Source organism: Rhodospirillales bacterium (assembly GCA_016872535.1).
In the GTDB taxonomy this organism is placed as follows: domain Bacteria; phylum Pseudomonadota; class Alphaproteobacteria; order Rhodospirillales; family 2-12-FULL-67-15; genus 2-12-FULL-67-15.
Window position 1 is genome coordinate 55,793 of record VGZQ01000002.1, and the last position, 56,376, is coordinate 112,168.

The 56,376-nt window shown below is 67.5% G+C and carries 49 protein-coding genes, 1 tRNA gene and 1 pseudogene (1 of these 51 running past the window's edge); 35 read left to right on the top strand and 16 right to left on the bottom strand.

What is annotated here, in order from left to right; all coding sequences use genetic code 11:
- Positions 1–580, top strand: partial view of a carbonic anhydrase gene (locus FJ311_00950; GenBank protein ID MBM3950004.1) — the 3' portion only. The gene continues 41 nt to the left of window position 1, outside the view; 580 of the gene's 621 nt are visible here — the last part of the coding sequence; its start codon lies off the left edge, out of view; it ends in the stop codon at positions 578–580.
- Positions 581–583: 3 nt separating this feature from the next.
- Here FJ311_00950 and FJ311_00955 read toward each other — a convergent pair whose 3' ends face one another.
- The 4 genes from FJ311_00955 to FJ311_00970 form a co-directional block, all read right to left on the bottom strand.
- The gene (locus FJ311_00955) at positions 584–1,219 is read right to left on the bottom strand and encodes a CarD family transcriptional regulator (GenBank protein ID MBM3950005.1); all 636 of its coding nucleotides are present in this window, start codon (positions 1,217–1,219) and stop codon (positions 584–586) included.
- Between the two features lie 166 nt (positions 1,220–1,385).
- Positions 1,386–1,721 carry a ferredoxin family protein gene (locus FJ311_00960; GenBank protein ID MBM3950006.1) on the bottom strand — a complete coding sequence of 112 codons (336 nt, stop codon included), beginning with the start codon at positions 1,719–1,721 and terminating at the stop codon, positions 1,386–1,388.
- A gap of 149 nt (positions 1,722–1,870) precedes the next feature.
- Entirely contained in the window at positions 1,871–2,182 is a 312-nt protein-coding gene (locus FJ311_00965; GenBank protein ID MBM3950007.1) for an RNA-binding S4 domain-containing protein, read from the bottom strand.
- 3 nt (positions 2,183–2,185) lie between these two features.
- Complete coding sequence (locus FJ311_00970; GenBank protein MBM3950008.1) at positions 2,186–4,765, bottom strand: disulfide oxidoreductase; 2,580 nt, start codon at positions 4,763–4,765, stop codon at positions 2,186–2,188.
- A gap of 129 nt (positions 4,766–4,894) precedes the next feature.
- Here FJ311_00970 and FJ311_00975 point away from each other — a divergent pair, with 129 nt between their 5' ends.
- Together FJ311_00975 and FJ311_00980 are read left to right on the top strand one after the other, a co-directional pair.
- Positions 4,895–5,383, top strand: a complete 489-nt coding sequence (locus tag FJ311_00975; protein MBM3950009.1) for a cytochrome C — start codon at positions 4,895–4,897, stop codon at positions 5,381–5,383.
- 163 nt (positions 5,384–5,546) lie between these two features.
- Entirely contained in the window at positions 5,547–6,065 is a 519-nt protein-coding gene (locus FJ311_00980) for a MarR family transcriptional regulator (GenBank protein MBM3950010.1), read from the top strand.
- A 5-nt stretch (positions 6,066–6,070) separates the two neighbouring features.
- On the opposite strand, the gene FJ311_00985 is transcribed toward FJ311_00980, so the two are convergent.
- The 3 genes from FJ311_00985 to acnA form a co-directional block, all read right to left on the bottom strand.
- On the bottom strand, positions 6,071–6,736 hold the full coding sequence (locus tag FJ311_00985; protein MBM3950011.1) for a protein-L-isoaspartate(D-aspartate) O-methyltransferase: 666 nt from the start codon (positions 6,734–6,736) through the stop codon (positions 6,071–6,073).
- Positions 6,737–6,932: 196 nt separating this feature from the next.
- Positions 6,933–7,679 (bottom strand): DUF1223 domain-containing protein, encoded by a 747-nt coding sequence (locus FJ311_00990; GenBank protein MBM3950012.1) that lies wholly within the window; start codon positions 7,677–7,679, stop codon positions 6,933–6,935.
- A gap of 59 nt (positions 7,680–7,738) precedes the next feature.
- A complete protein-coding gene (gene acnA / locus FJ311_00995) occupies positions 7,739–10,477 on the bottom strand; it encodes an aconitate hydratase AcnA (protein ID MBM3950013.1) in 2,739 nt (912 codons plus the stop codon).
- A gap of 155 nt (positions 10,478–10,632) precedes the next feature.
- Here acnA and FJ311_01000 point away from each other — a divergent pair, with 155 nt between their 5' ends.
- The 18 genes and pseudogenes from FJ311_01000 (at position 10,633) to FJ311_01085 (ending at position 28,108) form a co-directional block, all read left to right on the top strand.
- Complete coding sequence (locus FJ311_01000) at positions 10,633–12,597, top strand: long-chain fatty acid--CoA ligase (GenBank protein MBM3950014.1); 1,965 nt, start codon at positions 10,633–10,635, stop codon at positions 12,595–12,597.
- A gap of 5 nt (positions 12,598–12,602) precedes the next feature.
- Complete coding sequence (locus FJ311_01005) at positions 12,603–13,391, top strand: ABC transporter ATP-binding protein (protein ID MBM3950015.1); 789 nt, start codon at positions 12,603–12,605, stop codon at positions 13,389–13,391.
- Positions 13,392–13,412: 21 nt separating this feature from the next.
- Positions 13,413–14,300, top strand: a complete 888-nt coding sequence (locus FJ311_01010; GenBank protein MBM3950016.1) for a branched-chain amino acid ABC transporter permease — start codon at positions 13,413–13,415, stop codon at positions 14,298–14,300.
- A 3-nt stretch (positions 14,301–14,303) separates the two neighbouring features.
- The gene (locus FJ311_01015) at positions 14,304–15,371 is read left to right on the top strand and encodes a branched-chain amino acid ABC transporter permease (protein MBM3950017.1); all 1,068 of its coding nucleotides are present in this window, start codon (positions 14,304–14,306) and stop codon (positions 15,369–15,371) included.
- Between the two features lie 87 nt (positions 15,372–15,458).
- Positions 15,459–16,772, top strand: a pseudogene (locus FJ311_01020) (ABC transporter substrate-binding protein).
- Positions 16,661–17,632 carry an ABC transporter ATP-binding protein gene (locus FJ311_01025; protein ID MBM3950018.1) on the top strand — a complete coding sequence of 324 codons (972 nt, stop codon included), beginning with the start codon at positions 16,661–16,663 and terminating at the stop codon, positions 17,630–17,632. The pseudogene FJ311_01020 and the gene FJ311_01025 overlap by 112 nt, the downstream one beginning before the upstream one ends.
- Positions 17,633–17,642: 10 nt before the next feature.
- Positions 17,643–18,893, top strand: coding sequence for a phenylacetate--CoA ligase (locus FJ311_01030; GenBank protein MBM3950019.1), 1,251 nt, complete (start codon positions 17,643–17,645; stop codon positions 18,891–18,893).
- Positions 18,894–19,236: 343 nt separating this feature from the next.
- Positions 19,237–19,860 (top strand): cytochrome c biogenesis heme-transporting ATPase CcmA, encoded by a 624-nt coding sequence (ccmA, locus tag FJ311_01035; protein ID MBM3950020.1) that lies wholly within the window; start codon positions 19,237–19,239, stop codon positions 19,858–19,860.
- Entirely contained in the window at positions 19,857–20,522 is a 666-nt protein-coding gene (gene ccmB, locus FJ311_01040; GenBank protein ID MBM3950021.1) for a heme exporter protein CcmB, read from the top strand. Before ccmA ends, ccmB begins: the two co-directional genes overlap by 4 nt.
- A 61-nt stretch (positions 20,523–20,583) precedes the next feature.
- On the top strand, positions 20,584–21,321 hold the full coding sequence (locus tag FJ311_01045) for a heme ABC transporter permease (protein MBM3950022.1): 738 nt from the start codon (positions 20,584–20,586) through the stop codon (positions 21,319–21,321).
- Positions 21,318–21,491 (top strand): heme exporter protein CcmD, encoded by a 174-nt coding sequence (ccmD, locus tag FJ311_01050; protein ID MBM3950023.1) that lies wholly within the window; start codon positions 21,318–21,320, stop codon positions 21,489–21,491. The genes FJ311_01045 and ccmD overlap by 4 nt, the downstream gene beginning before the upstream one ends.
- A gap of 8 nt (positions 21,492–21,499) precedes the next feature.
- On the top strand, positions 21,500–21,961 hold the full coding sequence (ccmE, locus tag FJ311_01055; GenBank protein ID MBM3950024.1) for a cytochrome c maturation protein CcmE: 462 nt from the start codon (positions 21,500–21,502) through the stop codon (positions 21,959–21,961).
- Complete coding sequence (locus FJ311_01060; GenBank protein ID MBM3950025.1) at positions 21,958–23,937, top strand: heme lyase CcmF/NrfE family subunit; 1,980 nt, start codon at positions 21,958–21,960, stop codon at positions 23,935–23,937. The genes ccmE and FJ311_01060 overlap by 4 nt, the downstream gene beginning before the upstream one ends.
- A 10-nt stretch (positions 23,938–23,947) precedes the next feature.
- Positions 23,948–24,499, top strand: coding sequence for a DsbE family thiol:disulfide interchange protein (locus FJ311_01065; protein MBM3950026.1), 552 nt, complete (start codon positions 23,948–23,950; stop codon positions 24,497–24,499).
- Complete coding sequence (locus FJ311_01070; GenBank protein ID MBM3950027.1) at positions 24,496–24,990, top strand: cytochrome c-type biogenesis protein CcmH; 495 nt, start codon at positions 24,496–24,498, stop codon at positions 24,988–24,990. Before FJ311_01065 ends, FJ311_01070 begins: the two co-directional genes overlap by 4 nt.
- Positions 24,987–26,366: a c-type cytochrome biogenesis protein CcmI gene (gene ccmI / locus FJ311_01075; GenBank protein ID MBM3950028.1), complete on the top strand. Its 1,380-nt coding sequence runs from the start codon at positions 24,987–24,989 to the stop codon at positions 26,364–26,366. The genes FJ311_01070 and ccmI overlap by 4 nt, the downstream gene beginning before the upstream one ends.
- Before the next feature lie 8 nt (positions 26,367–26,374).
- Positions 26,375–26,815 carry a hypothetical protein gene (locus tag FJ311_01080; protein MBM3950029.1) on the top strand — a complete coding sequence of 147 codons (441 nt, stop codon included), beginning with the start codon at positions 26,375–26,377 and terminating at the stop codon, positions 26,813–26,815.
- Positions 26,816–26,902: 87 nt separating this feature from the next.
- Positions 26,903–28,108: a phosphoglycerate kinase gene (locus FJ311_01085; protein ID MBM3950030.1), complete on the top strand. Its 1,206-nt coding sequence runs from the start codon at positions 26,903–26,905 to the stop codon at positions 28,106–28,108.
- 7 nt (positions 28,109–28,115) lie between these two features.
- Here FJ311_01085 and FJ311_01090 read toward each other — a convergent pair whose 3' ends face one another.
- From FJ311_01090 to hflB, 6 genes are all read right to left on the bottom strand, one after another.
- Positions 28,116–30,023: a HAMP domain-containing protein gene (locus FJ311_01090; protein ID MBM3950031.1), complete on the bottom strand. Its 1,908-nt coding sequence runs from the start codon at positions 30,021–30,023 to the stop codon at positions 28,116–28,118.
- Between the two features lie 234 nt (positions 30,024–30,257).
- Entirely contained in the window at positions 30,258–32,912 is a 2,655-nt protein-coding gene (locus tag FJ311_01095; protein MBM3950032.1) for an AMP-binding protein, read from the bottom strand.
- A 220-nt stretch (positions 32,913–33,132) separates the two neighbouring features.
- Positions 33,133–35,871 carry a cation-transporting P-type ATPase gene (locus FJ311_01100; protein ID MBM3950033.1) on the bottom strand — a complete coding sequence of 913 codons (2,739 nt, stop codon included), beginning with the start codon at positions 35,869–35,871 and terminating at the stop codon, positions 33,133–33,135.
- Positions 35,872–35,945: 74 nt separating this feature from the next.
- Positions 35,946–36,773 (bottom strand): universal stress protein, encoded by an 828-nt coding sequence (locus FJ311_01105; protein MBM3950034.1) that lies wholly within the window; start codon positions 36,771–36,773, stop codon positions 35,946–35,948.
- Between the two features lie 353 nt (positions 36,774–37,126).
- On the bottom strand, positions 37,127–38,449 hold the full coding sequence (locus tag FJ311_01110) for a hypothetical protein (GenBank protein MBM3950035.1): 1,323 nt from the start codon (positions 38,447–38,449) through the stop codon (positions 37,127–37,129).
- 420 nt (positions 38,450–38,869) lie between these two features.
- Entirely contained in the window at positions 38,870–40,723 is a 1,854-nt protein-coding gene (hflB, locus tag FJ311_01115; protein ID MBM3950036.1) for an ATP-dependent zinc metalloprotease FtsH, read from the bottom strand.
- A 72-nt stretch (positions 40,724–40,795) separates the two neighbouring features.
- Between hflB and FJ311_01120 the strand changes: the two genes are divergently transcribed.
- From FJ311_01120 to FJ311_01140, 5 genes are all read left to right on the top strand, one after another.
- Positions 40,796–41,020 (top strand): hypothetical protein, encoded by a 225-nt coding sequence (locus FJ311_01120; protein MBM3950037.1) that lies wholly within the window; start codon positions 40,796–40,798, stop codon positions 41,018–41,020.
- A complete protein-coding gene (locus FJ311_01125) occupies positions 41,021–41,443 on the top strand; it encodes a DUF2141 domain-containing protein (protein ID MBM3950038.1) in 423 nt (140 codons plus the stop codon).
- A gap of 10 nt (positions 41,444–41,453) precedes the next feature.
- Complete coding sequence (locus FJ311_01130; protein ID MBM3950039.1) at positions 41,454–41,672, top strand: hypothetical protein; 219 nt, start codon at positions 41,454–41,456, stop codon at positions 41,670–41,672.
- A gap of 17 nt (positions 41,673–41,689) precedes the next feature.
- Positions 41,690–43,111, top strand: a complete 1,422-nt coding sequence (locus FJ311_01135; protein ID MBM3950040.1) for an amidase — start codon at positions 41,690–41,692, stop codon at positions 43,109–43,111.
- A gap of 273 nt (positions 43,112–43,384) precedes the next feature.
- On the top strand, positions 43,385–45,037 hold the full coding sequence (locus FJ311_01140) for an electron transfer flavoprotein-ubiquinone oxidoreductase (protein MBM3950041.1): 1,653 nt from the start codon (positions 43,385–43,387) through the stop codon (positions 45,035–45,037).
- A 93-nt stretch (positions 45,038–45,130) separates the two neighbouring features.
- On the opposite strand, the gene tusE is transcribed toward FJ311_01140, so the two are convergent.
- The gene (gene tusE, locus FJ311_01145; GenBank protein MBM3950042.1) at positions 45,131–45,454 is read right to left on the bottom strand and encodes a TusE/DsrC/DsvC family sulfur relay protein; all 324 of its coding nucleotides are present in this window, start codon (positions 45,452–45,454) and stop codon (positions 45,131–45,133) included.
- Positions 45,455–45,574: 120 nt separating this feature from the next.
- Between tusE and FJ311_01150 the strand changes: the two genes are divergently transcribed.
- Entirely contained in the window at positions 45,575–47,320 is a 1,746-nt protein-coding gene (locus FJ311_01150; GenBank protein MBM3950043.1) for a tetratricopeptide repeat protein, read from the top strand.
- Positions 47,321–47,327: 7 nt separating this feature from the next.
- Positions 47,328–48,191, top strand: coding sequence for a 4-(cytidine 5'-diphospho)-2-C-methyl-D-erythritol kinase (locus FJ311_01155; protein ID MBM3950044.1), 864 nt, complete (start codon positions 47,328–47,330; stop codon positions 48,189–48,191).
- Between the two features lie 40 nt (positions 48,192–48,231).
- Here FJ311_01155 and FJ311_01160 read toward each other — a convergent pair whose 3' ends face one another.
- Positions 48,232–48,765 (bottom strand): superoxide dismutase family protein, encoded by a 534-nt coding sequence (locus FJ311_01160; GenBank protein MBM3950045.1) that lies wholly within the window; start codon positions 48,763–48,765, stop codon positions 48,232–48,234.
- 155 nt (positions 48,766–48,920) lie between these two features.
- On the opposite strand from FJ311_01160, the gene FJ311_01165 reads away from it, so the two are divergent.
- The 7 genes from FJ311_01165 to FJ311_01195 all read left to right on the top strand — a co-directional run bounded on the left by FJ311_01165 (position 48,921) and on the right by FJ311_01195 (position 55,925).
- Positions 48,921–48,994, top strand: a tRNA-Gln gene (locus tag FJ311_01165).
- A 157-nt stretch (positions 48,995–49,151) separates the two neighbouring features.
- Positions 49,152–50,168, top strand: a complete 1,017-nt coding sequence (locus FJ311_01170; GenBank protein MBM3950046.1) for a putative 2-aminoethylphosphonate ABC transporter substrate-binding protein — start codon at positions 49,152–49,154, stop codon at positions 50,166–50,168.
- Positions 50,169–50,213: 45 nt separating this feature from the next.
- Positions 50,214–51,938, top strand: coding sequence for a putative 2-aminoethylphosphonate ABC transporter permease subunit (locus FJ311_01175; GenBank protein MBM3950047.1), 1,725 nt, complete (start codon positions 50,214–50,216; stop codon positions 51,936–51,938).
- Positions 51,935–53,206: an FAD-dependent oxidoreductase gene (locus FJ311_01180; protein MBM3950048.1), complete on the top strand. Its 1,272-nt coding sequence runs from the start codon at positions 51,935–51,937 to the stop codon at positions 53,204–53,206. Before FJ311_01175 ends, FJ311_01180 begins: the two co-directional genes overlap by 4 nt.
- An 8-nt stretch (positions 53,207–53,214) precedes the next feature.
- A complete protein-coding gene (locus FJ311_01185) occupies positions 53,215–54,063 on the top strand; it encodes an EamA family transporter (GenBank protein ID MBM3950049.1) in 849 nt (282 codons plus the stop codon).
- 38 nt (positions 54,064–54,101) lie between these two features.
- Positions 54,102–54,830, top strand: coding sequence for an HAD-IA family hydrolase (locus tag FJ311_01190; GenBank protein MBM3950050.1), 729 nt, complete (start codon positions 54,102–54,104; stop codon positions 54,828–54,830).
- Between the two features lie 51 nt (positions 54,831–54,881).
- Positions 54,882–55,925: a taurine ABC transporter substrate-binding protein gene (locus FJ311_01195; GenBank protein ID MBM3950051.1), complete on the top strand. Its 1,044-nt coding sequence runs from the start codon at positions 54,882–54,884 to the stop codon at positions 55,923–55,925.
- On the opposite strand, the gene FJ311_01200 is transcribed toward FJ311_01195, so the two are convergent.
- Positions 55,922–56,376, bottom strand: a 455-nt coding sequence (locus FJ311_01200) for a hypothetical protein (protein MBM3950052.1), incomplete at its 5' end; no start/stop codon positions are given. The genes FJ311_01195 and FJ311_01200 overlap by 4 nt on opposite strands.

The window sequence follows — 56,376 nt, forward strand, 5'->3', positions numbered from 1 at the left end:
CACCTGGGACCGCCAGCGAACCCGCTTCCGGGCGCTCGCCGACAGCGGCCAACGGCCGCAAGCCCTCGTCGTCGCCTGCGCCGATTCGCGGGTCGATCCGCAAATGATCTTCGATGCCGCGCCGGGAGAGCTGTTCGTCGTCCGCAACGTCGCCAACCTCGTGCCCCCCTATATGCCGGACAAGAAGCTGCACGGCACCAGCGCCGCGCTCGAATTCGGCGTTCGTGCCCTCGCCGTTCCGAATTTGATCGTGATCGGCCACGCCATGTGCGGGGGCATCCAGGCGCTGCTTCAGGGGGCGCCGAAGGAAACGCCCGATTTCGTCGAATCCTGGGTGGCGATCGCCGATCCGGCGCGCCAAGCGGTCAGCCAAACGCCGGCGGCCGACCGCCAACAGGCCTGCGAACACGAAGCCATCCGGTTGTCGCTCAGAAATCTCGACACGTTCCCGTGGATTCGGGACAGGGTCGCCGCCGGCCGGCTGCGACTCGACGGTTATTACTTCGATATCCGTTCGGGGATTCTGATGCGCCTCGGCGCCGACGGCGTTTTCGCGCCCGTCCCCATAGACGCCGAATAACGCTTACGTTCCGGCGAGCAGGTTTTCCAGCTTCTGGGTCGCCTGGGCGACGTCGACGCGCTCGACCGCCGCCAATTCGGCGGCGAGGCGGTCGCGCGCGGCCTCGTAGATCTGCCGCTCGCTGAACGACTGGTCGGGCTGGCCGACGTTGCGGTGCAAATCGCGCACCACCTCGGCGATGGCGATGGGATCGCCGGAATTGATCTTGGCCTCGTACTCCTGGGCGCGGCGGCTCCACATGGTGCGCTTGACGCGGGCGCGACCCTTGAGGGTGGCCAGCGCGGCTTCCATGTGCTTGCGCGAGCTCAATTTGCGCAGCCCCGAGGTCGCGACCTTGACGATCGGAACCTTGAGCGTCATGCGGTCGCGTTCGAAGGAAATCACGAACAGTTCCAGCTTGTGGCCGGCGATTTCCTGCGCCTGGATTTCCTGGATCAAGCCGACGCCATGGGTCGGATAGACCACGTGATCGCCGACCTTGAACAGGATGTCGGCCTTTTTGACCGGCGTCTTGCTCGCGGCCTTGGCCGCGGGAGCGGCCGGTTTTGCCGGCGCGGCCTTCGTCCGGGCCGGGGCGGGCTTGGCTTTGGTTTTCGCTGCCGGCTTGGATGCCTTCGCGGGTTTTTTCTTGGTCGTCATGGATCGGAACGGTGGGTGGAGGGGGCGCTCAGGCTGCTCGTAAAAACAACGCCTTCCGGCGAGAAACCGGTCGGCGTCCAAAGCGGACGCTATCACATTTTCAAGCCGAAATACAGGGCGAGCGGGGAAAAACGCGCCGCGACGCAACGCGCAAGCGATGGATGCGTCAGGCCTTCTTGCCCGGATTGGGGCTGAAGTATTGCGCCTTGTCTTTCTTGTCTTTCCACTCGTCCGCGTCGGCCGGTGGCGTTCCCTTGCGGGTGATGTTGGGCCACTTGGTCGAGTATTCGCGGTTGATCTCCAGCCACTTGTCGATTCCCTTTTCGGTGTCGGGAACGATGGCCTCGACCGGGCATTCGGGCTCGCATACCCCGCAGTCGATGCATTCGTCGGGATGGATGACCAGGAAGTTCTCGCCCTCGTAGAAGCAGTCGACGGGGCAAACCTCGACGCAATCCTGCAATTTGCACCTGATGCAGCTTTCGGTGACGACGTAAGTCATGCGCTAGTTGTCCTTCACAAGGCCCCTCCCGCGGGCGCGCAGCGCCCGGACGGCGCGCCTTGCTATCACATCCGCCCGGACCGGGACAACCCCGATGGCCCGCGGAATGCGCGCCGCGCATGGGAGCACTGCCGAAGGGCGGGGCCCGCTTATTCCTTATTCCTGGCCGGGGCATCCGGCGCGGCCGGCGCGATCTCCTGGTACATGGCGGCGGCCTCGGCCGCCGGGCCCCGGCGGGTACCCAGTCCCCGAATGCGGACGACGCGCAGTCGTCCGCCGACGACGAACGTGAGCACATCGCCTTCCTTGATCGCATGGCTGGCCTTGGCGATGGACGCCGCGTTGACCCGCATGCGGCCGGCCGAGCAATAATGGGCGGCGGCCGTACGGCTTTTGAACAAGCGCGCGAACCACAGCCACTGATCGATCCGGCGCGTCGAAGCGGACTTGGTCTCGACCACGTTTCAACGCCGCCGGGGGCGCGCTTTGTCGCGGGCGCTTTTGTCGAGGAACGCCTCGAGCACCGCGAAGGGAGAATCCCGGTCCCGAGTCCGATGCCGTCCGCGCGACGGCGGAAGGGTTTCCCGCGCCCGGCGCCGGCGGCGGGGTTGCCACAACGTCTTCTCGCCCTGCCCGACCGGCTCGAAGCCGAGCGCGCCGAGTACGGCGGCGATCTCGCGCGGGCCGCAACCGGGAAGCTCGGGCCAATCGGACGGCGGCGCGAACGGACCCTGTTTCGCCAGCGACCACGCGCGCGCCGCCGCCCGTTCGAGCGCGTCCGCGCGGACGGCGATCGGTCCCAAGACGCGGAACCCGACCGCTTCGAGGAAATCGGGCGGCGCGGAGGATGCGTCTTCGCGCCGCAGCCACGTCCGGCCGGGCAACGGCGCGGATGGCGGCATGGGCGACGAAACGGCCTGGCCCTTCGCGGCGGCCCACAGGCGGGCGCGCAGGTCGATGGCCGCCGGCTTGAGCAGCGCCGGCATGAAAACGCTTTCGCGTCCGATGACGATTCCGCGCCGCGCCAGCCAGCGGCGCTCGTCGCGGGTCAACACCGCGATCTGCGCCTCGGCGAGCCCGCGCGGCATCGTGCCGAACCCTTCGGCGAGCCGAAACACGAGGCCGCGCAACGCGCCGCCCGACGCCGCCTCGTGCGCGGCGAACAACGGCGCGAAAACCCGTTGCGCCGCGCCCTTGGCCCAGTCGACCAGGCGGCGCCGGATGCGCTCGCGCTCGCCGCCTTCGAGCAGCTCGCTCGCGATCACCGCGATCTGCGGCGCGTAGGGGCCGGCGCCGGGCGCGAGGCGGGCGACGTCGGCGCCGCGCCAGAGGACGCCGCCGCCCGCGCCGAAGGCGAAGGCGTCGTCGTCGGACTGCTCGAGCGCGCGCACGCGCGCGGCCGCCTCGCCGCGCAACGCCCGCGTCACCGCGGACGCGATCGCCCGTTCCGCGCCGCCCGGCCGCGAATCCGCCGCCGCGCCGGATTCGGCGACGAACCGGAAACCTTCGAGCCGTCCGACCGCTTCGCCTTCGACCGTCACGCGGCCGTCGCGCGCGACCGCCGCGATGAAGGCGCGGCTGTCCCGGAGCCGGCTCACCAGCAACGCGGCGCGCCGATCCACGAACCGTTGGGTCAGCCGCTCGTGCAGCGCGTCGGAAAGCCGGTCCTCGACCAGGCGCGCGCGGTCCCGCCAATGGACCGGATCGGCGAGCCAGCCGGCCTGGTAGGCGACATAGGTCCACGTCCGGATGTTGGCGATGCGCTGGATCAGCGTTTCCATGTCGCCGTCGGTGCGGTCGATGCGGGCGATCTGGTCGGCGACCCAGTCGGCGGGCAACCGTTCTTCCGGTCCAACCAGATGGAGGAACAAGCGTTTCAAAAAACGCGCGTGCGCCTCGCTCATCACCTTGCGGAAATCCGGCACCTGGCAGACCGCCCACAGCAGCCGCACGCGATCCTCGGCATCGGCGGCGCGCACGATGTCGGGGTCCTTGCCGAGGACGGCGAAGGCGAGCTCGTCCTGCGCTTCGCGCGCGCGGCGCAGGCCGGACAACGGGGGCGGCAAGGTCAATCCGCGTTGCAATCCGGCGAGCGAGCCGAAATCGAGGTCCGGATTGCGCCAATAGAGGAACTCCAGGGGATCGAAGCGGTGATTTTCGATCCGCTCGACCATTTCCCCGTCGAGCGGGCCGACGTCGGCGGTCGTGCCGAACGTGCCGTCGTTCATGTGGCGGCCGGCCCGCCCGGCGGTTTGGGCCAACTCGGCGGCGCCGAGGGTGCGCCAACCGCGGCCGTCGAACTTGCGCAACCCCGCGAACGCGACATGGTCGATATCCATGTTGAGGCCCATGCCGATCGCGTCGGTCGCGACCAGGTAGTCGACGTCGCCGGCCTGATACATGGCGACCTGCGCGTTGCGGGTTCGCGGGCTGAGCGCCCCGAGCACGACCGCCGCCCCGCCCCGGGTGCGCCGCACCAGTTCGGCGATGGCGTAGACCTCGGCGGCGGAGAACGCCACCACCGCGCTGCGCGGGGCCAAGCGCGCGATCTTGCGGCTGCCGGTGTAGGCGAGCGTCGAAAAACGCCGGCGCGGCGCCACCTCGGCCCGCGGCGCCAGCCGGCGCAGCAACGGGCGGATCGTTTCCGCGCCCATGACCATGGTTTCCGAGATCCCGCGCGCGTGCAGCAGGCGATCGGTGAAGACATGGCCGCGGTCGGGATCGGCGCACATCTGGATTTCGTCGACGGCAAGAAAATCGAACGGCCGGTCGAGCGGCATCGATTCGACGGTGCAGACGAAATAGCGCGCCCCCGGCGGCACGATCTTTTCCTCGCCGGTGACCAGGGCGACTTGCGCCTTGCCCTTGAGCGCCACCGCGCGGTCGTAGTTCTCGCGCGCGAGCAGGCGGAGCGGAAAACCGATGACCCCGGTCGGATGGGCGAGCATCCGCTCGAGCGCAAGGTGGGTCTTGCCGGTGTTGGTCGGCCCCAACACCGCGGTGATCCGGCCCGCCTCGGGCCGCGCGCCGTCCGCGAACGCCATGGGCGAACCATCCGGTTTCGGGCGTACGATGACAAGGGGACAAGAGACCTCGGCCGGAACGGTATTGACGACGGGAATGGGGCCGGTTAAATAATATCGACTCGATATTATTTAACCGGAGGCTCCCTCATGACCATCACCACCCGATTCGCCAGCCGTTTGGCGGTTGTCGCCGCTCTTGCCGTCGCCGGCGCGGCCGCCGCCGAATCCCCCGTTCCCTATCCCGACGGCTACCGCGCTTGGCGCCATATCAAGTCCATGGTCATCCTGCCCGGCCATCCGCTCGCCGACCCGTTCGCCGGCGTCCATCACGTCTATGGCAACGACAAGGCGCTCCAGGGCCTTGCCGGCGGCGCATACGCCGACGGTGCCGTGTTCGTGTTCGATCTGCTCGAAGGCGGGGTCAAGGACAACGCCGTGGTCGAAGGCCCGCGCAAGCTGATCGGCGTCATGCATCGCAACGCCAAGGCCTATGCCGCGACCGGCGGCTGGGGCTTCGAGGGATTCGCCGGGGACGCGCGCGACAAGCGCTTGGCATCGGACGGCGGCAAGTCGTGCTTCGCCTGCCACGAACAGCAGAAGGCGAAGGCGTTCGTGTTTACCGAAAACCGGAAATAAGTTGCGATTGATTTCCGCTTTTCTCCTCCATGAGGTAACGTTAATGTAAACGGAGACGACGCCAATATAAGTTCCCAGGAAACCGACGGTGTCCCAGCAAGCCGCATCACCGGCCGCGCATCGAATCGCCGCGTTGATCGAACGCCTGTCCCGGCTCGGGCGCATGGAGCGGTTTCGCCGCGGCCTTAACCCCGCGCAATGTGACGCGCTCAATTACATTGCCGTCGCCAACCGCTATTCGCGCAACCCGAGCGCGTTGGCCGATTTTCTCGGCTCGACGCGGGGTACCGTGTCGCAAACCCTGATTGCCCTCGAGCGCAAGGGGCTGATCGCGCGGCGTTCGGATGCCCGCGATGGGCGCGGCGTGACCCTCGAACTGACCCGCGCCGGACGGGCTCGACTCGAGAACGGGGATCAGTGTCCGGTCGACCGGGCCGCGCGCGCGCTCGCCGGCGCCGATCAGGCCGAACTCGCGGACCTGCTGGCCGCGATGCTGGGCCAGGCGCAACGGCAAAACAACTTCCGCACGTTCGGCATGTGCCGAACCTGCGTTCACTTCCGGCGCAACGGCGCGGACGGCGCCGAAGGCGGTCCGCATTTGTGCGGCTTGACCCGCGAACCCTTGAGCGATTCCGACTCGTTGCTGATCTGCCGCGAACACATTCCGCCGCAAGCGGCATAGGTTTCTTACCGCCCGAGGTGGCGGCGTTCGTCCTCGCTCTTGTCCCGGATCATCGGCACGAAGGCGACCGGCAGCTTGTTTTCGCACGCGAGCTTGCCGTTATCGCCCTTGACGCATCGCTGCAACGATTGCGGCTCCCATTGCCGGCCGAGCGGAATCACCAACCGGCCGCCCGGCTTGAGTTGTTCGACCAGGGTTTCGGGGATCCGCTCCGGCGCGGCGGTGACGATGATGGCGTCGAACGGCGCCGCCTCGGGCCAGCCCTTGAAGCCGTCCCCGATCCGCACCTGGACGTTGCCGTATCCCAGGTCCTCCAGCCGCCGCTCGGCGGCGCGGCCCAACGCCTCCACGATTTCGACGGTGTAGACCTCGCGCGCCAGTTCCGCCAACACCGCCGCCTGATAACCGGAGCCGGCGCCGATTTCCAGCACCCGGTCGGCCGGATCGAGATCGAGCAGCTCGGTCATCAGCGCGACGATGAACGGCTGCGAGATGGTCTGCCCGTGCCCGATCGGACGCGGCCGGTTGAGGTAGGCGTAAGGCGCTTCCGCCTCCGGCACGAAGCGGTGCCGCTCGACCTTGGCCATCGCCGCCCACACGCGCGGCGACAGATCGCGTCGGCCGGTCCAGGACGCGGTCTCGGCGGTATCCGCCCGGATCGCCTCCAGCATCGCCTGATGTTGCTTGGTCATCGGATGGGCCCCGGGGGCGCCGGCCGGGTCGTTTTGTCCGCGCGCCGGCATAACGGCCGATGCCGCCAGCGCCACGCCGACGAGTGTCGCACGGATCGTATTCATCGGAAACGGGATAGCCCGGAAAGCGCCGCAGGGCCCGGGCCCCGATTATCCCCGGAAATGCGGCCGGCCGCTAGCGGTTCGACGCCAGACGCGCCGCGCCGAGGATGCGTCCCGTCGCCTGCGACTGGACGAGGACGGCGATCCCGCGACCGCCGGCCGCGTCGGCCACCGCGTCCGGCACGCGCTGGGCGACCGCGTCGCCGTTCCAGTTGCCGATCAGATCGAACCGGCGCACGACGTTGCGGTTGACGATCGTCCGGCCCTTGTTTTCGCCGCGCGCGACCGCCGTCTGGTGGCGTTCGTCGAACGCGACGAGCCAGATGGACGCGTCCTCGGCCGCGACGCCCGATGCGCCCGCCGCCCCGACCCGAACGGCGAGTCCGCCGGCCTCCCGCGCCAGCGCGATGTCGAGACTCGGCAACGCCCGGGCGCTTTTGATCCGCTCCGCCACTTCGCCCCGCTTCGATCCCACCGTCTGATAGGCGCCGTGGATGACCATCTGCGGCGTGTACACGTAGCGGATGTTGAAATGTTTCTGATACTGGCGCTGCCGCTCCGTATAGGCCGGGTCGGCGAACGGGTCCTTCCAGCCGATGTAATCCCAATAATCGACGTGCAACGACAGCGCCAGCAGATCGCTCCGTTCGGCGAGCTGGCCGAGGTATTCGTCGGCGGGCGGGCAGGAGGAGCACCCTTGCGACGTGAACAACTCGACGACCGTCAGCCGCTCGCCGCCGCGCGCATCGGCGGAAACGAACGCGGCGATCAGCGCCAACGTCGCCATCCAAGCCGCGCGAAAGGACTGTCCGTGAACCACGCCGAAATCCTAGTTGGCCGCCGGTCGCCGGGCGAATCACGACGCGGTGAGAACGGCCCTCACGCCGCCGCGAGGCGGTCGAGCACGAAATGGAGGATTCCGCCCGCCTTGAAGTATTCCACCTCGTCCACGGTGTCGATCCGGCAACGCACCGGCACGGACTCGACGCGCCCGTCGGCGCGGCGCACGACCAGCGTGAGATCCATGCGCGGCGCGAGCCCCTTGGCCAAGCCGGTGATATCGAACGTTTCGCTGCCGTCGAGCTTCAGGGTTTTCCGGTCGGTGCCGGGGGCGAATTGCAGCGGCAACACCCCCATGCCGATCAGGTTGGAGCGGTGGATGCGCTCGAAGCTTTCCGCCACCACCGCCCTGACCCCGAGCAGCCGCGTGCCCTTGGCCGCCCAGTCGCGCGAAGAGCCGGTGCCGTATTCCTTGCCCGCGATCACCACCAGCGGCACGTTTTCCGCCTGATACTTCATCGCCGCGTCGTAAATCGGCATGACCGCGCCGTCGGGCATGTGGCGCGTGACGCCGCCCTCGGTGCCCGGCGCCACCTCGTTGCGGATGCGGATGTTGGCGAAGGTGCCGCGCATCATCACCTCGTGGTTGCCGCGCCGGGCGCCGTACGAGTTGAAATCCTCGGGCGCGACGCCGCGCTCGATCAGATACTGACCGGCCGGACTTTTCGCGCGGATCGAGCCCGCGGGCGAAATGTGGTCGGTGGTGACCGAATCGCCGAGCATCGCGAGCGGCCGGGCGCCCTTGATGTCGGTCACCGCCCGCGCGCCCGAGCCCGCCGCGAAGTAGGGCGGGTTGCGGACATAGGTCGACGACTTGTCCCAACCGTAGGCCATGCTCTTGGCGGTCTTGACCGCGCGCCATTCCTTCGGGCCCTTGAAGACGTCGGCGTAGCGCTTCTTGAACAGCGCGGGCTTCACCGCCTTGGCGATCGCCGCGCGGATTTCCTTGCCGCTCGGCCAGATATCCTTGAGGTAGACGGGCTTGCCGTTCCGGCCCTTGCCGAGAGGCTCCTTGGTCAAATCCCGGCGCACCGATCCGGCGAGCGCGTAGGCCACCACCAGCGGCGGCGACGCCAGGTAGTTGGCCTTGACGTGCGGGCTGATGCGGCCCTCGAAGTTGCGGTTGCCCGACAGCACCGCCGCGACCACCAGGTCGTTGTCGTCGACCGCCTTGGCGATCGGCGCGGGCAGCGGCCCGGCGTTGCCGATGCAGGTGGTGCAGCCGAACCCGGCGATGTTGAAGCCGAGGGTGTCGAGGTCCTTCTGCAACCCCGACGCCTTGAGATAATCCGCCACCACCTGCGAGCCGGGGGCGAGCGAGGTCTTGACCCAGGGTTTGCGCCGAAGACCGGCCTTGACCGCGTTGCGCGCGAGCAGCCCGGCGGCGATCAGCACCGAGGGATTGGACGTGTTGGTGCAGCTGGTGATCGCGGCGATGGTCACGTCGCCGTCGCGCAACGGGTAATCGGCGCCGCCGACCTTGACCGACCGGTCCGGGCTCGCGCCCTTGGCCATGTCGGGAAGCGCGCGGACGAAGGCCCCGGCCACGTCGCCGAGCGCGACGCGATCCTGCGGCCGTTTCGGTCCGGCGAGGCTCGGCTCGATCGTGCCGATGTCGAGTTCCATGACGTCGGTGAACACCGGATCGGGCGTCGCCTTGGTCCGCCACATGCCTTGCGCCTTGGCGTAGGCCTCGACCAGCTTGAGCTGCGCCGCGGGACGGCCGGTGAGCTTGAGATAACGGATCGTTTCGGCGTCGACCGGGAAGATCCCGCAGGTGGCGCCGTATTCCGGCGCCATGTTGGCGATGGTCGCGCGATCGGGCAGCGTGAGCGCGTCGAGCCCAGGCCCGAAGAATTCGACGAACTTGCCGACCACGCCCTTCTTGCGCAGCATCTGGGTGACGGCGAGCACCAGATCGGTCGCCGTGATCCCTTCCTTGAGTTCGCCCTTGAGGCGGAATCCGATCACCTCGGGGATCAGCATGGTGACAGGCTGGCCGAGCATGGCGGCTTCGGCCTCGATCCCGCCCACGCCCCAGCCGAGCACGCCGAGACCGTTGACCATGGTGGTGTGGCTGTCGGTGCCGACCACCGTGTCCGGGTACGCCACCGGCCGCCAGTTCGGCCCCGAGGACCACACCACCCGCGCCAGATGTTCGATGTTGACCTGATGGCAGATGCCGGTGCCCGGCGGCACCACGCGGAAGTTGTCGAACGCCGCCTGCCCCCAGCGCAGGAAGCTGTAGCGTTCGCCGTTGCGCTTGAATTCGAGCGCCGTATTCTTGGCCAGCGCGTCCTTGGTGCCGAAATGGTCGATCATCACCGAATGGTCGATGACCAGATCGACCGGCGACAGCGGATTGATCTTGCGCGCGTCGCCCCCGCGCGCGACCACCGCGTCGCGCATGGCGGCGAGATCGACCACGGCCGGAACGCCGGTGAAATCCTGCATCAGCACGCGCGCCGGGCGAAACGCGATTTCGTGATCGGACGCGCGCCGGTCGAGCCATCCGACCACCGCCTTGACGTCCTCGACCGTCACCGTGCGCCCGTCTTCCCAACGGAGCAGATTTTCGAGCAGCACCTTGAGCGAATAGGGCAGGCGCTCGATCCCGCGCAGCCCGGCGCGGCCCGCGGCCTTGAAGCTGAAATAATCGTAAGTCCGCCCGGCCACCTTCAGCGATTTCCGGGTCTGCAACGTATCCTGGCCGAATTCGTTCACGGATGTCTCCTTGGCGTCGGGTCGGGCGCGCGGCAGGGCGCCCGCGGTTCCCATCGGATCGGGGCTCTTTATATCATACGGTCCCGGGAATGCGCGCCCCCCGCCCGCGATCCGGGGGACTTGAGTGCCCCAATCTTCTGGGTTTTACTAGGCGAACGAATACGAGGCGCCGTCTATAAAATAATGCGCCCCTGGGAGAGCCGAGCGTCATGACCGTGCCCGCCGACGTGCCCGCGGCCGATCTCGACACCTTGCCCAAATGGCTGCTGGAAAACGCCCGGCGCCGCGGCGACCGCCCGGCCTTTCGCGAGAAGGACTATGGCATCTGGCAGCAGCGGACCTGGGCCGAGGCGGCGGACGAAGTCCGCGATTTCGCCTGCGGCTTGGCCGCGCTCGGCCTCAAGCCGGGCGACAAGATCACCACCGTCGGCGACAACCGCCCGAGACTCTACTGGGCGGTGGTCGCCGCGCAGGCGGTCGGCGGCATTCCGGTGCCGGTCTATCAGGATTCGGTCGCGGCCGAGATGGGCAAGGTGCTCATCCACGCCGGGGTCCGTTTCGCCGTCGCCGAAAACCAGGAGCAGGTGGACAAGCTGATCGACATCAAGGCCACCTGCCCGAGCCTCGAATTGATCGTCTACAGCGACCCGCGCGGCCTCAAGCATTACCCGCAGGCCTACCTCAAGTCCTACGACGAGGTGCAGGAAATGGGGCGCGCCTTCGCCAAGGCCAACCCGACTTTCTTCGCCGACGGCGTCGCCAAGGGCCGCGGCGGCGACATCGCATTGATCGCCTACACCTCGGGCACCACCGGCCAGTCGAAGGGCGTGGTGCTGACGTTCGCCAACCTGATCGAAACCGCGCTCAGCGCCGCGCGCATGGACAAGCTCGGCGACGACGAGGAGATGCTCTCCTACCTGCCGATGGCCTGGATCGGCGACATCATCTTCTCGCTCGGGCAAAGCTACGTCTGCGGCTTCTGCATCAGTTGCCCGGAAAGCGCCGCGACCGTGCTTACCGACATGCGCGAAATCGGGCCGACCTACTTTTTCGCGCCGCCCCGCATCTTCGAGAGCATCCTGACCACGGTGATGATCCGCATCGAGGACGCGAGCGCGATCAAGCGCGCGATTTTCCATTATTTCATGGACGTCGCCCGCCGCGTCGGCGCCGACGTTCTCGACCGCAAGCCGGTGCCGTTGTGGGACCGGTTGAACTACGCGCTCGGCGAAATCCTGGTCTACGGTCCGCTGCGCAACGTGCTCGGCTTTTCCCGCATCCGGCTCGCCTACACGGCGGGCGAGGCGATCGGGCCGGACATCTTCCGCTTCTACCGTTCGCTCGGCGTCAACATCAAACAGCTTTACGGCTCGACCGAGGCCTCGGTGTTCGTCACCGTCCAGCCCGACGGCCGCATCAAGCCCGAATCGGTCGGCGTGCCGGTGCCGGGCGTCGAACTGCGCATCGCCGAGTCGGGCGAGGTGCTGTTCCGCAGCCCGGGCGTGTTCCATTCGTATTACAAGAACGAGGACGCGACCCGCGCGACCAAGACGCCCGACGGCTGGGTGCTGACGGGCGACGCCGGCTTTCTCGACGACGACGGGCAGTTGCACATCATCGACCGGGCCAAGGACGTGGGCCGGATGAAGGCGGGCGGCCTGTTCGCGCCCAAGTACATCGAGAACAAGCTCAAGTTCTTCCCCTACATCAAGGAAGCGGTCACGTTCGGCGACGGCCGCGATTACGTCGCCGCGTTCATCAACATCGACCTGGCGGCGGTCGGCAACTGGGCGGAACGGCGCGGCCTCGCCTATTCCGGCTACGCCGACCTCGCCCAGCAGCCGGCGGTGCTCGAACTGCTCGACGACTGCGTGCGCAAGGTGAACGCCGACCTCGCGGCCGAAACCCGCCTCGCCGGGTCGCAGATCCGGCGCTATCTGGTGCTGCACAAGGAGCTCGACGCCGACGACGGCGAATTGACCCGCACGCGCAAGGTGCGCCGCGGCTTCATCGCCGAAAAGTACGCGCCGCTGGTGGACGCCCTCTATTCGAACCGCGACCGCTGTTCGGTCGAGGCCGAAGTCACCTTCGAGGACGGCCGCAAGGGCAAGATCAGCGCCGAGCTGACGATCCGCGACGTGCCGACGGTCGAACCGTTGCGCAAGGCCGGGTGAGCGCGATGGAACGCCTGAGCAGGATCGGCGACGCGGTTCTGACGCTGGACAACATCAGCCTCGCGTTCGGCGGCGTCAAGGCGCTGACCGACGTGAGCTTCGCGGTGCGCGCGCACGAGATTCTCGCCATCATCGGGCCCAACGGCGCGGGCAAAAGCTCGATGCTCAACGTCATCAACGGCTTTTATCATCCGCAGCAGGGCACCATCACCTTCGAGGGCAGGCCCCGCAAGCGGATGGAGCCGCACGAGGCCGCCACCCACGGCATCGCCCGCACCTTCCAGAACATCGCGCTGTTCAAGGGCATGAGCACGCTCGACAACATCATGACCGGGCGCAACACCAAGATGAAACGGAACCTGCTCTGGCAGGCGCTCTACTACGGGCCCGCCCTCCAGGAGGAGGTCGAGCACCGCGCCGTGTGCGAGAAGATCATCGACTTCCTCGAAATCGAATCGATCCGCAAGACGCCCGTGGGCAAGCTCCCCTACGGCTTGCAGAAGCGGGTCGAATTGGGCCGCGCGCTCGCCGCCGAGCCGACCCTTCTCCTGCTCGACGAGCCGATGGCCGGCATGAACCTCGAGGAAAAGCAGGACATGTGCCGCTTCATCCTCGACGTCAACGACGAATTCGGCACCACCATCGTCCTGATCGAGCACGACATGGGCGTGGTGATGGACATTTCCGACCGGGTGGTGGTGCTCGACTACGGCCGCAAGATCGCCGAAGGCACCCCCGACCAGGTGCGCGCCAACCAGGACGTGATCGACGCCTACCTCGGCGTTTCCCACTGAGGACCGCAACGGACATCGGCCATGGACATCCTGTTTTTCTTCGAGGTTCTGATCGGCGGCCTTCTCTCCGGCACCATGTATTCGCTGGTGGCGCTCGGGTTCGTCCTGATCTTCAAGGCCTCCGGCGTGTTCAACTTCGCGCAAGGCACCATGGTCCTGTTCGCGGCGTTGACCTTCGTGCGCCTGGTCGAAATGGGCTGGAACTTCTGGCTCGCCATCGCCGCCACTTTCGCCGCCATGGTCGCGCTGGCGTTCGCGGTCGAGCGGTTCGTGCTCCGCCCGATGATCAATCAGCCGCTCATCATCCTGTTCATGGCGACCATCGGCATCACCTTCTTCCTCGAGGGCTTCACCCAGACGGTCTGGGACAGCGACGTGCACCGGCTCGACCTCGGCATCAAGGACACGCCGTGGGAAATCAAGGGCATGCTGATCAGCCAGTTCGACGTGTTCGCCGCCGTCGCCGCCGGTTCCATGGTCGCGGCGCTGGCCGTTTTCTTCAACAAGACCCGGATCGGGCGCGCGCTGCGCGCGGTCGCCGACGACCACCAGGCGGCGATGTCGGTCGGCATTCCGCTGCAGCACATTTGGGTGGTGGTGTGGACCGCCGCCGGGGTGGTCGCCCTGGTCGCCGGGCTGTTGTGGGGCGCGCGGCTCGGCGTGCAGTTCTCGATCACCATCGTCGCCCTGAAGGCGCTGCCGGTGCTGATCCTCGGCGGCTTCACCTCGGTGCCGGGCGCGATCATCGGCGGCCTGATCATCGGCGCCGGCGAAAAGCTGGCCGAAGTCTACATCGGCCCGTTGGTCGGCGGCGCGATCGAGAACTGGTTCCCCTACATGCTCGCCATGGTCTTCCTGCTGTTCCGGCCGCAGGGATTGTTCGGCGAGAAGATCATCGAACGGGTGTGAACGATGTTTTACCGCGAAGCGGGGCTGTTCAAGACCACCTACCCGGCGGACCAGGCGATCTTTCCCCTGCCGCTCGACCGCTGGGGCATGGCGGGCGTGCTGGTCGTCGCCTACGCCGTCATCCCGGTCGTCGCCGACGATTACTGGCTGCGCTCGATTTTGATCCCGTTCCTGATCTACTCGCTCGGCGCCATCGGCCTCAATATTCTCACCGGCTACGCCGGGCAGTTGAGTCTCGGCACCGCCGGGTTCATGGCGGTCGGCGCGTTCGCCGCCTATAACTTTTCGATCCGCCTGCCGGAAGTCCCCTTGCTCGTCAACTTTGCCCTGTCCGGCCTCATCACCGCCGGCGTCGGCGTGCTGTTCGGCATTCCGTCGCTCCGCATCAAGGGGTTTTATCTCGCGGTCGCGACCCTGGCGGCGCAGTTCTTCCTGGTCTGGCTGTTCACCCGGGTCGGCTGGTTCACCAACTACTCGCCCTCCGGCGTCATCACCGCGCCGCCGATGCAGGTGTTCGGCATTCCGATCGACAGTTCGGTCAGCCGCTATCTCTTCACCCTGTCGGTGGTCGCGGTGCTCGCGCTCGCCGCCAAGAACATGGTGCGCGGCAACATCGGGCGCAAATGGATGGCGATCCGCGACATGGACATCGCCGCCGAGATCATCGGCATTTCCCCGCTCGGCGCCAAGCTCTCGGCCTTCGCGGTCAGTTCGTTCTACTGCGGCGTCGCCGGCGCCCTGTGGGCCTACCTGTACCTCGGCACGGTCGAGCCCGACGCGTTCGGAATCGACCGCTCGTTCCAGTTCCTGTTCATGATCATCATCGGCGGGCTGGGATCGATCCTGGGATCGTTCCTCGGCGCCGGTTTCATCGTCCTGCTGCCGATCCTGATCACCAACGTCGGCTACCTGGCGACCGGCGGGTCGCTGCCGGCGCACGTGGTCACCCACACCCAGTACATGATCTTCGGCGCGCTGATCGTGTTCTTCCTGATCGTCGAGCCGCACGGCCTCGCGCGGCTGTGGCAGATCGCCAAGGAGAAACTGCGGCTTTGGCCCTTCCCGTACTGATTGCGGGGAGATCGGCCCGCATGTTAGATTTGAGTCAACACCAAAAAACGAAACACGCGTCCGTGTTCACACCCTAGGGAGGATCCCATGAACCTGAAGAAGCTTGCCTTGAATCTCGCCGGCGCCGCCGCGGTGGCGGCGTTCGCCGCGACGCCGGCTCTGGCGCAAAACGAGCAATTCATTCCGGTGACCACCTACGACACCGGACCGTTCGCGGTGAACGGCCAGCCGTTCATGGACGGCTTCGTCGACTACTTCAAGATGATCAACGCCCGCGACGGCGGCGTCGGCGGCGTCAAGCTGGTTTGGGAGGAATGCGAAACCGAATACAAGCCCGACCGCTTCGTCGAATGCTACGAGAAGCTGAAGAAGAAGGGCCCGACCGGCGCGGCGGTGTTCAATCCGCTCGGCACCGGCCTGACCTACGCGGTGATCGACCGCGCCGCGGTCGACAAGGTTCCGGTCATCTCCATGGGCTACGGCCGCACCGACGCGACCGACGGCCGCGTGTTCCCCTACATCTTCCCGCTGATCACCAACTACTGGTCGCAGAGCACCACCAAGATCAAGTTCATCGGCCAACAATTGGGCGGCATGGACAAGCTCAAGGGCAAGAAGATCGCCAACCTCTACCACGACTCGGCCTACGGCAAGGAAACGCTGCCGATCCTCGAGGAGCAGGCGAAGAAATACGGCTTCGAGCTCAAGTCCTATGCCGTCGGCGGCGCGGCCATGACCGACCAGACTGCGATCTGGCAGCAGATCCGCCAATACCGGCCCGACTTCGTGATCGTGCGCGGCTGGGGCGTGATGAACAAGGTGGCGATCGAAACCGCCGCCCGCATGGCGATCCCGCGCGAGAAGCTGATCGGCGTGTGGTGGAGCTGCGCCGAGCAGGACACCGTGCCCGCCGGCGACGCCGCCGCCAACTACATCTGCGCCAGCTTCCACGGCGCGGGCAAGGATTACCCGGTGGTGCAAGATGTTCTCAAACACGTCTACGCCAAGAAGGAAGGCGCCGGACCCGAAGCCGCCGTCGGCACCATCATGTGGAATCGCGGCCTGGTGAACGCCATCCTGGTGGTGGAAGCCATCAAGAAGGCGCAGGGCAAGTTCGGCAAGAAGCCGCTCACCGGCGAGCAGGTCCGTTGGGGCATCGAAAACCTCGACCTCACCAACGACTACATCAAGTCGATCGGCGCGACCGGCTTGGTGCCGCCGATGAAGGTCACCTGCAACGACCACGAGGGCTCGGGCCGCGCCCGCTTCGTGCAGTGGACCGGCAAGGAATGGAAGAACGTTTCCGATTGGATCGATTCCGACCAGTCCCTGGTGCGGCCGATGATCGAGGCGTCATCGATGCAGTACGCCAAGGAGAAGAACATCACGCCGCGCGACTGCTCGAAGGAGATGTAAGCGCGCGCGATACGCATCGAACGCGCGGGGACGCCGTGACCACCGGGGCCTTGCTCGACGTCAACAACGTCGAGGTCATCTACGATCACGTGATCCTGGTGCTGAAAGGCGTTTCGCTCCGGGTTCCCGAGGGGGGCATCGTCGCCCTCCTCGGGGCCAACGGCGCGGGCAAGACCACCACCCTCAAGGCCGTCTCCAACCTGCTCAAGGCCGAGCGCGGCGAGGTGACCAAGGGCGGCATCTCGTTTCGCGGCGAGCGCATCGACCGCCTGACACCGACCGATCTCGTCAAGCGCGGCGTCATCCAGGTGATGGAAGGACGCCACTGCTTCGAACACCTGACGGTCGAGGAAAACCTCCTCACCGGCGCCTACACCCGCCGCGACGGCGGCGCCGCGATAAGGGACAGCCTCGAAAAGGTCTATCACTATTTTCCCCGCCTGAAGGAGCGGCGCGACGCCCAGGCCGGCTACACCTCGGGCGGCGAACAGCAGATGACCGCCATCGGACGCGCGCTGATGGCGAACCCGAAAATGATCCTGCTCGACGAGCCTTCCATGGGCCTCGCGCCGCAGTTGGTCGGGGAAATCTTCGAAATCGTCGAGCGCCTCAACCGCGACGAAAAGGTGAGCATCCTGCTCGCCGAGCAGAACACCCGCATCGCGCTCAAGTACGCGACCTACGGCTACATCCTGGAAAACGGCCGCGTGGTGATGGACGGCGACGCGGCGCAATTGCGCGAGAACGAGGACGTCAAGGAATTCTACCTCGGCTTCGGCGGCGGCGAGCGCAAAAGCTTCCGCGACGTCAAGCACTACCGCCGTCGCAAGCGCTGGCTGTCGTAAGGCGCGCGCCATGTCCGCCGCGCCCGCCGGCCGTTACTACGATTCCCTCGAAACCCGCGACCCCGAGCGGCGCGAGCGCGACCAGTTCGCCCGCCTCGCCGACCACATCCGCCACGCCAAGACCAACGCGCCCTATTTCGCCCGCATCCTCGCCGACGTCGACCCGGCCGAGGTGCGCGACCGCACCCACTTGGCGAAACTGCCGATCACCCGTAAATCGGATTTGGTGAACCTGCAAAAAGCGGACTTGCCGCTGGGCGGCCTGGCCGCGGTCGAAACCGGCAAGCTCGCCCGCGTCTACCAATCGCCCGGCCCGACCTACGATCCGGAAGGCTTCGGCGCCGACTGGTGGCGCACCGCGCGCGGGCTTTACGCCGCCGGCTTCCGCGCCGGCGACATCCTCCACAACGCCTTCGCCTACCACTTCACGCCGGCGGGCGCGATGATGGAGGCGGGCGCGCACGCCATCGGCTGCGCGGTCTTTCCCGCCGGCGGCGGCCAGACCGAGCTGCAGGTCCGCGCCATCGCCGATGTGCGCCCGACCGGCTACACCGGAACGCCGTCGTTTCTGAAGATCATCCTGGAGAAGGGCCGCGAGACGGGCGCCGACCTCGGGAGCCTCAAGCGCGCCCTGGTCGCGGGCGAAGCGCTGCCGCCGGCGCTGCGCGCCGAGTTGTCGCTCGCCGGCATCGACGTCTATCAATGCTACGCCAGCGCCGATCTCGGCCTGATCGGCTACGAATCGGAAGCCAAGGAAGGTTTCATCGTCGAGGAAGGCCTGATCGTCGAAATCGTCCGCCCCGGCACCGGCGATCCGGTCCTCGCGGGCGAAGTGGGCGAGGTGGTGGCGACGCTGTTCAATCGCGAATACCCGCTGATCCGGTTCGCGACCGGCGATTTGTCGGCCACGCTGCCGGGCGTTAGCCCGTGCGGACGGACCGGGCCGCGCCTCAGGGGTTGGCTCGGGCGCGCCGACCAGGCGACCAAGGTGCGCGGCATGTTCGTTCATCCCGCCCAGATCGCCGACGTGCTCAAGCGCCACCCCGAGATCAAGAAAGCCCGCCTGGTGGTCGACCAGGAGGACGGCAAGGACGCCATGACGCTGCTGGTCGAGGCCGCGACCCCGCCCGCGGGCCTCGCCGACCGGATCGTCGATTCCATCCAGGCGGTGTGCAAGCTGCGCGGCCAGGTCGCCTTCGTCGCGCCCGGCAGCCTCGCCAACGACGGCAAGGTCATCGAGGACAAGCGCAAGCTCGCGTGACGGTGAACGGCGTCTCACGGCGTTGTGAAGGCGCGGGCGTTTTCCGGCCGGAACGGTCGTTTATAATTCCCGCACCAAGGTCGCGGAACCGGTTCCCCTTCCGGTTCCCGCCCGGCAACGCGGAGCGTCGTGCGCATTCCCCCATTTGGGCGCGAAGGCTCTCTCCGGGACACCTGTGGACGCGCGATCCACGCCCCGGCGGCCGGTCCCCCCCGGCCGCCGGTTTTTTTGCGCGCGAAACCGGGCTTACCCCGTCCTTCAAACGCCATTGGTTTTCGGATACGGTGCGCGGGCGCCCGTGCGACGCCATCCCATGCCCGCCCCCATGTTCGGTACATGATCCATGCCGCTGTTCACCGGCCATGACCTGACCTGCGTTCGCGGCGAGCGGCGGGTGTTCGCCGGCCTCGCCTTCGCACTCGATCCCGGCCGGGCGCTGGTGCTGACCGGCGCCAACGGCTCGGGCAAGACGTCGCTCATGCGCCTGATGGCCGGACTCGGCCGCCCGGCCGAGGGCGAGATCCGCTGGGACGGCGAAAACATCGCCGACGACCCCGAAAGCCACAACGCGCGCCTGCAGTTCGTCGGCCACGGCGACACGGTCAAGCCCGCGCTCACCGCGCGCGAGAACGTCGCCTTCTGGACCGCGCTCCGCGGCGACGGCGACCCGGATGCCGGCCTCGCCGCGTTCGCTCTCGCGCCGCTCGCCGAGGTGCCGGGGCGCTTCCTGTCCGCCGGCCAGCGCCGCCGGGTGAATCTCGCCCGTCTCGCCGCCGCCCGCGCCGACCTCTGGCTGCTCGACGAGCCCGCCACCGCCCTCGATTCCGATTCGGTCGCGTGTTTGCAACGCGCCATCGCCCGCCATCGCGCGGCCGGCGGCATGGTGGTGCTGTCGACCCACGGCGGCCTCGACGTGCCGGACGCCGCCTTCCTCGATCTTTCGGCCGGCGCGAGGGCGGCGGCGTGAATCCGTTCTTCGCCATCGTCCGGCGCGACGCGCGCCTCGCCTTCCGCCAGGGCACCGACACCCTGATGACGCTCGCCTTCTTCGTCATCGCGGTCGTGCTGTTCCCGTTCGGCGTCGGGCCGGAGCCGAACGTGCTCGCCCGCATCGGCGGCGGCGTGGTGTGGGTGGCGGCGCTGCTCGCCTCGATGCTCGCGCTCGAGCGCCTGTTCCAGGCCGACTACGAGGACGGCGGTCTCGAACTGCTGGCGCTGGCGCCGATGCCGCTTTCGGCGGTGGCGCTGGCCAAGGTTCTCGCCCACTGGCTGGCGACCGGGCTGCCGCTGGCGGTGGCCGCGCCGGCGCTCGGCGTGATGATGAACGTGCCCGGCGACGTTTTTCCGGTGCTGATCGGGGCGCTGCTGTTGGGCACGCCGACCTTGAGCCTGATCGGGGCGATCGGCGCCGGGCTGATCCTGGGCGCGCGCAGGGGCGGCGTGCTGCTCGCGCTGCTGGTGCTGCCGCTGTTCATACCCGTGCTGGTGTTCGGGGTTTCGGCGGTGGAAATGGCGGCGCAGGGATTGTCGCCCGCGGCTTCGCTCCTGATCCTCGGCGGCATGTTCCTCGCCGCGCTGGCGCTGGCGCCCTGGGCCACGGCCGCGGCGATCCGGCAAGCCTTGGAGTGATGGGCCTTGGAGTGATGGGCCCTGGAATGATCGGGCCGTGGAACGTACATATAATACCGCCATGAAACGCCTCGACTGGTTCGCCAACCCCGCCCGCTTCCTCCGGCTCGCCCGCGCCGTCCAGCCGTGGGCGGCGGGCGTCGCGCTCGTTGCCGCCGCCGTCGGGCTCTATCTCGGCCTTTTCGCCTCGCCCGCCGATTACCAGCAGGGCGAAAGCGTGCGCATCATGTACGTCCACGTGCCGTCGGCGTGGATGGCGCTCTTTTGCTACACCGCGCTCGCCGGGGCGTCCGCCGTCGCCTTGATCTGGAAACACCCGCTCGCCGATCTCGCCGCCAAGGCGACCGCGCCGGTCGGCGCCGCGTTCACCTTTCTCGCGCTGCTCACCGGCTCGCTCTGGGGCAAGCCGATGTGGGGCACCTGGTGGGTGTGGGACGCGCGGCTGACCTCGGTGCTGGTGCTGTTCTTCCTCTACCTCGGCTACATCGCGCTCAACGGCGCGTTCGACGACCCGACGCGCGGGGCCAAGGCGTCGGCGGTGCTCGCCCTGGTCGGCTTCGTCAACGTGCCGATCATCAAGTTTTCGGTCGACTGGTGGAACACGCTGCACCAGCCGGCCAGCGTGCTGCGCGCCGGCGGCCCCGCCATCCACGAAAGCATGCTGGCGCCGCTGCTGTTGATGGCGCTCGCGTTCAAGGCCTACTACGTCTGGGTCCTCTTGATCCGCATCCGGGCCGAGATCGCGGCCGGCAAGATCCGCGCCGCGCGGCTGCGCGAAACCCGGGTCGCCGCGTCGTGAGCGATCTCGCCGCGTACTTCGCCATGGGCGGCTACGGCGCCTTCGTCTGGCCGAGCTTCGCCGTGACGCTCGCCGTCCTGATCCTGGTCTGGTTCGCGAGCGACCGCCAGCTCAAGCGCAACGAGCGCGCGCTCGCCGAAATGGAAAAACCGGGGAAGGGCCCGCGATGAAATCCGGATTGAAGCCGAAGCACCGCCGCCTCGTTTTCGTCGGCATCGCCATGGCGCTGCTCGCGGCCGCGACCGGCTTGGTGCTCGGCGCGCTTCGCGAGAACATCGTCTTTTTCTACAGCCCGAGCGACATCGCCGCCAAGCCGCCCGCGCCCGACCGGCGCATCCGCGTCGGCGGCCTGGTCGAGGCGGGCAGCGTCGAAAAGCCGGGCGGCGGCCTGGTCCGCTTCCGCGTCACCGACACCGCCAGCACCGTGACGGTCAGCTATCGCGGCATCCTGCCCGACCTGTTCCGCGAGGGCCAAGGCGTCGTGGTGCAGGGAAAATTCGCGGACGGGGCGTTCGCCGCCGACGAGGTGCTCGCCAAGCACGACGAAAACTACATGCCGCGCGAGGTTTCCGACGCGATCAAGAAATCCGGCCAGTGGAAACCCGACGGAAAACCGGAGAGCAAGGGAGGCAAGCCATGATCGCCGAAGCCGGCCATTTCGCCCTCGTCCTCGCGCTGATGGTCGCCTTCGTCCAGGCGACGCTGCCGCTGGTCGGCGCGACCCGCGGCGACGCCACCCTGATGGCCCTCGACGCCCCCGCCGCGCTCGCCCAAGCCCTGTTGGTCGCGTTCGCCTTCGGCGCGCTGACCTACTCGTTCGTGGTGTCGGATTTTTCGCTGCAGGTGGTGGCGAGCAATTCCAACTCCGCCATCCCGCTGCTCTACAAGATTTCCGGCGTGTGGGGCAACCACGAGGGCTCGATGCTGCTCTGGGTGCTGATTCTGGCCGTGTTCGGCCTCGCGGTCGCGCTGTTCGGCGGCAACCTGCCGCCCGCGTTCCGCGCGCGCGTCTTGTCGGTGCAGGCGGCGGTCGCGGTCGGTTTCTATCTCTTCATGCTGCTGACCTCGAACCCGTTCGCGCGCCTCGACCCGGCGCCGGCGGACGGCCGCGACCTCAATCCGCTGCTGCAGGACCCCGGCCTCGCCTTCCACCCGCCGATGCTCTATCTCGGCTACGTCGGCTTCTCGATGGCGTTTTCCTTCGCCGTCGCCGCCTTGATCGAAGGCCGGGTCGACGCCGCCTGGGCGCGCTGGGTGCGCCCCTGGACGCTGGCGGCGTGGTGTTTCCTGACCGGCGGCATCGCGCTCGGCTCCTGGTGGGCCTACTACGAACTCGGCTGGGGCGGCTGGTGGTATTGGGACCCGGTCGAGAACGCCTCGTTTCTGCCGTGGCTCGCCGGCACCGCGCTGCTGCATTCGGCGGTCGTGGTCGAGAAGCGCGACGCGCTCAAGGGCTGGACTGTCTTCCTCGCCATCCTCGCCTTTTCGCTCAGCCTGCTCGGCACCTTCCTGGTGCGCTCGGGGGTGCTGACCTCGGTGCATGCGTTCGCGACCGACCCGAAGCGCGGCGTGTTCATCCTCTTGCTGCTGGTGCTGGTGACCGGCGGATCGTTCGCCCTCTTCGCGTGGCGCGGGCCCAAGCTCGCGGGCGGCGGGCTGTTCCAGCCGGTGTCGCGCGAGGGAAGCCTGCTGCTCAACAACCTGCTGCTCGCGACCGCGGCGGCGGCCGTCCTGCTCGGCACGCTCTATCCGCTGTTCATCGACGCCATCGGCGCGGGCAAGATTTCCGTGGGCCCGCCCTTCTTCAACGCGGTGTTCATTCCGCTCGCGGCGCCGATGATCGCGGTGATGGCGGTCGGGCCGTTCCTCGGCTGGAAGCGGGCCGAGGTCGCGCCCGCGCTCGCCCGCCTGACCGGCGCCGGCGTCGCCGCGCTCGCCGTCGGCGCGCTGGCGCTCTGGTTGATGGGCATCAAGGAACCGCTCGGCGCGCTGGGCCTCGCGCTCGCGACCTGGCTCGCCCTCGGCACCCTCGCCGAACTCGCCGAGCGGACGCGCCTTTTCCGCGCGCCCGTCGCCGAAAGCTTCGCGCGCTTTCGCCGCGTGCCGCGCGCGAGCCTCGGCATGACCTTGGCGCATCTCGGGCTCGCGCTCGCCATCGCCGGCATGGCCGGCACCGCCTGGAAGGAAGAAAAAATTCAGACCATGGGCCCGGGCGAGACCGCCACCGTCGGCGGCTTCGCCGTCGAATTCCGGGGCGCGCGCGAAACCCGCGGACCCAACTACATGGCGACCCAAGGCCTGTTCGTCGCCCGCCGGGACGGGCGCGAGATCGCCGTCCTGCGCCCGGAAAAGCGCGTCTACAACGTCCAGGGCATGCCGACCACCGAGGCGGCGATCCGCTCGACTCTCGCGGGCGACCTCTATGTCGTGATCGGCGACGCCGAAGGAGCTTCCGGCGCTTACGTCGCGCGGCTCTACTTCAATCCGCTGGTGGCGTGGATGTGGATCGGGGCGATCGTCATGATCCTCGGCGGCGCGCTCAGCGTGTCCGACCGGCGCTACCGCGTCGGCGCGCCGGATCGCATCCGCCGCGACGCGGTCGCGGCCAAGGCATAACGGCCGTTTCATGAATCGCCGCGCCTGGCTGCTGCTGCCGCTGCTGGTCTTCGTCGGTCTCGCCGGTTTTTTCGCCGTCGGCCTGACCAAGGACCCGCGTGTGCTCCGTTCGGTCCTCATCAACCAGCCGGTCCCGGATTTCGAATTGCCGCCGATCAAGGGCCAAACGCGGGGCTTTTCCAGCGCCGACCTCAAGGGCCAGGTGTCGCTGGTCAACATCTTCGGCTCGTGGTGCGTCGCCTGTCAGGTCGAGCATCCGTTTTTGATGAAGATCAAGGAACGCAAGCTGGTGCCGCTCTATGGCATCGATTGGCGCGAGGAAAGTCCGGACGCCGGGCCCAACTGGCTCAAGCGCTACGGCGATCCCTACACGCTGATCGGCGACGATCCGCGCAGCAAGGCCGCCATCGCGTTCGGCGTCACCGGCGCGCCGGAAACCTTCATCGTGGATGGCAACGCCGTGATCCGCTACAAGCACGTCGGCCCGATCACGCCGGAAATCTGGGACAAGACCCTTTGGCCCCTGATCCAGGAGCTTCGCCGGGAGGCGCGCGGGTCGTGAATCGCATCGCCGTTTTCGCCCTGGTCGCCGCGCTCGCCCTGGCGCCCGCGACCGCCGTTCATGCCGTCGATCCGTCCGAGGTCCTGCCCAATCCCGTCGACGAGGCGCGCGCGCGCGACATCAGCAAGAACCTCCGCTGCCTCGTCTGCCAGAACCAGTCGATCGACGATTCCGACGCGCAACTGGCGCGCGATCTGCGCCTCCTGGTGCGCGAACGGATCAGGGCGGGCGATTCGGACAACGACGTGATCGCCTATGTCGTTTCGCGCTACGGCGACTTCGTGCTGTTGAAGCCGCCGCTCAAGGCGGCGACGGTGGCGTTGTGGCTGGGCCCGGCGGCGATCGCGCTCGGCGCGATTTTCGCGGCCGTCGCCTTTTTCCGGCGCCGGCAAAAACCGTCGCCCGAAACCGTGGCCGCGCCGCTGTCCGAGGCGGAAAAGCGCCGCCTCGCCGCGCTCTTGAAGGATGACGCGAAAGGCGGCGGCCGATGACCGAATTCGTGCTGTTCGCCATATTGCTCTCGGGCGTCGCCGCCGCGCTCCTCGTGTCGCCGCTGCTCCGGCGCGCGCGTCCGTCCGCGACCCGCGCCGAGTTCGACCTGGCCGTGTTCCGCGACCAGCTCGCCGAAATCGAACGCGACAAGGAACGCGGGCTGCTCGATCCGAAACAGGCAGACGCCGCGCGCCTCGAAGTCGAGCGGCGCATCCTCGCCGCCGACGACGACGCCGAACGGGCCGCGCGCCCGTCCGGCAAGGGGCGCTGGGCGGTGGTGACGGCCGCCAGCGGGGCGCCGATCGCCGCCGCGCTCGTCTATCTGACGCTCGGCGCGACCGGAATGCCGGATGCGCCCCTGGCGTCGCGGCCCCTTTCTCCCGAGGCGGCGGGACGCCCGTCGGCCGAAGCGCGGCTGCGCGAGCAGATTCCCGATCTCGACGCCGCGGTCGTCCGCCTGGAAGAGCGCCTCCGCCGCGAACCGGAGGATCAGCGCGGCTGGCTGATGCTCGGGCGCACCTACATGGTGATGGAGCGCTACGACGACGCGGCCGCCGCCTTCGCCCGCGCCAACGCCATCGACGGCGATCCCCAGACCGCGACCGAGGAAGCGGAGGCGCTGATCTTGGCCAACGGCAGCACGGTGCCGCCGCTCGCGCTCAAGATTCTCGGCGAGGTGCTCGCCCAAGACCCGCGCGAGCCGAGGGCGCGTTACTATATCGCCGTCGCCAAGGCGCAAGGAGGCGATCTCAAGGGCGCGGTGCAGGAATGGACCGACCTGGTCGCGCTCGCGCCCGCCGACGCCGAATGGCTGCCGATGGTGCAAGAACAGATCGCCGAAGCGGTTAAGCAGTTGGGGGTGAAACCCGACTCGTTCGCGCCGTCCGCCGGGGCGCGCGCGCTGCTTCAGGGAACGCCGGCACCGGCCGCGACGGCCCCGGCCGCGCCCGGACTCCCCGCCGGCCAGGAAGAAATGATTCGCGGCATGGTTTCCCGTCTCGAAACGCGCCTGCAGGAGAACCCCAACGACGCCGAAGGCTGGCGCATGCTCGCGCGCTCCTACGAGGTGATGGGCGAAACCGCGAAAGCCGACGCCGCGCGGGCCAAGGCCGACGCGCTCGCCAAGGGCGCGCCGGCCGCCGCACCGGCGCCAATGTCGGCGCCGACGGCACCGGCACCTTCGGTGCCCGCGCTCCCCGCCGGACAGGAGGAGATGATTTTGGGCATGGTCGCGCGCCTCGAAGCGCGCCTCAAGGAAAACCCCAACGACGCCGACGGCTGGCGCATGCTCGCGCGTTCCTACGAAGTGCTCGGCCAGGCCGACAAGGCCAAGGACGCGCGCGCCAAGGCCGACGCCCTTTCGGGCAAGCGCTGATGGCGCCCATGACCCGCCGCGCAATCATGATCGGACTGACCCTCGCCGCCCTCGCCGCGCCCGCGCGCGCGGAAAATACGTTCACCCTCGACTGCCGCGTGACCGAAACCGAGAAGATCGACGCGGGCAGTCCGACGACGCGCAGCCACACGCTGGTCGTGAGCGTCGACCTCGGCGCCCGGAAATTTTTCGTGTTCGAGGATTCGTCGCGCAGGTATCCCTCCGGCCGGGTCGAGACCATCCGCGCTCTCGACGCGAACTCGGCGCAACTGACGGCGCCGAGCGAATTCCGCCACGGCACCGAGCACAGCAAGGGCAGCGGACTCGGCCTCGACCTCGGCACGCTCGCGCTCGCCGAAACCAACGTGCTGGTCGACGGGCGCACCCGGATTGAAACGACGTTGCGCGGGGCTTGCGAAAAGGCGCCTTTTCGGCCGCTGCCCAAATGACGCCGCCGGGCTTTTCCCGGTTGTCGGCGGCGCCGATTTCATATTAGATTTTTAGAATGTAAATCCGCGAGCGTGGGGAACCCGATCATGGCGGCCAATCCGTTCAAGACCATCGACGACTTCGACGTGAAGGGTAAGCGCGTGCTGGTGCGCGCCGATCTCAACGTGCCGATGAAGGACGGCCAGGTCACCGACCTGACGCGGCTCGAACGCACCGCGCCGACCATCCGCGAACTCGCGCGCAAGGGCGCCAAGGTGATCGTGCTAGCCCACTTCGGCCGCCCCAAGGGAAAGCCCGCGCCCGATATGTCCCTGAAGCCGGTCGCCGCCGCGCTCGGCAAGGTGATGGGCCGCCCGGTGCCGTTCGCGGCCGATTGCGTCGGCGCGCCGGCGGCGGCGACCGTCGCCGGCCTCAAGGACGGCGACGTCGCGGTGCTGGAAAACCTCCGCTTCCACGGCGCGGAGGAAAAAAACGATGCCGCGTTCGCGGGCCGGCTCGCCGAACTCGGCGATCTCTACGTCAACGACGCGTTTTCCTGCGCGCACCGGGCGCACGCCTCGACCGAGGCGATCGCGCGCCTCTTGCCCGCCGCCGCCGGGCGGCTGATGCAGGCGGAATTGGAGGCGCTCGGCCGCGCGCTGGAGGCGCCCAAGCGGCCGCTCGCGGCGCTGGTCGGCGGCGCCAAGGTTTCGACCAAGATGGAGGTACTCGGCCACCTCGCCGCCATGGTCGACGTGCTGATCATCGGCGGCGGCATGGCCAACACCTTCCTGTTCGCGGCCGGGGTCGACGTCGGCAAGTCGCTCTGCGAAAAAGAGATGGCGATCCAGGCGCGCGCCATCCGCGAGGCCGCCGCCAAGCGCGGCTGCAAGGTGGTGCTGCCGGCGGACGCGGTCGTCGCCCGCGAGTTCAAGGAGGGCGCTCCCTCGCGCGCCGTCGCCCTCGACGCGGTGCCGGCCGATTCCATGATCCTCGACGTCGGGCCGAAGTCGGTCGCCGAGCTGGCCAAGATCCTCGCCGACTGCCGCACGCTGGTCTGGAACGGGCCGCTCGGCGCGTTCGAGATACCGCCGTTCGACGCCGGCACCAACGCGGTCGCGCGCGAGGCGGCGAAACTGACCAAGGCGGGAAAACTGCTCAGCGTCGCCGGCGGCGGCGACACGGTCGCGGCGCTGGCGCACGCGGGCGTGGTCGAGGATTTCTCCTACGTCTCGACCGCGGGCGGCGCGTTCCTCGAATGGCTCGAAGGCAAGGACCTGCCCGGCGTCGCGATCCTGAAAGCGCGCGCCTGACGACGCGTTACGCCTTGTCGCGACCCGACTCGGGCTTCGGCTTCTCGCCCTTGGCGGGCTGGGCGTGCGGGCGCACGCGCGCCAGCACGTCGTCGAGCATGTGGTGCAGGTACTCGGACTGCGCCAGCAGCTGCTGGGTCGCCTCCAGCGCCTGGTTCGAGGCGCCCGCCGCCACTTCCTGGGCGATGCCGGTGACGCCGACCAGCGCCGCGTGCGCGGCCTGGACCGTGCGCTCGGCCCGGTCGACCATGTCGCGCATCTGGTCGAAACGCGCGCTCGACTGGGCCTCGGCCGAATCGGGGGGCAGCTTCACGTCGGGCGAGAACAGCACCAGGTTGTCTTCCGCGCCGCGCGCCTCGCGCACGCCGGCCTTGAAGGCGATCAGGTTGGCCTGGTCGCGGATGGCGGCGACGAGCGAGCCCATCTCGACCACCTTCTCGGTCGCGTCGGCGATGCCGCGCACCAGGTCCTCGGTCCGTTCCACGTCGCGGGTCGCGTTGCTGACCGCGCGGCTGAAATGGGCGAGCTTCTGGCCGAGGCTCGCGAACCGCCCCTTGGGATGGCCGAGCCCGGCGACTTCCTCGCCAGGTTCCGCGGGCGGTTCCGGCTCCGGCGATGGCGCGGGCGGCTGGGCGGCGGTTTCCGCGGCGGGCGCGGGCGACGGAATGGGCATCGGTTCGGGCACGGTTTCGGGTTCCGGCTCGGGCTCGGGCAACGCGGCGGGCGCGGCCGCGTGCGCCTCGGCGAGCGCGCGCTTGGCGTCATCGAGTTCGGCCCGCACGCGGTCGAGCTCGTCGAGGGTCGCCGCCCACCGGTCGAGCGCGCGCGCCACCTGGCCGACCGCGTCGACGTTGCCGCGCACCGGAATCGGCACGTCGCGCTCGCCGTCGGCGAGGCGGGCGGCGGCCGCGGCCACCCGGCGGACCGGCGCGTAGACGCTGCGCAGCAGAAGCGCCGCGAACAGCACGAGGAAGACCAGTATGCCGCCGGCGCCGCCCGCGACCGCGATCCGGGCGAAGGCGCGGGTGCGGGCCACGTTTTCGGCCGCGAGCGCCGTCGCCCGCTCGGCGGCCAGCACGATCTCCTCCAGACTCGGCCCCATGTAGGCGAAGACCTCGTCGAAGGCGCGGGTTTCGCGGTCGATCTTGAGCCGCGCGTTGATCAGCGCGCCGGCGTCGGTTTCATGGGTCTTGATCGAGGCTTCGAGCGCCGCCTTGTCGCGCGGCGTCAGCTGCGCGGCGGCGACCAGCAGGCGGAGCGTTTCGTAGTTCTTCTCGATCAGGGCGTGATCGACCTTGGTTTCCGGCAGAAGCGATTCGCGCACGATGCGGTTGACGCGCGCGATCTGGGTCATCGCGGCGGCGAGGTTGAGCTCGCGGAACTTGGCTTCCAGCGCGCTCGCGGTCTTGGCCACGTCCCCGCGCAGGCCCTTGTCGGCGGAAAGCCCGATCAAGGTCTCGATCTTGACCGCTTCCGCGAAGTGGGAGCCGTACTGGAGGAGCCCGTCGCGCACCGTGGCGACGTGCGATTGCAACGGCTTGGCCGCCGGCAGGTTGTAGAGGGCATCGAGGGTGCGCGCCGCCTGCTCGCTCGCGGCAACCAGGGTTTCGCTCGCCGCCGGGTCCTTGCGCAGGAGAAAGTCCTTTTCGTGGACGCGGAGCTGCAACACCTCGCGCCGCGCCGTTTCGGCGAGCTGCGCCAGCCGTTGCGCCTGGGCCGTTTCCCCGAGAGCGTGATCGGCCAGCCCGTCCACCCGGTAGAGAACGCCGCCGAGGCCGCCGATCAGCACCAGTCCGACGAAGACCAGCAGCCCCGCGCGCGAGCCGATCCGGGTGCCGCCCATGAACGAGCGTTCGGCGTAGCCGCGCGCGCGGCCGCCGATAAGGTCGCTGTCGAGGGGGCGTCGTTCGCTCATCGATCCGTCCGTTGCGGGGGCTCTTGCCAGTGTAGCCGATTGGGTTCCGCGGGTGAACCTTCCTACGCCCGCCGATCCAGCCTTCGCAGCCGAAGCGGCTGCTTCGGCGGAGTAGGCAACGGGCTTCGCGAAGGCGGGTCCCCGCGCCGGCTTTTTATTCCGCGGCTTTTTTACCAAATTAAGCCATGACGATCGATCGTGCCTTCCGGACGCCTCGTGTCCGGGCGTCCGATCTCAGCCCCTCTGGCCGAACTCATTTGAAGCCGCGCCTAACGTGAGGACGATATCGCGGACACCGTTGGCTATCCGTTCTGGCGCGCTCTTACCATGGCCTGCGCTCTCAAGCGCGGATGCGCTGACGGGACGATCGAAGCTCACCGCGATAGAGGCTAGGCGCGGCCAACGCCTTTTGCGCGGCCATGCATCGAACGTTCCGGCGATAAGGGCGGGAACGATGGGCACCTTGTGCCGGTCGACAATGACGCCGATGCCGGGATTGAACCTCTGCAGCTGTCCGTCCGGTGACCGGGCCCCCTCCGGAAACCACACGAGGACATGCCCGTGATCGAGAACGGCCGCGCCGAGCGATAAACTCGATCCGACCGCGCGATCCGGGTCTACCGGAATCACCTGCGCGACGCGGCTGAACCATCGCGTTACCGGTCCCTTGAAAAGCAGTCCGGTCCATCCGCCCCAGTAGGTCCGGCGAAGCATCGGCCAAGGCAGTGCCGCGGCAATCGCGAAGGGGTCGAGGAAGCTCGCGTGGTTAGGACAAATGACGAAGGGGCATTCTCGCGGAAGATGCTCGACGCCACGGACCTCGAGTCGAAAAACGCCGCGCAGAATCACCCGGTTGAGCGCGGCCAGGATCCATTGAATCGTGCGGGTGCCCGGCCCATGCTCGGTCAGCCACGAGCCACGCACCGGCAAGCGCTGGGACAAAGACTCGGCTGACTGCGCTGTAGCGGCGGACGCTTCGCGCAACAAATCCCGCAGGGTAATTACGCGGGCAATTGAATCCTCGGTCAGAGTGATGCCAAGCGCGTTTTGCATGTCCAGCGTCAGATCGATCCATCCCAGCGAATCGACGCCCAGGTCAAGTTGAGGGCTCGTGTCGAGGGACAGCGGCCTGTCTGGAAATCGCGCGTGAAGCCAAGCCCAGAGACGCGCCCCCGCCGGCGAGGCCAAAAGAGCTTCGTCTTCGACGGAGACCGAATCCGTCGGCGGCGGCATGTGTCCCTCGCGCGCCCGCGCATAAAGCGACCTCAACAAGTGGCGCCGAAGCTTGCCGAGATGGGTCCGTGGCAGCGCGTCCCGAATCACCGCGAATCCGGCGACGCGCGCATACGAAGGAAGCCGCGATCCGCTCTCCGCCAATGCCTCCCGAAGCGACGCCTCCACCCGGCTGGCGCCAAGAGCTCGTATCGCGTCGAGATTGGGAACGATCAGGGCGACCAGCACGCCGGCGTCCGACAAGACCGCGACCTCCCGAATGAGCGGGTGGTCGGCGTAAATCTCCTCCACGGACTCGGGAAAAATCTTCTTCCCGTCGGAGAGTACGATCGTCTCCGTTGCGCGGGCCACGATGTGAAGGAAGCCGTCCGTGTCCATGAAACCCAGGTCGCCGGTGCGGAACCAACCATCGGAACTGAACGCCGCACGAGTCGCGTCCTGATTGTCGCGGTATCCAGCGAACACATTCGGGCCACGGGCCTGAATTTCCCCCACGCCGTTTTGATCGGGATTCGCGATTCGCAGCGCCACTTCCTTGAGGGGCAGTCCGGCGGTCCCGATACGCTTGGCATTCATTCGATTGAACGTAAGTATCGGCGCGGCCTCGGTGAGGCCGTAGCCGGTCAGAACATCCCACCCGAGTCCCTCAAGGGCCGATTCGACTTCGGGATCGAGCGCCGCGCCGCCCGAGACGAGCAGCCCGAGACTGGGGGCGATCTCCTTGTGCAAGCGCCGGAACAAGATACGCCCTATCTTGAGGCCGATTCGCCGACGTGCCCAGATCGACGCCACGAGCAACAACTGGCCGATGGCGGCCGTAATTTTCCCGCGACCGCGAAGGCGCGCGCGAATCGTGGACAACAGGGCTTCGTAGAATCGGGGAACGCCGACCAAGTGGGTCGCCCGGGAGCGTTGCAGCGCCTCACGGATCTCCGGCCCGCTGATGCCGGCGGGAAAAACGACGGTGGCCCCGCTCGCGAGCGGTACCAAGAGCCCGCCCATGAGCGGATAGATGTGATGAAGGGGGAGAGGCAGCAGTACGCGATCTCCAAATTTGACGAGACGCTCGGCCAAAAGGGCATTCAGGTTGGCGATCAGGTTGGCGTGGCTCAATGGCACGGCCTTGGGCGAGCCTGTGGTCCCGGAGGTATGGACGATCATCGCGATGTCTTCGGGAGATATTGGCGGGTGCGCGCGTCGGGTATCGGCAGGCAGTGTCTCCCAAGACGATCGGCGATCGTCCTGAAGCCATTGATCGCCGAGAATCATCACGGTTGGGGCCGACGCTGACTGGAACGGCGCGCGCCTCGCGTGCGTGGCGGACGCGAAAACGAGGCGGCATTTGGTATTCGTGAGCGCGGACGCAAGGTTGTCGTCGCTGGCGAACTCGTCGAACGGCATCGCCGTGGCGCCGGCACTGACGATGGCGATGTAGGCCGCCACCCAGTGCGAACTGTTCGGCCCGAGCAGTCCGACCGGCTCGCCGCGACCAACGCCGTGGGCGATCAGTCCGGCGACTACGCGCCCCACGATGTGAGCAAGTCCCGCGTAAGATACCGTTTCCGCATGCGACGTGCCGTGCGCGACCAACGCCGGCGCATCGCCACGTTCCGCAAATGAAGCCAGGAGGTCTGCCAGCGTCCGGTGGGTGATCATGTGAGTTGCGAATGTCCCGGTTGGGTTTCGGCGCAAGGCGGACACCGAATAAGTCGTGCTGGCGCAGGCGCCGGCGACGAAGATCGTCTAATGACATCTGACGACCGACAGGGCGGCTCGTGGACGAGCGTCACGTTCGGCTGCCCAGCCGATACTCTTTCAGAACATTCTGGGCGCCTCGGGGGCACTGGCGCGACCGCGTTCGCCGAGGGTTCATTGGTCATGACAATCGTGTTCGTGGCGCCGGAGCCTGTGTTCCTGGTCCTATTCCTACTTTACGGCGAAAGAATTTTTCGAGTTCGAGAATCAAGAACACCGCCACTCCGACGCTGACGGTAAGCAAGCCCTGCCACAATGCCAAAGGCCGGCTATCGAAAAAGGTCTCCATGAATGGAGCGTAGGTGAATAGGAACTGAAGGGTCGCGACGGTCGTCACGCCGATGAGCACGGGGCGCGTCCCAAGCATGCCCTCGAAGGTAATCGATGAGACACGTAGATATCGAACGCTGAAAAGGTAATAGATTTCCATGGCAACCAGCGTGTTGACCGCCATCGTCCGGGCGATCTCTATCGATAGCCCGTTGAGGATTGCAAACCAGAACACTCCGAAAATTCCACCCGCGAACAACGACGAGACGAACACAATGCGCCAGGCAAGGAATGCCGAGAGCAGCGGCTCCGCCGCCGCCCGCGGCGGACGGCGCATCGCGTCGCGCTCGGTCGCTTCGAAGGCGAGTGTTAATGCCAAGCCCACCGAACTCACCATGTTGACCCAAAGGATCTGGAGTGGCGTGATCGGCAAGGTCAATCCCAGGAGGATCGCAGTCAATATGCCGATCGACTCGCCGCCATTGATAGGCAAGAGGAAAGTGATCGCCTTCTTGAGATTATCGTAGACCGTGCGGCCTTCACGGACTGCATGCACAATCGATGCGAAATTGTCGTCGGCGAGCACGATTTGCGCCGCTTCCTTGGCCGCTTCGGTTCCTTTGCGGCCCATGGCGACGCCAACATCGGCGCGCTTCAGAGCTGGAGCGTCGTTCACTCCATCGCCAGTCATGGCGATGATTGCTCCATTTGCCTGCAACGCCTCCACCAAGCGCAACTTGTGGGCGGGGCTGGTGCGCGCAAACACGTCGACACGTATCGCGGCCTCGCGCAAGCCGCTGTCATCAAGCGCATCGATGTCTCTGCCTGTCAGAACGTCATTCGGGTTCTCCAGAGCGAGCTGTTGGGCGATCGCCATCGCCGTGCCCTTGTGGTCTCCCGTGATCATCTTGACCCGAATGCCCGCGACCCGGCAGTCTCGTACGGCTTCAATGGCCTCTTCGCGCGGCGGGTCAATCAACCCGACCAAGCCAAGTAGGATGAGATCGGATTCAACGTCAGCAAAATTGAGGGTCGCTTTGCCGAAATCCGCATCATTCGTGGCGATGGCGAGCACTCGTTGTCCTTGCGTGGCGATCTGCTCGATCAAACGATTCCATGCCTCCACATCCAAGGATTGGTCGCCGAACGCCGTGCGCTGTCTGCGGCACATCGCCAGGATCCGCTCTGGCGCACCCTTGACCAGAATGAAGGCACCGCCCTCGTGGCTATGGTGCAAGGTGGCCATGAAGCGGTGCTGCGCATCGAATGGGATCAGGTCGGTCCGGGGATATCGAAGACGTTCTTTCTCCGGTTCGAGGCCGGCCTTGCCAGCAAGGGAAAGAAGGGCGCCTTCCATTGGGTCACCCTCAACGGTCCACGCCGCTTCGACCCGCCGGAGAGCGGCATCGTTGCAGAGCAAGGCCGCGCGAGCGAGCTGCAAAAGAACGGGGTCGGTCTCGGGCTCGATTTCCCGGCCGTCTTGTGTAAAGCCTCCGCGCGGTTCGTAGCCGACGCCTGATACGTGATACAGACGATCCGCTGTTGCCACGGTTCGAACAGCCATTTCGTTGCGTGTGAGCGTCCCGGTCTTGTCCGAGCAGATGACCGATACGGAACCGAGGGTTTCCACGGCGGGGAGGCGCCGGATGATCGCGTTACGCGCAGCCATGCGCCGTACGCCGATCGCCAGAGTAATGGTGAGGATTGCCGGCAAGCCTTCCGGAATGGCCGCCACGGAGAGGCCAACGACGGCGATGAACATCTCGTCCATTGCGTAGCCGCGCACCAGCGTCCCGAAGGCGAAGATGCCCGACGCAACGGAAAGGATCGCGACCGTGAGGAGCCGCGCGAAACCCGTCATCTGGCGCAAAAGCGGGGTCGTCAGGGCCTGCACCTGGGTCAACATGGTGGTGACCTTGCCGAGTTCGGTATTCGTCCCGGTCCCGACGACGACGCCGTGGCCATGTCCCGCAGTCACCAACGTTCCGGAGAACGCCATCGAGGCGCGATCTCCGATCTCGGCCGTGCCTCCGACTGGCTCCACGCCTTTTTCGACTGCAACCGATTCTCCGGTGAGAGCCGCCTCTTGAATCTGCAGGTTTCTGGCACGCAGCAGCCGCAGATCGGCGGGAACGCGATCTCCGGCTTCCAGGACCACAACGTCGCCGGGCACGAGTTCCTCGGCGGAGACGGCGCGACGGTGGCCATCCCTGAAGACCGATGCCCTCGGGCTCAACATGTGCTGGATGGCTTCGAGCGCGCGTTCGGCCCGTCCCTCCTGGACAAACCCAAATGTCACATTGGCAAGGACGACCAGCAGAATCACCCCGGTGTCCAACCAATGCCCCATCAGCGCGGCCAGCGATGCCGCGCCGACCAGGACCAAGATCAACAAATTGTTGAACTGCCGCAGGACGCGGATCAGTGGCCCCCGTCCGCGCTCCGCTGGCAGGGCATTGCGGCCGAATCGCCCCAGCCGTGCCGCAGCCTCGGCAGAAGTCAAGCCGTCCGGTGTCGTATCCAGTTCGGCTAGGACCTTCTCTGCCGCCTCGGCATGCCACGCACGAAGCCTTGAAGGATCGTCGTTCATTCAAGCTCCCAAGCACATCGAGAAGGCTACATCGCGCCTTGGGTCAGCCAATTCCAAAGAACTTGCCCAGGCATTCAATGCGCCATCAGAACCGGAAGATGCATATCGCGCAGGACGTGCTGCGTCGCGCCGCCCAAGATCCATTCGCTGAACCACCACCGGCCGTATGCCCCCATGACCAGCAAGTCCGCCTCGGCCTTCCGTGCTTCATCGAGGATGGCCGTTCCGGCTTCGGCGTCGGAAACGTCGAAACGCCGCGCCTCGACGCATGGTGCATGGCGTTGGAGATAGTCCGTGATCTTCAGGTCCGGATAGCGCGTGATGCTGTTGAACGTTTCCTTGCCACGGCCGAGAAGCAGATCAACCCGTTCGGCCTTCGCGATCAAGGGAAGCGCGCCGTGGACGGCCAGCGCCGCCTCGCGGCTGCCATTCCAGGCGACAAGGATGCGTCGCCCCACGGTGGGGAAGTGACCTCGATACGGCACCACGAGCGTCGGCCGTCCGCTCGCGAGAACGCATTGTTCCGCGACGTCGAATCCGATCTCGTCCGACACATTGTCGGTCTGCTCGACGACGACCAGATCATGGAATCTGCCGGCCCAGGTCAGCAATTCGCTGGCCGTCCCCTCGCCAACCTTCCAATCGCCGTCGATACCCGTTTGTTTCACGAACCGGCGAAAGCCCTTCTCGGCCTTCTCGAGAGCGAGCGCGTCCTTCGCCTGGCGCGCCTGCACTGTGGGGGACTCCGCTCCGAACACTACCTTGAGAGTGGCGATGTCCCGAAGCGTATAGAGGGCGGTCAACCGCGCCCCGAAAGCGTGGCTCACCCGACCGGCCACCTCGATATGCTGAGACCAGCTCTCATAGAACTTCACATGAACGAGCACATCGCGATAGCTCATCTGATTCTCACTTTGTTGCAAACGTTCGACTATCCCAGCTCTACGAGCGTTCAATCTGGCTCAACGGGGCTTGTCCCGCGGCAAGATCGCGTCACCGGCCGATCCGTCGCATGAAGGATCGGGCGCGTCGGGCGGCCGGTTCGCATGCGCCTGGAGAAAGCTCTCAAGGTCCTTCGGCGTCAAAGCGTGGTACATCGTTCGCTTCGAATGCGCTGCCCAGTTCACCTCCTGGTCTGCGATATCGTTCATGCGGGGCGGGCTCAGCGAAGGGCGAATAGAAGCGCGGCAGCGACGGCGCCGAGCGTCACCCCCCAATATACCGCAAGAATCAGACGATGACGCATCCGGCATCCTCAGTCATACTTGAATTTTTCGGAAACGATCTGGCGCAGCGGCACGCCCAGTTTACCCAAAGCGCGCTCGATTCCGTCGATCATTGGCGTTGGCCCGCACACGAAGTAAAGCCAGCGCTTGCGGTCGGGTAAGTCGAGGTGGCGGCGCAAGACGCGCTCATCAAGCTGCCCCACATCGCCCGTCCATCTTGGCGGCGGCTCCGACAGTACATGGTGGACCGCGAGCTTCATGCTCTTTTCCATGTCGGCGAGCTCGGCCTCGTACAGAATCTGCTCCTTCACCCGGTTTCCATACAGCAACACCATCGGCCGCTGGTCTCCCTGGGCCCGGAGTTGGCGTAAAATGCCCATGATAGGCGCCAGACCGACGCCGCCAGCGACGAAGACGATGCCCGCTCCTTCGCGCCCCACCAGCGTGAAGTTGCCGTGTGGGCCGTCGAGGTAGGCCCGCGCGCCGACCGAGACTCGTCCAATCTTGTTGGTGAAATCGCCCGCCTCTTTGATCGTGAACGCGACCCGCGGTTGATCGGATGGACAGGAGCTAATGGAGAACGGATGCTCCGTAATGGCAAATGGCGAACGGTCGACGGTTAGCCAAACAAACTGCCCCGCGGCGAATTCCATCGCTAGCCCCCCAACCGGCTCGACGACGATTTCCCAAGTCTTCAGTGCAACCGGGTTCACGGACACCACGCGGTAAGGATTGCGCAGTTGCCGCAGTGGCGTGATCACATGAACGTAGCCGTACGAGGACAAGGCGACGGCGACGAGGACTAACCAAAATGCTGCCAAGACAGGATATGCAGCATAGCGGCCCGCTTCCAGCGTATGGTGAACGCCCAGAACAGCAATGGCGATCGCGAGAACGCCATGGACGATGCGCCAGCCTTCATAAGTATCGCTGCTGCGATCCCGAAAGATGGCAACGATCACCATGGCCAGCAAAAGGAGCAAACCAAGACCGCCGCTCAGTAGTGACGTGCCTGACAGGCCAAGCCCAAGCACTCCCGGCGCGTCGCGCGGAACCATCAGTCTGGTCTGGTAGAGCACCGGGTGAATCAAGAGAAAAATGAGTAATGATCGTGAGATCAGCTGATGGAAACGCATGGTCAGATCGATGCCGATCCTGCCGGAAATCGCTCTGAACCGACCTGACAGCACGAACTCCATCAGGAGCATCGCGAGCGCCACCATCGCTAATCCAGACGATAGTTCGTCGCGAAGGGGCCGGGGCGGCAGGTCGAGAACCGCAGCCAGCGCTAACGGCGTAACCGCGATCCCAAAATACAGGGCCAAGAGCGGAATCGGATGAAGTCCCCGCATCTAATCTTCCTTGCTGCTTGGCTTGCTGAATCGAGAACGACAATGTGTGCGTGGAACCCCATCTTTTGCGTTAGCCAAAACTTGATCTGACAGACGGTATCTTGTCCCACGGCGAAACGCAAAGTCGAGGCGGGGCGCGGCGGCTTGCTCAAAAAAGGAGAGTTCCCCGTGAAGACCCTGGTCCTCGCCGACTCGCCCCCGAGCGCCACAGCGACAACGTCGCAGCGCATCGCCTTTGTCTTTCATCTTCGAGACCTCCCGGCTGTGAACCACAAAATGCCCTGCATGCGATTCGCGGGGATGTCCGTGTGCAAGACTTGATGCGGCTCCAAATCCTGTTTCGTCGATGCCGCTCAATTCGGGAGGGCAACCCGGCGCTTCGTGAGTTCAGTTCGCTCGGGTGACCGGTAGTTACCCTCCTTAACAGGGCTGCATCGTGCTTTGCCGTTCCAAAACGTCCTTTATCAATTCGCCGGCGAGGCGGGCGAGGTCTTTTTCGTCCAGGGTCTCGCGCTCGAGCAGCGCGCTCGCGCCCCTCTCCAGCACCGCGCGGTTGGCGGCGAGGATGTCGACGGCGCGCTGGAAGGCGCGCTCGACGATCTCGCGCACGGCGCAGTCGATCTCGCGCGCGGTTTCCTCGCTGTAGCGGCGTTCGGGGTTGAGCGCCAGGCCCGGCACCTCGAGGAACGGCGACGGCGGACGGTCGTAGGACACATGGCCGAGCTTCCCGCCCATGCCGTACTGGGCGACCATGCTGCGCGCGATGTCGGTCGCCTTGACCATGTCGTCGGCGGCGCCGGTCGAAAGCCGGCCGAACACCACGTGCTCCGCCGCGCGGCCGCCGAGCAGCACGGCCATCTTGTACTCCAGCTCCTCGCGCGTCATCAGGTAGCGGTCCTCGGTCGGGCGCTGGATGGTGTAGCCGAGCGCGCCGACGCCGCGCGGGATGATCGAAACCTTGTGCACCGCGTCGGTGCCCGGCAGCGCCATCGCCACCAGCGCGTGGCCCATTTCGTGATGGGCCACGATCTTGCGTTCGAGCGGGTTGAGAATCCGGTTCTTCTTTTCGAGGCCGGCGACGATCCGCTCGATCGCGCGGGTGAAGTCGTCCATGTTTACCGCCTCGCCGCCGCGGCGGGTGGCGAGCAGCGTCGCCTCGTTGACCAGGTTGGCGAGATCGGCCCCGGTGAAGCCCGGCGTCAGCGCCGCGATCTGCTCGGGTTCGATGTCCGCGCCGAGTCGCGCCTTCTTGAGGTGCACGCCGAGAATCTGCACCCGCCCGATCTTGTCGGGCCGGTCGACCAGCACCTGGCGGTCGAAGCGCCCGGCGCGCAGCAGCGCCGGGTCGAGAATCTCGGGCCGGTTGGTGGCGGCGAGCAGGATCATGCCTTCGCGCGGATCGAAGCCGTCCAGTTCGGCGAGCAGCTGGTTCAAGGTCTGCTCCTTCTCGTCGTGGCCGCCGAACGGCGACAGCCCGCGCGCGCGCCCTAACGCGTCCAGTTCGTCGATGAAGATGATGCACGGGCGCTTCTGGCGCGCCTGCTCGAACAGGTCGCGCACCCGCGCCGCGCCGACGCCGACGAACATCTCGACGAATTCCGAGCCGCTCATGGAGAAGAACGGCACGCCCGCTTCGCCCGCGACCGCGCGCGCGAGCAGCGTCTTGCCGGTGCCGGGCGGCCCGACCAGCAGCACGCCCTTGGGCACCCGCGCGCCGAGCCGGCCGTAGCGCCGCGGGTCCTTGAGGAATTCGACGATCTCCTTCAGTTCCTGCTTGGCTTCGTCGACGCCCGCCACGTCCTCGAAGGTGACCTTGGTGTCGGTCTCGACGTAGACCTTGGCCTTGCTCTTGCCGATCGCGAGGAAGCCGCCGCCGAGCCCCTGCTTCTCGGCGATGCCGCGCACCACGAACATCCAGACCAGCACGAACACCACCATCGGCACGATCCAGGACAACAGATCGCGCAGCCACGTGCTTTCCGGCTGGCCGGTCACCTTGACGCCGTACTGGGAGAGATCCTTGGCGAATTCGGGGTCGATGCGGAGCGCGATGAACTGGCGCCGACCGCTCGGCAGCGGCGTTTTCAGCGTGCCGTGCAGGTGGCGCTCGCCGACGAAGATTTCCTCGATCTGGCCCTGGCGCAGCAGGGTCTCGAATTCGCTGTAGGGGATGGTCTCGACCCGGCGCGCGTCCGACCACAGGCTTTGCAGCACCAGGACGGCCGCCAGCGCGAACAGCGCGTACCAGAGATTGACCTGGGTTTTACGGTCCATCGGGATAGTTCCACCTTCTCCCTAAGATGGCCGTTAACCGACCGTTAACCAAGGGGGATTAGGGTAACGGCCATGGCCGAAACCCCCGCCATCGGCGCCCCGCGCGTCACTTTTCCCGAAGCCCAGCTTCGCAGCCAGCGGACCGTGACCGAGGTCCGCGTCCGCGCCGCGTTCCTCAACCAGGACGACAGCGCCGAAGCCCGGGCCGCGCTGAACAGGCTTTCCCGGCTGCTCGATTCCGGCGTGCCGCTCAAGCCCAACGCGCCGCGCGGCTTCTATCTCAACTTCACCATTTAAGTGATTCGGCGCGCGCTCGCCGCCCTGGTGCTGCTTGTCCCGGCGCGCGTCGGGGCGGCCGATCTTACCGTCGAGATTCGGGACCTGCGCTCGGACCGGGGCGAGGTCCGGGTCGGGCTGTTCGACGACGCGCGCACCTTCGCCACCGACGCGGGCAAGATCGCCGAAATCGTGCTGAAGCCCGCGGACGGCGTCGCCAAGGGTGCCTTCGCGAACCTCGCCCCCGGCACCTACGCCATCGCCGCCTATCACGACGAAAATTCCAACCGGTCCTTCGACAAGGGCCTGTTCGGCTGGCCGCTGGAAGGCTACGGCTTTTCCAACGACGCGCCGGTGTTTCTCGGCGCGCCGCCGTTTGCGCGCGCCGCCTTTCCGGTCGCGGCCGAGGGCGCGCGCGTGGTTTTTCGCATGGTCTACTGGTAATGTCCGGTTCATGACCCGCCCCGACGCACCCGATTCCGCCCGCGCGACCCTGGAAAAGCTGCTCGGCATGCCGCTCGCCGAGGGCTTCGTCGAGGAAGCCGCCGGCCTCGCCCGCGCCGTCGCCGACACCGCGCGCCAGGCGGCCGCCGCGCTGCCGCCCGAGGCGCGCGATCCGACCGGGTTCCTCGACACGCTCGAATCGCTCGGCCCGCCCGAAAAGAAAGAATAACCCCAGGAACAACCAACGTGGCCGACGAAACGATCGCCGACCTGTCGCTGGCCGAGGTCGCGGACGCCATCCGCGCCAAGCGGATCACGTCCGTCGAGGCGACCGAGGCGGCGCTCGCGCGCCTCAAGCGATTCGGCGGGCCGGACCGGCTCAACTGCCTCGCCGGCCTCGACGAAGAGGACGCGCTCCGCCAGGCCAAGGCGGCCGACGCCGATCTCGCCAAGGGCCGCGCGCGCGGGTTCCTGCACGGCGTGCCGCTCGCCCACAAGGACATGTATTTCCGCGCCGGAAGACCGAGCGGGTGCGGCTCGCGCTTTCTCAACGATGTTCCGGCCCGAACGACGGCGGCGGCGCTGGAGCGCCTGGATGCCGCCGGCGCGATCGAGATCGCGCGCCTCGCCATGGTCGAATTCGCCCTCGGACTCACCGGCCATAACGTCGTCGTCGGCACGCCGCGCAACCCGTGGAATCCCGCGCACATCACCGGCGGGTCCTCCAGCGGCGCGGCGGCGGCGGTCGCCGCGCGGCTGGTCTACGGCGCGCTCGGCTCGGATACCGGCGGCTCGATCCGCTTTCCGGCGGCGGCCTGCGGCATCGTCGGCCTCAAGCCGACCCTCGGCCGGGTCAGCCGCTACGGCGCGCTGGCGCTGTCGTTTTCCCTCGACACCGTCGGCCCGCTTGCCCGCACCGTGACCGACTGCGCGCTGATCTATGACGCCATCGCCGGGTTCGATCCGCGCGATCCGGGATCGAGCCGGCGCGCGCCCGAGCCGACCGTGCCCCGCCTCGAAGGCGGCGTCCGGGGCCTGCGCGTCGGCGTGCCCACGTCCTACTTCTACGATCCGCTGACGCCGGAAATGACCAAGCTGGTGCAAGCCAGCCTCGAGGTGTTCCGGGCCGAAGGCGCGCAAGTGATCGAGGTCGACATTCCCGACATCGCCGCCGCCAATCCGCTCACGCTCCTGATCACCGCGACCGAGGGCGCGGCCGCCCACGGCCGCCAGCTCCCGGACCACGCCCGCGACTACGGCCCCCAGACGCTCGCGCGACTCGCGGCCGGGTTGCTGGTTCCGGCGAGCGCGTACATCGAGGCGCTCGCCTGGCGGAAGGCGTTGGTGCGCGCCTTCTGCAAGGCGGTTTTCGAACGCTGCGACGTGCTGCACGTGCCGGTCATGGTCGCCTCCCCGCCGACCATCGCCGAATCGGACGTCGGCGCCAATCCCGGCTTCGCCCGCCAGATGACGGCCATGGGCCATTGCACCCGGCCGTTCAATTTCCTGGCGCTGCCGTCGATTTCGGTGCCGTGCGGGTTCGCCGCCAACGGCTTGCCGGCGGCGTTCCAGTTGGCGGCGCGCCCGTTCGCGGAAAGCACGCTGCTGCGCGCGTCGCGCGCCTACGAGCGCGCGACCGATTGGCACCGCCAGGCGCCCGCGCTGTAAGCGGGAAACCCGCGCCCGCGCCGGAAGATGGCCGGGCAAGCACGCGCCAAAACGACCATAAGCCTTTGATCAATATAGAATATTCAGATGAGCGCCATTTCGTCGGCGCGCGCCGGACAGATTCCGCCCTGTCGCTAAGTTAGGCTATATATCCTATGTTAGGGCCCGTGTCAAGGCCGTTGATCGACCGGCGGGCGCGGGATCGGCGGTGACGGGCATGGCGGAAGCCCAACCCGGCCCGGATATGATAAAGACGTGCAACGAGGCGCCTCCATGACCGACTCGCCCCCCGCGACGACGACCCGCGAGACCATGGGCTTCGACGTGGTGATCGTGGGCGGCGGCCCGGCGGGGCTCGCCGCCGCGATCCGCTTGAAGCAGCTTGCGCGGGCGGACGGCGGCGAGGTGTCGGTCTGCGTGGTCGAGAAGGGCGCCGAGATCGGCGCCCATATTCTCTCGGGCGCGGTGATCGAGCCGCGCGCGCTCGATGAACTTCTCCCCGACTGGAAGGAGCGCGGCGCGCCGCTCGCCACGCCCGCGAGCGAGGACCGATTCCTGTTCCTGACCGAAAGACACGCGATCCGCCTGCCGACGCCGCCGCAAATGCACAACGCCGGCAACTACATCGCGAGCCTCGGCAACCTCTGCCGCTGGCTCGCCAAGGAAGCGGAAGCCCTCGGCGTCGAAATCTTTCCCGGCTTCGCCGCCGCCGAAGTGCTGTACGACGAGCGAGGCGCCGTCGCGGGCGTCGCCACCGGCGACCAGGGCATCGGGCGCGACGGGAAGCCGACCGCCAACCACCAGCCGGGGGTGAACTTAAGCGCGCGCTACACCTTGTTCGCCGAAGGCTGCCGGGGTTCGCTCTCGGAAACCCTGATCAGGCGTTTCGACCTGCGCCGGGATTGCGATCCGCAAACCTACGGCATCGGGATCAAGGAACTGTGGGAAGTGGCGCCGGAAAAGCACCGGCCGGGGCTGATCGTGCACACGGTCGGCTGGCCGCTGGACAGCGCGACCTACGGCGGCTCGTTCCTCTATCACCTGGAAAACAACCAGGTCGCGGTCGGATTCGTGGTCGGCCTCGATTACGCCAATCCGCACCTGAGCCCGTTCGACGAATTCCAGCGCTTCAAGACCCATCCCGCCATCCGCACCGTTTTCGAGGGCGGACGCCGCGTCGCCTACGGCGCCCGCGCTCTCAACGAGGGCGGTTTCCAGTCGGTTCCGAAACTGGTTTTTCCGGGCGGCGCCTTGATCGGCTGTTCGGCCGGGTTCCTCGATGTCCCCAAGATCAAGGGCAGTCACACGGCGATGAAGTCGGCGATGTGCGCCGCCGAGGCGGCGTGGCCGGCGATCAAGGCGGGGGGCCGCGCGACCGCGCTCGACGCCTATCCCGACTCCTTGCACCGTTCCTGGGTATGGGACGATCTCTATCGCGCGCGCAACGTGCGCCCGGCGTTCCGCTGGGGCCTTTGGGGCGGCATCGCCTATTCGGCCATCGACACGTATTTATTGCGCGGGCGGGCGCCGTGGACGTTCCACCACCACGCCGATCACGAGCGACTTCGTCCCGCCGCCGCCGCGCGGCCGGTCGCCTACCCCAAGCCCGACGGGAAAATATCCTTCGACAAGCTTTCCTCGGTGTTTCTCTCCGGCGCCAATCACGAGGAAAACCAGCCCTGCCACCTGACGCTCAGGGACTCGCGCGTGCCGGTCGCGGTCAACCTCGCGCGCTACGGCGGGCCCGAGGCGCGCTTCTGCCCGGCCGGGGTCTACGAGTTTATCGAAACGGGGGGCGAGACGCGGCTCCAGATCAACGCCCAGAACTGCGTCCACTGCAAGACCTGCGACATCAAGGACCCGACCCAGAATATCGTCTGGAAAACCCCCGAGGGCGGCGGCGGGCCGAATTATCCGAATATGTGAGGGGCGTTTTTTACGTCATTCCCGCGCAAGCGGGAATCCAGCGACGTCATGGACCCCCGCTTCCGCGGGGGTGACGAGCCAGGGACGACGGTCTCAGCCGGTGCTCCAGGAGCGCGGGCGCATCATGCCGGCGATCTTGCACGCCTGCTGCACGTAGCCGTAGGGAAACAGCTCGAACAGGCGGTCGCGGGACGCTTGGCGCGTCTCCTTCAGATGGCGGACGACGAAGCGGGCATCGGGGGCGATACGGTGTTCTTCCCAATAGGCGCGCATGAAGCGGATGACGTCCCAATGCTCGTCGGTCAAGGCAATCCCTTCCCGCTCGGCGAGCGTGCGGGCGATGTCCTCGGTCCAATCGGAGGGGTCGATCAGATAGCCATCCGGATCGGTGCGAACCGATGGCGTTATGGCGGTCATGGTTTTTTCTCCTCGAACGATTTTGGGTCCGTGTCCCGCGGGCGCGTATCTTAATCCCCCCTCTCCCGGGCGCAAGGGAACGGGTTTGAGCGCGCCCGCGCGCATCGCTACAATGCTTCCATGATTCGAAACCTTTCGCTCGCCTCCTTATGGCTCGTCCTCGCGCTGCTCGGCGTGCGGCTCGATCCGGCCACGGCCGCGCCCAAGCCGGACGCGCCCAAATCGGATCAGGGCGAGACGCCGAAGCCGGGCGCCACCACCAGCGGCAACTACCTCGCCGGCCGCCACGCCCAGGCGGTGCGCGAAATGGGCAACGCCATCACCTTCTATTCCGCCGTGCTCGCGCGCGAGCCGGACAATCCCGACCTGATCCGGCGCGCGTTCGTCCTCCATCTCGGCGAGGGCAAGATCGCCGACGCGCTCAAATTGGCCGGGCGCATGACCAAGGAGGACTCGGCGCGCCTCGTCTATCCCGAAATCCTGCGCGCCGCCGACGACATCAAGCGCGGCCGATGGGCCGACGCCATCGCCCGGCTCGACGCCCTCGGCACCGACGGCATCGGCGGATTGGCCGGGCCGCTGCTCGCGGCCTGGGCGGAGACGGGCCGGGGCGACCGCAAGGCGGCGGAAGCGGCGCTCGCCCGGCTTGGCGCGCGCAACGGCGCGCAAGGGCTGGTCGAACTGCACGGCGCGCTGATCGCCGACGTCGCCGGCGACAAGGCCGCCGCCGAGGCCGCCTACCGCAAGATCGCCGACGGCGAAGGCGGGCCGACCGCAAGGCTGGCCTCCTTGCTCGGCAATCTCCTCGAGCGCGCGGGCGAGCGCGACAAGGCCAGGGCGGTTTACGAATCCTATCGCGCGAAGAGTCCCGATTCGCGCCTGCTCGACGACGTCTGGCGGCGCATCGAAAGCGGCGGCAAGGCGCCGAAGCCGGAGATCGCGTCCGCGACCGACGGCGCGGCCGAGGCGCTGCTCGGCCTCGCCGGCGCGTTCCGCCAGCAGAACGTGCGCGAGACCGCGTATCAGCTGGTCCGGATCGCGCTTCACCTCCGCCCCGATTTTCCGTCGGCGCAGGTCCTGCTCGCCGACCTGCTCGAAGGCGACCGGCGCTGGGCCGACGCCAACGCGGTCTACGACGCCATCAACCCGGCCGCGCCGCTCCATCGCGCGACGCGCACCCGCGTCGCCGCCAACCTCAACCGCCTCGACCGCGACGAGGAAGCCGTGGCCAGGCTGGAGGCGCTGGCGAAAAGCGAGCCCAAGGACACCGATGCCCTGATCCAACTCGGCGACATCCTGCGCGGGCGCAAGAAATTCAAGGAAGCGGCGGCGGCCTACGATCGCGCGCTCGCGCGGGTGCCGACGCTCGACCGGCGCCATTGGCCGCTGCTCTATTCGCGCGGCATCGCGCTGGAACGCTCGCAGCAATGGCCGCGCGCCGAGGCCGATTTCCTGAAAGCGCTCGAATTCGAGCCTGAGCAACCCTACGTTCTCAATTATCTCGGCTATTCGTGGATCGAGAAGGGCCAGCACCTGGACCGCGCCACCGAGATGATCCGCAAGGCGGTGAGCCTGCGCCCCGACGACGGCTACATCGTCGACAGCCTGGGCTGGGCGCACTACATGCTCGGCCAATGGGCGGACGCGGTGCGCGAACTGGAGCGCGCGGTCGAACTGCGCCCCGAGGATCCGGTCATCAACGACCACCTCGGCGACGCCTTCTGGCGGGTGGGGCGGCGGACCGAGGCGCGCTTTCAGTGGGAACGCGCGCTGACCTTGAAGCCCGAGGCCGACCTGATCGAAACCATCCGCAAGAAGCTGACCGACGGCCTTCCCGACGGCCCGCCCGCGACCCGCGTGCATTAACCGGCCGATGACGGAACCGATCCGCGTCGCGGCCCCGGCCAAGATCAATCTCTACCTGCACGTGGTCGGGCGGCGCCCGGACGGCTATCACTTGCTCGACAGCCTGGTTGCGTTCGCCGACATCGGCGACACCGTCGAGGCCCGTGCCGACGAGCGCCTGTCGCTCGCCGTCGACGGCCCGTTCGCGGACGCGATCCCCGCGGGCGACGACAATCTGGTGCTGCGCGCGGGCTACGCGCTCGCGGAGTTGGCCGGAGAGAAACGCGGCGCCGCCATTCGGCTGACCAAGCGCCTGCCGGCGGCGAGCGGCATCGGCGGCGGCTCGGCCGACGCGGCGGCCGCGTTGCGCGCGCTGATGTGCCTGTGGAACGCGAACCCGGCGCCGGAAGCGCTCGCGGCGCTCGCCCTTCGCCTCGGCGCCGACGTGCCGGTGTGTTTGGGCGGCCGGGCCGCGTTCATGGGCGGGATCGGCGAGGAACTCGCCCCCGCGCCGCCGTTGCCGAAGGCTTCGATCGTGCTCGCCAATCCGGGCCAAGCGGTGGCGACGCCGGAGGTGTTCCGCCGACGCACGGGGCCCTTTTCCCGGCCGGCGCGCTTCGCCGAGGCGCCCGGCGACGCCGCCCGACTCGCCCGATTGCTGAAGGCGCGCGGCAACGACCTGGAGGAACCCGCGCGCGCGATTTGCCCGGCGATCGGCGACGTGCTGGCGGCGCTCCGGCGCCAGCCGGGGTGCCTGATCGCGCGCATGAGCGGATCGGGCGCCACCTGCTTCGCCCTTTTTGCCGAACCCGGCGCCGCGCGCGCGGCCGCCGACGCCGTGGCGCGCGCGCATCCCGCCTGGTGGGTCCAGGCGGGCGCCCTCCAAAATTAAATTTTTCTGCTTCGCGTCACTTCCGTGCCGCTACGCCGGATTAGATCACGCCGCAGGCGATGCGTCCTCCGCCGCCGCCCAAGGCCGCGGGCTGGTCGCTGTAGTTGTCGCCGCCGGCGTGGATCATCACCGAGCGCTTCTTGATGTCGGCGACCTTGAGGCGCGGCGCGCGCAGCTTGCCCGACGCGGTGCCGTCGGCCTTGACCTCGAGTACCGGCAGATCGCCGAGATGCCCGCCGTCCGAATGCGGCCCCTCGTGCTTGCCGGTCTTGCCCGGATCGTAGTGGCCGCCAGCGGCAAGGCCGAGGACCATCTGGCCCTGCGGGTTGGCCTTGGCCGCGCAGGAGCGGTTTTCGTGGATGTGGAAGCCATGCGGGCCGGGCGGCAGGCCCTTGAGCTTCGGATAAATCTCGAGGCCGAGCTTGCCGTCGACGAAGCGGATGGTGCCGACCTCCTCGCCTTGGCCCTTCTCCGCCGTGCGATAGACCTTGACGGTGAGGTCGTCGGCCGAGGCTGGATGCGCGAACGCGACGGCGGCGCCGGCGACGAGCGCGGCGGCGAGGATGGCTTTCATTCGGAATCTCCCTTGGGTTGAGACGCGCGAAGACGGACGTCGATTATAGGACGACTCGCGGACGGACAAAATCGGCCGAAGCCCCCGGAAAACCTGGGTTCTTGCCGCGCGCCGCCGAAGACCTTATGTATGGCGCCGGCGGCGCAGGCCGCCATTGGGGCGTAGCCAAGCGGTAAGGCAGCGGTTTTTGGTACCGCCATCCTAGGTTCGAATCCTAGCGCCCCAGCCAATCTTTCCGGTTTCCTCCGCGCCGTTCGCCATCGACCCGCGGTCTTGCCGGGGGTAGGCCGACCTGTCACTCTTGAAACGGCGACGCGGCGGTCGCGAACCTCCGCGCGAACAGGGAGGACGACATGGAACATTTGATCTCGCGCATTGCAACCGGGATGCGCGTGGCCGGGATCGCCGCGCTGGCCGCGATTATCGGGTGCGCGACCGCGGCGGCGAAGACCGAGCTGACCATCTACACCGCCTACGAGAACGACGACCTCAAGCCCTACAAGGCCGCGTTCGAGAAGGACAACCCCGACATCGTCATCAACTGGGTGCGCGATTCGACCGGCGTCGTCACCGCCAAAATCCTGGCCGAACGCGACAACCCGCGCGCCGACGCGGTCTGGGGCCTCGCCGTCAGCAGCATCGGCGTCCTCAAGACCCAGGGCCTTCTGGTGCCGTACGCGCCCAAGGACATCGGTTCGATTCCCGCCAAGTTCAGGGACAAGGCCGACCCGCCGTATTGGTTCGGCAACTCGGCCTGGATCGCGGCCATCGTCTACAACACGGTCGAGGGCGCGCGCCTCAAGGTTCCCAAGCCGGAAACCTGGGAGGATCTGACCAAGCCCGCCTACAAGGGCCAGGTGATCATGCCCAATCCGGTGTCCTCGGGCACCGGCTTCCTCGACGTTTCGGCCTGGCTGCAGGCCTTCGGCGAGGCCAAGGGCTGGGACTACATGACCCGCCTGCACGAGAACATCGTCCGCTACACCCATTCCGGCTCGACCCCGGCGACCTTCGCCGGCAAGGGCGAATACGTCGTCGGCATCGCCTTCGACGTGCGCGCCGCGCGCGTCAAGGAGCAGGGCGCGCCGATCGAGATCGTCTTTCCCAAGGAAGCGCTCGGCTGGGACATGAACGCCTTCGCCATCGTCAAGGGGACCAAGAAGCTCGACGCCGCCAAGAAGCTCGCCGACTGGGCGGCCTCGCCGACGGCGATGAAGCTGTACGGCGAAACCCGCGCCGTGGTGGCGATCCCGAAATACATGACCCCGATCAAGAACCTGCCCAACGATCTCGACCAGCGGATCATGGCCAACGATTTCGACTGGGCCTCGGCCAATCGCGACGCGATCCTCAAGGAATGGACGCGCCGCTTCGACGCCAAGTCCGAGCCGAAGAAGAACTGACCCCGGTCGGGATTAGGTACGCGCGCGGACAATAACGGGAATCCGGTGTCGTCGCCGCCCGCCGCCGCCCTGGGCCGTTTTTCGCCCCGGCGCGGATTGCGCCGCCGCGCGGGGCGCGACGAATGGATCGAGCGCGCCGCCCTGCTGCTGGTCGCGGCGTTCCTGGTCGCGTTCCTGGTTCTGCCGCTCTACGCGCTGCTCTCGAAGAGCGTGGCCGCGCCCGACGGGCGGTTCGTCGGCCTCGCCCATTACGCCACCTATTTCTCGACGCCGACGCTGTTCCGCTCGATTCACAACAGCCTGTTCGTCGCCGCGCTCAGCACCGCGATCACCCTCGCGCTCGCCTTCGGCTACGCCTACGCGCTGACCCACACCTGCATGCCGGGCAAGGAAGTGTTCCGGATCGTCGCGGTGATCCCGCTGTTGGCGCCGACGCTCCTGCCGGCGCTCGCGCTGGTGCACCTGTTCGGCAACAAGGGGGTCCTCAAGGATCTCCTGCTCGGCCATTCGGTCTACGGGCCGATCGGGATCGTCATGGGCATGACCTTCGCCGTCTTCCCGCACGTGTTCATCATCGTCAACGCCGGGCTCGGCCTTTCCGACGGCCGGCTCTACGAGGCGGCGGCCGTGTGCAAGGCGGGGCGCTGGCGCGTCTTTCGCACGGTCACGCTGCCCGGCGCCAAGTACGGCCTGATCGGCGCGGCGATCGCCGGCTTCACCCATGCCTTCACCGATTTCGGCGTTCCCAAGGTGATCGGCGGCCAGTTCGACGTGCTCGCGACCGACGTCTACAAGCAGGTCATCGGCCAGCACGACTTCGAAATGGGCGCGGTGATCAGCGTCGTTCTGCTGATCCCGGCCTTGATCGCCTTCGCCATCGACCAGGCGGCGCGGCGCGGCCAGGTCGCCATGCTGACCACCCGCGCGGTGCCGTTCCAGCCGAAGCCCAACCGGATCGCCGACGCGCTCGGGTTTCTGTTCTGCGCGCTGGTGGCGGTGTGGATCGTCGGCCTGATCGTCGCCGCCGCCTTCGCCTCGGTGGTCAAGTTCTGGCCCTACGACCTGAGCCTGACCTGGGCCCATTACGAGTTCGAGCGCTACGCCGGCGGCGGCTGGCGGGCGTATCGCAACACGCTCGCGCTCGCGGCCTGGACCGCCGGCGCCGGAACCATCCTGGTGTTCTTCGGCGCCTACCTGGTCGAGAAGGGCGAGGCGTGGCCGCGCCTGCGCCGGCTGATCCAGCTGCTCGCCCTGCTGCCGCTCGCGATCCCGGGCCTGGTGCTCGGCCTCGCCTACATCTTTTTCTTCAACGCGCCGGCCAATCCGCTCGGCGGGCTCTACGGCACGTTCGCGATCCTGGTGTTGTCGACCATGGTCCATTATTACTCGGTCACGCACCTGACCGCGTCGACCGCGCTCAAGCAGCTCGACCGCGAATTCGAGGCGGTGTCGGATTCGCTCAAGGCGCCCCGGCTCAAGACCTTCGCGCGCGTCACGGTGCCGATCAGCATGCCGGCGATCCTGGATATCTTCATGTATTTCTTCCTCAACGCGATGACGACCGTGTCGGCGGTGGTGTTTCTCTATTCGACCCACACCAATCTCGCTTCGATCGCGGTCCTCAACATGGACGACGCCGGGGAATTGGCGCCCGCCGCGGCGATGGCGATGGTGATCGTCGTCACCTCGGTCGCGGTGCGCATTCTCCATGTCGCGCTCGCGCGCGCGATCGGACGCCGCACCCAGGCTTGGCGGGCGCGCGGCCGATGAGCGCCGACCCGACCCGCGCCGCCGCCGGCGGCCCGACCCGGATCGCGGTGATCGGCGCCGGCATCGTCGGCGTCTGCTGCGCGCTCTATTTGCGCCGCGACGGCTACGACGTCACCCTGATCGAGCGCGAAGCGCCGGGCGACGGCGCCTCGCGCGGCAACGCCGGCGCGCTCAGCCCGGGCAGTTGCGTGCCGCTTTCCATGCCCGGCACGGCACACAAGGTGCCGGGTTGGCTGCTCGATCCGGATGGGCCGCTGACAATCCGGCCGCGCTATTTTCCGCTCGCGCTGCCGTGGCTGATCCGCTTCGCGCGCGCCGGGCGCCCGGGGCGGATCGCGGCCATCGCCGACGCGCTGCGCGCGCTCCACGGACGCACCTTCGCCTGCTACGCGCCGCTGCTGCGCGCGGCCGGAGTCGAGGCGCTGGTGCATCGCACCGGCACCCTGGTGATCTACGAAAGCGAGGCCGCGCTGGCCGCGGCCGCGACCGAGTGGACCCTGCGGCGCGAGCGTGGCGTGCCGTGCGAGGCGATCGACGGCGACGGCCTCCGGCAACTCCTGCCCGACCTTTCCGACCGCTACCGCTGCGGGATGCTGCTGCCCGAGCATGGTTTCGTCGCCGAGCCGTATCGGTTGACGCGCGCGCTTGCCGACCATTTCGTCGCGACCGGCGGGCGCCTGGTCCGGGCGCAAGCGACCGGATGGCGTTTCGACCGACGCCGGCTCGCCGCCGTCGTCACCGACGCGGGCGAGATCGCGGCCGAGCGCGCGGTCATCGCGGGCGGGGCGTGGTCGGCGCCGCTTGCGCGCCAGGCCGGGCTGCGCGTTCCGCTCGAAAGCCAGCGCGGCTACCACGTCACCCTGCCCGAACCCGGCATCCGACCCCGCCTGCCGGTGACCGACGCCGCCGCCAAGATTTACGCCACCCCGATGGAGGGCGGCTTGCGCGTCGCCGGCACGGTCGAGTTCGCGGGGCTCGCGGCCCCGCCCAACTGGGCGCGGGCCCGCCGGCTGGTGGACTTGGCCCGGCGGATTTTTCCCGCGGCGCGCGCCGACGGCTTCACCGAATGGATGGGGCACCGGCCGTGCCTGCCCGATTCGCTCCCTGCCATCGGCCCGGTGCCCGCCTATCCCGACGTTCTCTGCGCCTTCGGCCACGGCCATAACGGCATGACCAGCGGCCCGGTCACCGGCAGCCTGATCGCCGACCTGATCGCCGGCCGCGATCCCGGCTTCGATCTGCGGCCGTACCGGCCGGACCGGTTTTAGGTTCGGGCGTGGCCGTCGACCCCGCCATCGTCGCGCTGGTTCTGCTGGCGGCCTTGATGCACGCCGGCTGGAACGCGGTCGTCAAGATGGGCAACGACCGGCTGCTGGCGCTGCTGCTGGTCAAGGCGCCGACCATGCTGGTCGCGGCGGCGACCCTCGCCGTCGTCGGCCCGCCGGCGCCAGCCTCCTGGCCGTACCTGCTCGTCTCGACCGTCATCTCGATGGCGTATTTCTATTTTCTGGTCCGCGCCTATCACGCCGGCGACTTGGGTCTCGCCTATCCGGTCGCGCGTGGCTCGGCCCCGGTCGTTACCCTGCTGCTATCGTTCCTCATCGCCGGCGAGCGGCCGACGCTTGCCGGCGCGGCCGGCGTGCTGATCGTTTCCGCCGGAATCATCGCGCTCGGCTGGCAGCGGAACGCCGGTCGCCAGCACGCCGCGACCGTGGCGTGGGCGATGGCGGTCGGGCTGACCATCGCCGGCTACACGATCAGCGACGGCATCGGCGGGCGGCTTTCGGGCAATCCGATCGGTTACGCGGCCGCGCTCAACCTCATGACCGGCCTAGTCATCACCGTCGCCGCGTTTGCCGCGCGGCGCGGGGCGGCGCTGGACGCGCTGCGTTTCGGCTGGCGCAAGGGTCTCGGCGGCGGCCTGCTGATGTTCGGCGGCTACGCCATCGTCATTTACGCCATGACGCTCGCGCCGATGGCCTCCATCGCCGCGCTCAGGGAAACCAGCGTCATCTTCGCCGCCCTGATCGGCAGCTTCGTCCTGCGCGAGAAACACGGCGCGCGACGCATCGCCGCCTCGACGGTGGTCGCGGTCGGCATCGTCGTCCTGCTCGGCGGATTCTGAATGTTCCCGCGATCGAGATAAACGGCTATAACGCGCCCATGGCCCCTGCCGCCCTGATCTTCGACGTGGACGAGACCCTCGCCGAAACCGAGGAGCTGCACCGGGTTTCGTTCAACGACATCTTCCGCGCCTTCGGCCTTCCCTGGGAGTGGGATCGGGAACTCTACCGGGAACTCCTCAAAACCGGCGGCGGGCGCGAGCGGATGACTCATTACATGCGGATCCGCAAGGTGGGCCCGGCCGACGAACGCGAGGCCGCCGAACTGGCCAAACGCCTGCACGCGGCCAAGACCGAGTTGTACCAAAAGCTGCTCGCCGGTCGGCCGCCTGCCGTCCGGCCCGGCGTCAAGCGCCTGATCGGCGAGGCGCGCGACGCGGGCGTTAGGCTCGCCATCGCCACCACGTCGGCGCGCGGCAACGTGCTGGCGCTGCTCAAGGGATCGTTCGGCGCGGACTCCCCCGATTGGTTCGCCGCCATCGCCGCCGGCGAGGACGCGGACGCCAAAAAGCCCGATCCCACCGTCTATCGCATGGCCCTCGAACGCCTGAAGCTGCCGCCGCAGGCCTGCGTCGCCATCGAAGATTCGCTGATCGGTCTTCATGCGGCAACGGCCGCCGGGATCGCGGCGGTGGTGGCGCCGTCACGCTGGACGGACGAGCGGGATTTCCCCGGCGCGCTCGCCGTCGCCCGCGATCTCGACCACGGGCCGGACGGCACGCCGGTCACGCTGGCGCGGATTCGCGGCTGGATGGACGGAAAGCGTTGACGGCCGCGCGCGTAGTTCCTTTAATCGGTATGCAACCGTAAGGAGGCGCGCATGAAGGCATTCTTTCGCGTCGTCGCGGCGTGCGTCGTTGCCGCGCTGTCGGTTGTGCCTGCGCCCGCGCGGAGCCAGGACAAAACCGTTTCGATCAGCTATGTGCCTGTCACCGCCCCCTGGCTGTTCGCGTTGGGCAGCGGCGCCTTCTCGCGCGAAACCGGATACACGATCTCCTGGTTCCCCTATGAGACCGGCGCGGGGTCGATGGATGCCTTGCACCAGGGCAAGGTGCAGATCGCCTATTCCGGCTCCACCCAAATCACGGTCGTCATGAGCAAGGGTGCGGAAGAGGATCTATTTTGGATCGCCAAGGAAACCGACATCACCGAAGGCCTGGTGGTCCACAGCCGGAGCGGGATCGAGGAACCGCGGCAACTTCGCGGCAAGCGAATCGCGACGCCGTTCTGGTCGACCCATCATTTTCACCTGTTGTTCGCCCTGGACCAGTTCAATATTACCGAGAACGAGATCGACATCTACGACATGAGACCCAGCGAAATTCTCGCCGCCTGGAGGACAGGCGGTATTGACGCCGCGTATATCGGCATACCGACCCTCGATCGGTTGTTGTCGTCGGGGAGGGTTCTGGTGTGGTCCGGCTGGCTCAATCGCTGGGGAAAACCGACCTTCGACGGATTTGTCGTCCGACGCGACTGGAGCACGGCGAACCCGGAGTTCATGCGCGGGTTCGTGAAGGTGCTCGACGCCGTCAACCGAAACTACGCCGCCAACGCCGACCGCTGGACCGGCGATTCTCGCGAAATCCAGACCATCGTCAAATTTCTCGGCCCGCATTCGAACGTCGTCACGTCGCTGAAGATGATCAAAATTCCGACCCTCGAGGAACAACTGTCGATCGCCTGGTTGGGCGGCGGCGGCGTCGGGGGCGCGGCCAAGACGCTGCAGGCGACCGCGCAATATCTCGACCGCTTCGGCATGGTCGAAAAGGTGCTGCCCGATTACAGCCCCTATATCACCGATCGCTGGGCCAAGGCCGCCCTGCAGGCGCGGCAGGACGCGGCCGGCGCCCCGCGGCGCTAGGAGCGTGATTTCTTCGCATCGGGGAAGAAAAGCTGCCGGCCGTCGAGCTTGAAGGAGGCGATCGCCGCCTGGCCCTCGGCCGAGATCAGCCAATCGACGAACGCGCTCGCGTCCTTGGCCTTGACGTGCGGGTGCTTGGCCGGGTTGACGGCCATGACGCCGTAGGGGTTGAACAGCGCCGGATCGCCCTCGACCACGATCGTCATGTCCGCCTTGTTCTTGAAGCCGATCCAGGTGCCGCGATCGGCCAGCGCGTAGGCGCCCATGCCAGCCGCCGTGTTCAGCGTCGCGCCCATGCCCGAGCCGGTCGAGCGGTACCAGGCCGCGCCCTTCGGATCGACCTTGGCCTGGTGCCAGATTTCCAGTTCCGCCTGATGGGTGCCGCTGTTGTCGCCGCGCGAGGCGAACGGCGCCTTGGCCTCGGCGATCTTCTTGAAGGCGGCAGCCGCGT

Bases quoted from the DNA above. Each gene is read 5' to 3' on its own strand.
- FJ311_00955 (MBM3950005.1), bottom strand. From the start codon at position 1,219: ATGACGACCAAGAAAAAACCCGCGAAGGCATCCAAGCCGGCAGCGAAA.
- FJ311_00960 (MBM3950006.1), bottom strand. From the start codon at position 1,721: ATGACTTACGTCGTCACCGAAAGCTGCATCAGGTGCAAATTGCAGGAT.
- FJ311_00970 (MBM3950008.1), bottom strand. From the start codon at position 4,765: ATGGCGTTCGCGGACGGCGCGCGGCCCGAGGCGGGCCGGATCACCGCG.
- FJ311_00975 (MBM3950009.1), top strand. From the start codon at position 4,895: ATGACCATCACCACCCGATTCGCCAGCCGTTTGGCGGTTGTCGCCGCT.
- FJ311_00980 (MBM3950010.1), top strand. From the start codon at position 5,547: ATGGAGCGGTTTCGCCGCGGCCTTAACCCCGCGCAATGTGACGCGCTC.
- FJ311_00985 (MBM3950011.1), bottom strand. From the start codon at position 6,736: ATGCTGGAGGCGATCCGGGCGGATACCGCCGAGACCGCGTCCTGGACC.
- acnA (MBM3950013.1), bottom strand. From the start codon at position 10,477: ATGGGAACCGCGGGCGCCCTGCCGCGCGCCCGACCCGACGCCAAGGAG.
- FJ311_01000 (MBM3950014.1), top strand. From the start codon at position 10,633: ATGACCGTGCCCGCCGACGTGCCCGCGGCCGATCTCGACACCTTGCCC.
- FJ311_01005 (MBM3950015.1), top strand. From the start codon at position 12,603: ATGGAACGCCTGAGCAGGATCGGCGACGCGGTTCTGACGCTGGACAAC.
- FJ311_01010 (MBM3950016.1), top strand. From the start codon at position 13,413: ATGGACATCCTGTTTTTCTTCGAGGTTCTGATCGGCGGCCTTCTCTCC.
- FJ311_01015 (MBM3950017.1), top strand. From the start codon at position 14,304: ATGTTTTACCGCGAAGCGGGGCTGTTCAAGACCACCTACCCGGCGGAC.
- FJ311_01025 (MBM3950018.1), top strand. From the start codon at position 16,661: ATGGAAGAACGTTTCCGATTGGATCGATTCCGACCAGTCCCTGGTGCG.
- FJ311_01030 (MBM3950019.1), top strand. From the start codon at position 17,643: ATGTCCGCCGCGCCCGCCGGCCGTTACTACGATTCCCTCGAAACCCGC.
- ccmA (MBM3950020.1), top strand. From the start codon at position 19,237: ATGCCGCTGTTCACCGGCCATGACCTGACCTGCGTTCGCGGCGAGCGG.
- FJ311_01045 (MBM3950022.1), top strand. From the start codon at position 20,584: ATGAAACGCCTCGACTGGTTCGCCAACCCCGCCCGCTTCCTCCGGCTC.
- FJ311_01060 (MBM3950025.1), top strand. From the start codon at position 21,958: ATGATCGCCGAAGCCGGCCATTTCGCCCTCGTCCTCGCGCTGATGGTC.
- FJ311_01065 (MBM3950026.1), top strand. From the start codon at position 23,948: ATGAATCGCCGCGCCTGGCTGCTGCTGCCGCTGCTGGTCTTCGTCGGT.
- ccmI (MBM3950028.1), top strand. From the start codon at position 24,987: ATGACCGAATTCGTGCTGTTCGCCATATTGCTCTCGGGCGTCGCCGCC.
- FJ311_01080 (MBM3950029.1), top strand. From the start codon at position 26,375: ATGACCCGCCGCGCAATCATGATCGGACTGACCCTCGCCGCCCTCGCC.
- FJ311_01085 (MBM3950030.1), top strand. From the start codon at position 26,903: ATGGCGGCCAATCCGTTCAAGACCATCGACGACTTCGACGTGAAGGGT.
- FJ311_01090 (MBM3950031.1), bottom strand. From the start codon at position 30,023: ATGAGCGAACGACGCCCCCTCGACAGCGACCTTATCGGCGGCCGCGCG.
- FJ311_01095 (MBM3950032.1), bottom strand. From the start codon at position 32,912: ATGATCACCCACCGGACGCTGGCAGACCTCCTGGCTTCATTTGCGGAA.
- FJ311_01100 (MBM3950033.1), bottom strand. From the start codon at position 35,871: ATGAACGACGATCCTTCAAGGCTTCGTGCGTGGCATGCCGAGGCGGCA.
- FJ311_01105 (MBM3950034.1), bottom strand. From the start codon at position 36,773: ATGAGCTATCGCGATGTGCTCGTTCATGTGAAGTTCTATGAGAGCTGG.
- FJ311_01110 (MBM3950035.1), bottom strand. From the start codon at position 38,449: ATGCGGGGACTTCATCCGATTCCGCTCTTGGCCCTGTATTTTGGGATC.
- hflB (MBM3950036.1), bottom strand. From the start codon at position 40,723: ATGGACCGTAAAACCCAGGTCAATCTCTGGTACGCGCTGTTCGCGCTG.
- FJ311_01120 (MBM3950037.1), top strand. From the start codon at position 40,796: ATGGCCGAAACCCCCGCCATCGGCGCCCCGCGCGTCACTTTTCCCGAA.
- FJ311_01130 (MBM3950039.1), top strand. From the start codon at position 41,454: ATGACCCGCCCCGACGCACCCGATTCCGCCCGCGCGACCCTGGAAAAG.
- FJ311_01140 (MBM3950041.1), top strand. From the start codon at position 43,385: ATGACCGACTCGCCCCCCGCGACGACGACCCGCGAGACCATGGGCTTC.
- tusE (MBM3950042.1), bottom strand. From the start codon at position 45,454: ATGACCGCCATAACGCCATCGGTTCGCACCGATCCGGATGGCTATCTG.
- FJ311_01150 (MBM3950043.1), top strand. From the start codon at position 45,575: ATGATTCGAAACCTTTCGCTCGCCTCCTTATGGCTCGTCCTCGCGCTG.
- FJ311_01155 (MBM3950044.1), top strand. From the start codon at position 47,328: ATGACGGAACCGATCCGCGTCGCGGCCCCGGCCAAGATCAATCTCTAC.
- FJ311_01160 (MBM3950045.1), bottom strand. From the start codon at position 48,765: ATGAAAGCCATCCTCGCCGCCGCGCTCGTCGCCGGCGCCGCCGTCGCG.
- FJ311_01170 (MBM3950046.1), top strand. From the start codon at position 49,152: ATGCGCGTGGCCGGGATCGCCGCGCTGGCCGCGATTATCGGGTGCGCG.
- FJ311_01180 (MBM3950048.1), top strand. From the start codon at position 51,935: ATGAGCGCCGACCCGACCCGCGCCGCCGCCGGCGGCCCGACCCGGATC.
- FJ311_01190 (MBM3950050.1), top strand. From the start codon at position 54,102: ATGGCCCCTGCCGCCCTGATCTTCGACGTGGACGAGACCCTCGCCGAA.
- FJ311_01195 (MBM3950051.1), top strand. From the start codon at position 54,882: ATGAAGGCATTCTTTCGCGTCGTCGCGGCGTGCGTCGTTGCCGCGCTG.